Here is a 56,756-nt window from a genome sequence, read left to right as displayed (position 1 = left end):
CCGCCGACGACGAGCTTCCCGGTCAGCTCGGTGAGGTCGTCGACCGCGTACGGCGCCTCGACGCCCGGGTCGGGCGCGAACTGCACCATCGTGAACTCGTAGCCCTCCGGCGGGGGCAGCAGCTTGTAGCCGTCCTTCAGCAGGTACTCCAGCTGGAAGCCCTCGGGGACCTCCTCGAACGAGGCCAGGCACTCGACGCGGAGCGCGAAGTGCGCGCCGCGGAGCAGCCCCTCGTCGCCCTCGAAGCGCGTCTCGCCCTCCGACGGGCAGATCGAGACGGGCACGTCGTCACTCGAAACGGTGTATCCCGCGGGCGTGTTGAGCGTGCCCGTGGGCACCTCGCCGCACGCGGCCGCGGTGAGCGCGGCGGCCGCGGCCACGGCGGCGTACGCGGCCCTGCGGGCGCGGCTGTTCCGGGGGTTCCTGACGGCGGGGGCGATGCCTTTGGGGGACATGGAACAAGCCTAGGCCACGACCGCAACGGCCCGTGAACCGATGTTGCCCCAGCGCAGGAGGGCCGAAAATGCCCCGAAACGTCCATGCCGCATTCGGCGCATACCGTCAGTGACCGCCCCAAGGCGACCCGGACGTAAGGTGCGCCACTCTACCGCCCGCGCGACCGTGACCCTGCCCGCCGCCCCGGGCGTTCACCGCCCGCCCCTGGGTACGCTTTCCTGGTGTCATCAGCTCATTCGACCCGATCCGAGGACTCCGCCCGCGAAGCCAAGAGCGTCGCGCTCCTGACGCTCGGCTGCGCCCGCAACGAGACCGACTCCGAGGAGCTGGCCGCCCGCCTCGCCGCCGGCGGCTGGCGGATCAGCGACGACGGCGAGCAGGCCGACGTCGTCATGGTCAACACCTGCGGTTTCATCGAGCAGGCGAAGACCGAGTCCATCGACGTGCTCCTCGAAGCCTCGGGCTCCGGCGCCAAGGTCGTCGCGACCGGGTGCATGGCCGAGCGCTACGGCCGCGAACTGGCCGAGAGCCTCCCGGAGGCCGACGCCGTCCTCGGCTTCGACCACTACCCGGACATGGCCGCCCGCCTCGACGACATCCTCGCCGGGCGCTCGGTCGAGTCCCACCAGCCGTCCGACCGCCGCAAGCTCCTGCCGCTGGCCCCGGCCGCGCGCCAGAGCGCCGCCGCGGTCGTCCCCGGCCACACGCGCACCGCGCAGGCCGACGGCACCGCGATCGAGGCCGGCGCCCCGCAGCACCTCGCGGTGGTGCGCAAGCGCCTCACCGACGGGCCCGTGGCGAACCTCAAGCTCGCCTCCGGCTGCGACCGCCGCTGCACGTTCTGCGCGATCCCGTCGTTCCGCGGCTCGTTCGTCTCGCGCACCCCCGAGGAGATCCTCGCCGAGGCCGCGTGGCTCGCCTCCGAAGGCGTCAAGGAGCTCAACCTCGTCTCGGAGAACACCACCTCCTACGGCAAGGACCTCCCCGACAACCAGGCCCTGGAGCACCTGCTCCGGGACATGGCCGCGATCGACGGCATCGAGTGGATCCGCCTCTCGTACCTCCAGCCGGCCGAGCTGCGCCCGAGCCTCATCGAGGCGATGCAGCGCACCGAGAAGGTCGTCCCGTACTTCGACCTCTCCTTCCAGCACTCATCGGCGAAGGTCCTGCGCCGCATGCGCCGGTTCGGCTCGACCGAGAACTTCCTCGCGCTGCTCAAGCAGATCCGCGACGTCTCCCCGCTCGCCGGGGCCCGCACCAACGTCATCGTCGGCTTCCCCGGCGAGACCGAGGCGGACGTCGAGGAGCTCATGGGCTTCCTCGAGGAGGCCCGGCTCGACTCCACGGGCGTGTTCGCGTACTCCGACGAGGACGGCACCGAGGCGGTGGCCCTCGACGGCCACGTCGACGAGGACGTCGTCCAGGAGCGCCACACCCGCGTCGCGATGCTCGTCGACGAGCTGGTCAGCCAGCGCGCGGCCGAGCGCGTGGGCGAGACCATGACGGTCCTGGTCGAGTCCGTCGAGGACGACGGCGTGGACGGGCGCGGCGCCCACCAGGCCCCCGAGGTCGACGGCACCGTCGCCCTCGTCGGCGAGGTCGACGGCCTGGAGCCGGGCGACTTCGTCACCGCGAAGGTCGTGGACTCCCACGGCGTCGACCTGGTCGCGGAGATCGTCGAGGAGGCCTGGTGACCACCGACCAGCCGGTCTCGCCGTGGAACATCGCGAACGTGGTGACCGTGGCCCGGATCTTCCTGGTGCCGGTGTTCGCCGTGTTCGTGGTCCTCTCGGGGATGGAGCACACGGGCTGGCGGGTCGCCGCGTGCGCGCTGTTCGTCTTCATCTCGGCGACCGACTTCGTCGACGGCTGGCTGGCGCGCTCGCGCGGCCTGGTCACCGACTTCGGGAAGCTGGCCGACCCGATCGCCGACAAGGCGCTCATCGGCACGGCGCTGGTCCTGCTGAGCTACTACGGCGACCTCGCCTGGTGGGTCACGGTCGTGATCCTGGTGCGTGAGCTGGGGATCACAGTGTGGCGCATGACGATCGCGCGCCGGGTGGTCGTGGCCGCGGACCGCGGCGGGAAGCTGAAGACGGTCCTCCAGATCACCGCGGTGTCGTGGATGCTGTTCCCGTGGCCGGCCCCGTTCGACCTCGTGGGGGTGTGGCTGATGTACGCCGCGCTGATCCTCACGGTGCTGACGGGAATGGATTACCTCTGGAAAGCATTCAAATCAAGGGAGAGCGAGCCGAACCGGGCGAGCTAGGCTTGCATGACCCGTTTAGGCTCACATGAGCGATCGGCGGCGTGAGGAGAACCCTATGGTGTTGTTGAGGGAACTGCTGGGAGAGACCCTGCGGCGACGCCGCCGCGCGCAGAAGCGGACGCTGCGGGACGTGTCGAAGCAGGCCAACGTCAGCCTCGGCTACCTCTCGGAGATCGAGCGCGGGCACAAGGAGCCGTCGAGCGAGCTGCTCGCCTCCGTGTGCGGGGCGCTCCAGGTGCGCCTGTCCGAGGTGCTCGCCGAGGTCTCCCGCGAGGTCGCGCAGCACGAGCGCGGCGAGGCCGCGCCTCCCGGGCGCGAGGCGCAGGACCCGCAGGGCCGCCAGGTCGCGGTGCTGGCGCTGCCGCGCGAGCAGGCCGCGGCCGAGGAGTCGCGCCGCCGCCGCCACGCCACGCCGTCGCCGACGATCGCGCAGGTCCGATCTCGCCACCGCCGTGGCGAGGTGACCGATTCGGTGGTCCGGGCGGCCGCCTGACTGCGTACCTGCACGACCTACCCGATGATGTAGTTTTGCGATTGAGGCGTCACCCCTGTCCCGCAAGAGTGGCGCCGATGTCCGACACTTAGAGGCAAGTCGGCGTTGCATCGCAAACCTATGGCTCGCAACCGTCGCCACGTGAGCACCGGAAGGACCCCGATAATGGCCAATCCGTTCGTCAAGGGCTGGAAATACATGATGGCGCTCTTCGGTGCGAAGATCGACGAGCACGCCGACCCCAAGATCCAGATCCAGCAGGCGATCGAGGAGGCGCAGAAGCAGCACCAGGCGCTGGTGGGGCAGGCGGCCTCGGTGATCGGGAACCAGCGCCAGTTGGAGATGAAGCTCAACCGCTCGATGGCCGAAGTGGAGCGTCTCCAGGCGCAGGCGCGCCAGGCGCTGGTGCTGGCCGACAAGGCCCGCGCCGACGGCGACGAGGCGAAGGCGCAGCAGTTCGAGTCGACCGCCGAGATCCTCGCCGGCCAGCTGGTCTCCACTGAGCAGTCCCTTGAGGACATGAAGGTGATGCACGACCAGGCGCTCACCGCTGCGGACCAGGCCAAGAAGGCCGTCGAGAACAACCAGATGATCCTCCAGCAGAAGCTGCAGGAGCGCACGAAGCTCCTCGGCCAGCTGGAGCAGGCGAAGATGCAGGAGACGATCGCCTCGTCCCTGGAGTCGATGTCGCAGACCGCCGCCCCGGGCAACGTGCCGAACTTCGACGAGATCCGCGACAAGATCGAGGGCCGGTACGCCTCCGCGATGGGCCGCGCCGAGCTCGCCTCGAACTCGGTCGAGGGCCGCCTCCTCGAAGTGAACCGCGCCACCCGCGACATGGCGGGGGTCTCCCGCCTGGAGCAGATCCGCGCCTCGCTCGAAGGCGACCAGCTCTCCGCGGGCAACCGCGAGAAGGCGCAGATCGAGTCGAAGGAGTCGGTCACCAACGCCCGCCTCGCCGACATCCGCGCGTCCCTCGGCGACGAGGGCACCGCGGAGGCGGACAAGACCAAGAGCTAGGGACGACCGGTGGACGCCAAGGACCGCAAGCGCGCCTTCAAGCGCCTGCGGTCCCGGCTGGCCTCCGCCAAGTCCTGGTCGACCACTGCCGGCGGCGCCGTCGCCGGCAGCGCGTTCTTCATCCCCTACGCGGGCCTGGGGGGTCCGGACGGCGTGTGGGTGACCGTCGCCGGGTTCTCGACCGCGATGGCCGTGGTCCGCTGGCTCGACTACCGGCGCCTCGCCCGGGCGCTGCCCGCCGAGGAGCGGGCCTCGCTGGAGCTGCACGGCACCGCGAAGCTGTCCAAGGAGGCCCAGGGCCTGTTCGGCGAGGCCGCGCAGGCGATCCAGCGCGGCCGGGCGCGCAACCAGTTCAAGCACAGCCGGGCCCTCGCCCCGTACGAGCGCCTGGAGCAGGCGACGATCGCGGCCGAGCGGATGGCCGACCGCCTCCAGGGCAACCAGGAGGCCGTGGCGATCCTCGCCGGGGCCGGGCAGGCCGGGCGGGAGCTGTACCGGCTCGCGCTCAGCGTCAGGGACGTCGAGCAGGCCATGGGGATCGCGCCGTCGATGAAGCGCTCCGGCCTCCAGGACGGGCTCGACCGGATGGTCGAGCGCCTCGACGCGGGCGTCGCGGCCTACGAGGACATGGTGAGCGCGGCGGGGGAGTGCCTGGCCGGCTCGATCGGGCTCCAGCACGAGCTGTCGGCGCACCGCGCCGACGAGACGCTCGACATGCTCACCGACGCGGCGGACCGGCTGCGGGCGGCCGGCGACGCGGCGAGCGAGATCCGGGGCCGCATCGGCCCCCAGCGCGGGGGCGTCGCCTGACGCCAAGAAGCTGAAAATGCCTCATTTGGTGTAATCTAAGTGTGAAAGCCCTTATTCTTCGCACTTCCGCGATCACCGCCGCCACCCTCCTCGCCTGGGCCGCCCCCGCCACCGCGGCCGTCCTGCCCGAGGAGCCCGCCGAACTCTTCCTCAAGGAGCACCGGAACCTCCCGCTCGACGTCGAGAACGGCGCGGCCGTCCTCGACGGCGACGCCGACCTGTGGACGCTCCGCGCCGTCGAGGCGCTCCAGGACCTCGGCGAGTACCAGATCGTCCACGACGCGACCGGGCGGTGCCTGACCGCCGACACCTCCGGCGGCGAGGAGACCGTCCCCGCCGTCCTCGCCGACTGCGCCGACGCGATCGCCTGGACCGTCGTCTACAACGACACGCCCTCGGCGCAGGACCTCCGCTTCGTCACCGCCGACGGCTACTTCCTCGGCCTCGCCGACGACGTCGACCCGGCCGAGGACGTGCCGGTCCTCGCCGTCGACCCCGAGTCCGACCAGAGCCGCCACTCCCAGGAGTGGCGCTTCGCCGTGCCGGTCTCCGGGGCCCCGAGCCCCTCCCCGAGCGTCTCCGCCCCGCCCTCGGAGACGACGAGCGGGCCGCCGCCGAACGGGTCGGATTCGCCGAGCGGGTCGGAGGCCCCGTCGAGCCCGCCCCCGCCGAAGCTCCCCACCACCGGCGCGGGGGTCGGCGCGGCCGTCGGCGCCGGAGCCGTCGCCGTCGCGGGCGGGGCCGCGCTCGTCATGTGGCTCCAGCGCCGCCGGGCCCTCCGCGGCCACTGGTAAAGCGCGACACAGTGAATCCCACCATCCGGGAAATGCTGGCTCGGCCCCACCGCCGGTGGCATACTTCGACTCGTGACTTTCCAGCTCATGATTAGCTGCGGGCGTTCCGCGAGGCTGTAGATGCCATCGCCGAACGCCAGACCTCCTGCGCCCGCAGGGGGTCTTTTTCGTTCAGGGCAAACGAACGTTCAGGTCCGACGCGCAGTACTGGACCCATCGGCAAAGAAGACTTGGAGCACCAAGTGACGCAAGCAGACTCCACGACAGCAACCGGTGCAGGGGACTTCCACGTCTTCGACACCACGCTCCGCGACGGCGCGCAGATGGAGGGCCTCCGCTACTCCGTCGCCGACAAGCTCGCGGTGGCCGAACTCCTCGACGAGCTCGGCGTCGACTACATCGAGGGCGGCTGGCCCGGCGCGATCCCCTCGGACACCGAATTCTTCGCCCGCGCGGCGGAGGAACTGAACTTCAAGCACGCCAAGCTCGTCGCCTTCGGCATGACCCGGCGCGCCGACTCCACCGCCGCCGAGGACCCCGGCTTCGCGGCCCTCCTCGACTCCCGCGCCCCCGTCCTCTGCCTCGTCGCCAAGTCCGACATGCGCCACGTCGAGCAGGCCCTGCGCACCACCCCCGAAGAGAACCTCGCCATGATCGCCGACTCCGTCCGCACCGGACGCGAGCACGAGCGCCAGGTCTTCATCGACTGCGAGCACTTCTTCGACGGCTACCGCCACGACCCGGTCTACGCGACCCTCGTCGTCAAGACCGCCCTCGACGCCGGCGCCGAAGCGGTCGTCCTGTGCGACACCAACGGCGGCTCCATCCCCTCCGACATCACCGCCGCCGTCACCGACCTGCGCGCCCGCCTCCTCGGCGCCGGCCTGCCGCCCGAGCGCGTCCGCCTCGGCATGCACGCCCAGAACGACACCGGCTGCGCCGTCGCCAACACCATCGCCGCCGTCGAGGCCGGCGCCATGCACGTCCAGGGCACCGCCAACGGCTACGGCGAGCGCCCCGGCAACGCGAACCTCTTCACCGTCATCGCGAACCTCGAGACCAAGCTCGGCCGCAAGGTCCTCCCCGACGGCGGCCTGGAGAAGCTCACCCGCGTCTCCCACGCCATCGCCGAGATCGCCAACATGATCCCCGACGAGCACGCCCCCTACACCGGGCACGCCGCGTTCGCGCACAAGGCCGGCATCCACGCCTCCGCCATCAAGGCCGACCCGGCCCTGTACAACCACGTCGACCCCGTCGTCGTCGGCAACGACATGCGCATCCTCGTCACCGAGATGGCCGGCCGCGCCTCCGTCGAGCTCAAGGGCCGCGAACTCGGCATCGACCTCTCCGGCGACAAGGACGCGCTCGACCGGATCACCAAGCGCGTCAAGGAGCTCGAATCCAAGGGCTGGTCCTTCGAGGCCGCCGACGCGTCCTTCGAGCTGCTCGTCCGCGACGAGGTCGAAGGCGGCCTGCCCCGGCCGTTCGCGCTCGACACCTACCGCGTCATCGTCGACCACGACCCCAACGGCACCACGGTCGCCGAGGCCACCGTCCGCGTCGACGTTGACGGCGAGCGCGTCATCTCCACCGCGCAGGGCAACGGCCCGGTCAACGCCCTCGACGCCGCGCTCCGGTCCGCGCTCGCCGCCCGCCACCCGCGCCTCGCCGAGCTGACGCTCTCGGACTTCAAGGTCCGCATCCTCGCCGGCTCCAAGGGCACCGACGCGGTCACCCGCGTCCTCATCTCCATGAGCGACGGCGAGGCCGAGTGGACCACCGTCGGCGTGGCCCCCAACCTCATCGAGGCCTCCTGGAACGCGCTGGCCGACGGCCTCGCCTACGGCCTGAACCGCCGCTGACCTTCGATTCCACCACCGCCACGAGCGAACCCAGACCGGGGCCGGTCCACGAGACCCGGCCCCCACCCGGCCCGCGCCGACCGTGCGGGAGGGAACGGAGAAGGGGTCCGATCATCCGATCGGACCCCTTCCTCGCGTCCCGCGTCAGTCGAAGACCGCGAGGCGCTTCTGCTCCATCGTGCCGCCCCCGAAGGTCGTGAACGAGCCGCCGACGCTCAGGTTCGCGCCCGACGGGTGCGCGGTCGCGTCCCACGCGCCCACGACGCCGTTCGCGCCCGGGTTCCACGGCAGCAGCTTCCCGTTCATGTCGACCGCGAGGAGCTTCCCGCGCTCGGCCTTGACGCCGTCGACGCACTCGCCGAGCGGCCCGGCGTGGTTCGTCACGCACGCCTGGTCGAAGTGGCCGCCGCCGATGACGGCGTCACCCCAGACCTCCACGGTCTGCATGCCGCCGTCGACGGCCTGGTACCAGAGGGTCTCGCCGCTGGTCGTGAACGCCCGGATCTCGCCGCCGCGCCCGTCGAGCGCCGCGTACACGCGGTCCCCGGCGACGACGACCTCGCGGGTGAGGACGTACACCTTGGACACGAACGAGGTGTCGACCGCGCCCGAGACCGGGTTCACGGCGCCGAGCTTCCCGTACTTCTTGTCGCCGCCGATGGTGGAGAACACGCCGGCGACGTACAGGCGCCCGTGCCCGACCTGGAGGTCGCGGACGCCGCCTTCGGAGACCTGCGGCGCGAAGGCCGTGATCGGCGCCCCGGTGGCGACGTCCACCGCGGCGAGGCGCGGCTGGGCGTGCCCGCCGACGCTGCTGAACGTCCCTCCGAGGTAGACGGTCGTACCGGACGGCTCGACCGAGTAGACCGTGGCGCTGGGCTTGGGCCGCCAGGCGGTGTCGAGCTTTCCGGTGCCCAGGTTGAAGCGGGCGACGCGCGACATGGCGACGCCGTCGACCTCGGTGAACTTCCCGGCGACGTACAGGTACCCGCCGCCGGTCTTGACCTCGTGGACCGTGCCGTTCAGGACCGGCGCGAACGGCAGCAGCGCGCCGGTGCGGGAGTTGACCGCCGCCAGGTAGGTGCGGTTCGCGAACGTCCCGTCGGTCTGCCGGGCCCGGGTGAACAGGCCGCCGGAGTAGACGGTGTCGCCGTTGTAGGCGACCTTGACGACCTGGTCGTTGAAGGACGCGGTCGCCTGCGGGAGGCTCGAGTCGATGGCCCCGGCCGGGACCTGGACGAACAGGAGGGCCGCGAACAATGCGGAGAGTGTGATCAAACGGCGCATTCCGCCAGTGTCGCACGCATTGCGCGCCGCACCGGGGAGGCGAAACGGCGCGTCCGGGATGAGCGGGCGCACAGGTCCCGCCTGCGGGTGACCTCCACACCGGACCGCGCCGCCCCCGATCGCGCCCGCGACTGGCGAATCCGGTCACCCCGGCCGTTGCCCCGCCGTACTACAGTTGAGGTGTGACTTCCTACAAGACCGATCGCGCCCGCGCGGCTGCTCAAGCCGCGGACTCGGCCGTGTACGGACGCCGCCGGTTCGGTGCCGGGTTCTTCCTCGGCCTCGTGATCCTCGTGGTCCTCGCCTTCGTCCTGGGCTTCGTGCTCGTCGGCGGCCTCGGCGAGACCCTGCGCGTGCGCCTCGGCGCGACCGCGCTGTCGCTGCTGGTGGCGACCCCGCTCACGTTCGTCCTCGGGTTCTTCGTCGGCATGTTCGGCCGCGTCCGCCGCATGGGCATGGGCATCGTCGTCGGCGCGCTCGTCGGCACCGTCGTCCTCGCGGGCCTGTTCCTGCTCCTGCGCTAGTGACGCCCGGGTCCGGCGCGCGATAGCGCCGTGCCCCGCCCCGCCCCGCGAACTAAGCTGAGGCCGCAAGCTTCCGATCCAGTCTTAGAGAGGGGCCGACTGTGCGGATCGCGCGGATCGCTCACCCCACCGGCATGTCGTTCGCAGTCCTCGAAGGGGAGGGGCCCGGGGCCACCGCCGCGGAGATCGAAGGGCACCCGTTCGCGCAGATCAAGCTCACCGGCCAGCGCTGGGCGCTCGACGACGTGCGGCTGCTCGCCCCGATCCTGCCGTCGAAGGTCGTGTGCGTGGGCCGCAACTACGCCGACCACGCCGCCGAGCTCGGCAACGAGGTCCCCAAGGAGCCGCTGATCTTCCTCAAGCCCTCGACCTCGGTCATCGGCCCCGGCGAGGCGATCCGCCTCCCGGCCGTGTCCGACCAGGTCGAGCACGAGGCCGAGCTCGCGGTCGTCATCGGCCTGCACGGCGCCCGCGGCCTCGACCGCGAGGCCGCCAAGAGCGCGATCTACGGCTACACGTGCGCGAATGACGTGACCGCCCGCGACCTGCAGAAGCAGGACGTGCAGTTCACGCGCGCCAAGGGCTTCGACTCGTTCTGCCCGCTCGGCCCCTGGATCGAGACCGACGCCGAGGTCGCCGACGCCGAGGTCCGGTGCGAGGTGAACGGCGAGGTCCGCCAGCTCGGCACCACCAAGGACATGGTGTTCGACCCGGCCACGCTCGTCGCCTACGTCTCCCAGATCATGACGCTCATCCCCGGCGACGTGGTGCTCACCGGCACGCCCGCCGGCGTGGGGCCGCTCCAGGCCGGCGAGACCGTCTCCATCTCCGTCGCCGGCCTCGGCACGCTGACCAACAAGGTGATCGCCAGTGAGTGACGTCCGCACCCGCTTCTGCCCCAGCCCGACCGGGACCCCGCACGTCGGCCTGGTCCGCACCTGCCTGTTCTCGTGGGGCTACGCCCGCGCCAAGGGCGGCGAGTTCGTGTTCCGCATCGAGGACACCGACGCGGCCCGCGACTCCGAGGAGTCCTACGAGCAGCTCCTCGACGCCCTCTCGTGGCTCGGCATGACCTGGGACGAGGGCCCCGACATCGGCGGCCCGTACGCGCCCTACCGGCAGTCGCAGCGCCTCGACGTGTACGCCGACGTCATCGCGAAGCTCCTCGCCGGCGGCTACGCCTACGAGGCGTTCTCCACCAACGAGGAGGTCGAGGCCCGGCACAAGGCCGCCGGCCGCGACCCGAAGCTCGGCTACGACAACTTCGACCGCGACCTCACCGAGGACCAGAAGGCCGCCTACCGCGCCGAGGGCCGCACGCCCGTGCTGCGGATGCGGATGCCGAACGAGGACATCGTCTTCCAGGACGCGGTGCGCGGCGAGGTCCGCACGCCCGCGGGCACCGTCCCCGACTACGTGATCGCGCGCGGCGACGGCTCGCCGCTGTACACGCTGACCAACCCGGTCGACGACGCGCTCATGAAGGTCAACATGGTCACCCGCGGCGAGGACCTCCTGCCCTCGACGCCGCGCCAGATCGTGCTGTGGCGCGCGCTGGTCGAACTCGGCCTGGCCGAGGGCGAGCCCGAGTACGCGCACCTGCCGCTCATCGTGGACGAGCGCGGCAAGAAGATGTCCAAGCGCGACCCGCGCTCGAACCTCCTGCAGTACAAGGAGGCCGGGTACCTGCCCGAGGGCGTCCTCAACTACGTGGCGACGCTCGGCTGGTCGATCTCGGGCGACCGCGACACGTTCACCGTGGCGGAGTTCCTGGAGGCGTTCGACCTCCATGACGTCAAGTCGAACCCGGCGAGGTTCGACGAGAAGAAGTTCGACTCGATCTGCGGCGACCACTTCCGCCTGACCGACACCGCCGAGCTGACCGCCATGCTGCTGCCGCGGCTGCGGGAGGCCGGCCTGGTCGGCGAGGTCCCGACCGCGGCCGACATGCACGTCCTGGACGTGGCCGTGCCGCTGGTCCAGGAGCGGTGCACGACCCTCTCGCAGGCCGTGGAGATGCTCCGGTTCCTGTTCTGCGGCACCGAGGTCGCGATCGACGAGGACAGCGCGAAGAAGACCTTCAAGGACGACGCCGCGCAGGTCCTCGACGCCTCGATCGCCGCCCTGGAGGGCATCGAGTGGACCACCCCGGCGATCGAGGAGGCCCTCAAGGCCGCCCTCGTCGACGGCATGGGCCTGAAGCCCCGCAAGGCGTTCGGCCCGGTCCGGGTGGCGATCAGCGGCAAGACCGTGTCGCCGCCGCTGTACGAGTCCATGGAGCTCCTGGGCGCCGAGGTGAGCCTGGCGCGCCTGCGCGCCGCCCGCGCGACCCTGTAAGCGGCGCACAGGGAAGAGTCATAGAGAGCGGCCCCGCTCGTCGGCGCGGGGCCGCTTCTGCTGTCGGTCGCCGGTTCGGTCTTCGGGCCGATGCTACCGGAGCGCCCGCCGGATCACCTGCGCCGCAACCGATCCCGAGCGCCACTCGACAGCGGCCGCCCGTGCGCGGACACTACTGTGCAATGCATGGTACTGTCTTATGCATGGACCGATCGCAACTGCTGAAGGGCCTGCTCGACATCATCGTGCTGCGCGTCCTCGACAACGAGGACGGCTACGGCTACGAGATCCTGCACCGCCTCCGGAAGGCCGGGTTCGACGACCTCGGCGACGCCTCGGTCTACGGCACGCTCCGGCGCCTGTACCGGGCGGGCTACCTCTCCACCTACGTGCAGCCGAGCGAGTCGGGGCCGCACCGCAAGTACTACTCGCTGACCGAGCCGGGCCGGAAGTACCTCCGCGAGATGCGCGACGCCTGGGAAGACGTCAGCGCCAAGATGCAGCACCTGTTCGACGTTCCCACGAAGGGCTGAGACCATGACCGAATCCCCCCGGAGCACGGAGATCGCGGCCTACCTGGCCGCCGTCGAGCGCCGCCTGAGCGACCTGCCCGCGGTCATCCGCGACGACCTGATGACGGACCTGGACTCGCACCTCGCCGAGGTCGCGGCCGACCTGCCGCCCGGGACCACCCTCGTCGACCTGCTCGGCGCGCCCGAGGCCTACGCCCGCGAGCTGCGCGAGACCGCCGAGGTCCCCAAGGCCCCGGCCGGGGAGCGGCTCCGCAGCCGCTTCAAGGAGCTGACCGCGCCGGTCGCCGCCCGGACCCGCGCCGCCGCCGACCGCTACGCCGCGAGCACCGGCCACGCCGACGCCGCCGACCTCGCCGGGCGGCTGCGCCCGGGCTGGTGGGCGGTGCGCGGCGTCCTCGTGGCGGCCCTGTTCGTCTACTGGCTCTCCGCGGCCCAGTACGGCGTCACCGGCTTCCAAGTCCTCGGCTCGCTGCCCGGGCTCATCCTGCTCGTCGCCGCCGTCCTCGTCGGGATGTGGGCCTCGCTGCGGATCGGCGCCCGGTCCCTGGAGTGGGGCCGCGACCGCCGGCGCTGGACCGCGGCCGCGGGGCTCGCGATCGTCGCACTCTCGGCCTACCAGTTCGCCTGGTTCCTCGGCGTCCCCACGGTCGAGTACGTCGAGACCGACTACACCGGCGACGCGCAGGTCGACGACGTCTACGTCTACGACGAGCACGGCGAGCTCCTGACCGGCGTGTACCTGCTCGACGAGCACGGGTACCCGATCCAGCTCGGCGACCCGTGGGCCTGCACGAACCAGCTCGGCGAGCCGTACGCCACCGCCGACGACCGCTACGGCTACCAGTACCCGCTGTGCATGGTCGACGGCGAACTCCCGATGGACCCGACCCCGAGCGAGTCCCCGAGCGGCACGCCGACCGACTTCCCGAGCGAGTCGCCGACCGAGCTCGCGACCGACCCCTCGACCACCCCCGAGGAGCCCGCGACGGACTCGGCCGCCCCGACGGAGCTCCCTTTGGAGACCACCACGAAGTGACCCGCCCGAACCACCGGCCCCGTCTGCACCAGGACGGGGCCGGTCCGCCGCGTCATGTGACATTGCTCTCGGTGGACCTAAGTGGAAGAAAGTAGGAGCGCCCCGGCGACCGTCAATGGGCCGTTCGGAGGAGCCGTCCGGTCCGGGTTCCCGACCTATCGGGCACCGCTCGCGATACTCCCGCTATCGGGCGAGACGGGTACACGAGCCGTTCCGGTACAGGCGGCGATATGCCGTATTGTCACCGTTACTCAGCGGTACGGTCGCGGGGTTTCGCGCTTCTAGGGTTACCCCCGATGTTTACCCGCATGAAGACGACCCGAGCCAAGCACCGCTCCGACGAGCCCCGCCCCGGCGGGCTCCGGCACGTGGTGCGCACCCGGGTGTTCGTGTCCGCCGCCGCCGTACTGCTCGCAGTCGGCTCGGCGAGCAGCGCGAGCGCCGCGATCATCGCGACCGACGACCCCACGGCCCAGGAACTGCGGGCCGAGGAGATCGTCGCGGACGCCGGCACCGCCGACCGGCAGTGGGACGACGTGGACACGATGACGAGCATCCTGCCCGAGAAGGCGGAGGCCGCACCGGAGACCGCGCAGTCCGACCCGGCCGAGGTCCCCGTCGAGGAGGAAGAGGAGGCACCCGCCGAGGACACGGCGTCCGAGGAGTCCTCCGGCTCCAGCGTCGACATCTCCGCCGAGTGCTCCGACTACTCCGGCAACCAGGCCATCGGCTGCACGATGACCCTCGACGCCGGATGGGACATGGGCGAGTTCCAGTGCCTCGTGGACCTGTGGAACCGCGAGTCGGGCTGGGACGAGACCGCCTACAACTCCGGTTCGGGCGCGTACGGCATCCCGCAGTCGCTCCCGGGCGACAAGATGGCCGCCAACGGCGACGACTGGGAGACCAACCCGGCCACCCAGATCGCCTGGGGCCTCGACTACATCGACGGCCGCTACGGCAGCCCGTGCAGCGCGTGGTCGCACAGCGAGTCCAACGGCTGGTACTAGCAGCCGCATAACCTGAGATCCCGCGAACCCGGAGTTCGCTGACCCTGGGAGGCCCTGGCGCAGACGCGCCGGGGCCTCCTGTCGTTCCCCCAGCGCCCCTTCGAGCCGGACCCCGCGCTGCTCCCTCAGCCGCCGGACTCCATCGAGGCCGCGCGCACCGAGCGCAGGAGGAGCCGCGGGTCGCCGAGCATCCGCTTGAGGCGGCGTTCGAGCCCCGCGATCGGGGTGAGGTTCTGGGGCGCCCTGGCGTCCTTGTGCGCGGCCGAGCCGAGCGGCGGGAGCGCCGCCGCGGTGGCGTCCGCGAGGGCGATCGCGGCCTCCTCGGAGAGGTCGTCGGAGGCCTCCAGGCGCGCCACCCCCGACCAGCCGCGCGAGCTCGTGCCGGGGAGCCGCAGGTACCACGTGTAGCGGGGCCAGCCCGACACCAGGTGGAACACGGGGGTGCGCTGGCCGGGGGCGAGGCGCTCGACCACGGCGTTCTGCTCGCCCTTGAGGTAGGACCGCGAGTGGCTCTTGATGTAGCCCACGGCGTTCGAGAGCTGGTCGCGACCGCGCAGCGGCCCGTCGAGGACCGCCAGCTCCGCGTCCATCGCCACCGTCGAGGCCACCTTCGCCTCCAGCTCGATCATCGCCCGCTGCGCGGCCGCGATGAGCTCGGCCGGATCGGCGGACTCGACCTCCCGGTACGGGTACCGCCCGAAGTCCGCGCCGGGGTCCACGGCCGCGAACAGGCCGCGCCCCACGTCGGCCTCGGCCACGGCCGAGACCTTCCCGTCGAGGTCGCACGCGACCGCGCCCGCGGCCCACGAGACGCACACGCCGGGCCAGCGGTCCCCGCCGTCGAGCAGTTCGACACGGGCGTCCACGCGGCGCACCCCGTCGACCACGACGAGCCGCCGCGGCCCGCTCGCGGGCGCGTCGATCGGCCGCCAGTCGGCCGGCTCCAGCTCGATCCCGGGCTCCACGATCGCCGCGTTGCCGCGCGTGGGCGACTCCGGGTTGTCCGCGAAGGACGGGTCCCAGGCGTCGACGGTGATCTGCAAGGCGCACCCGCTTTCAGGTCGATTGCGGCCCAGCCTACTTCCCGCCGTCGAGACCCGAGCGCCCCGTCGAGGTCCGGTCGCCCACCCCGGTGGGAGCCTCCGGCGGCCGCCGGAGCAGTGCAGCACCCCGCGGCGCCCCGTCCGGCGGTGCGTCAGGACCAGGTCTTCTCCACGTGCGAGCCCTTGGCGTCCTTCGTGATCCGGAACCGCACCGGCACCCGCTCGGCCAGCTCCGCCACGTGCGTCACCAGGCCCACCGTGCGCCCGGCCGACAGCGTCAGCGCCTCCAGGGTCGTCGCCACGGCGTCGAGCGTCTCCGGGTCGAGCGTGCCGAAGCCCTCGTCCAGGATGATCGACTCCAGGCTGGCCCCGTGCCGCGCCAGGCTCGCCAGCTGGTCGCTCAGCGCGAGCGCCAGCGACAGCGAGGCCGCGAACGTCTCGCCGCCCGAGAGGCTCCGCGCCGGGCGCGCCATGTCGGCGTCGTGGTGGTCGACCACCCAGAAGTCCTGGTCCCGGTAGATCAGGTCGTACTGCCCGGACGTGATCTGGTTGAGCATCACCGTCGCGCCGGCCACCAGCTCGTCGAGCGCCTCCGACAGGAGCCACTCCATGAACCGCCGCGCCTCCAAGTGCGAGGCCAGAGCCTTCGCGACCTCGGCCTCGTGCGCGAAGCGCCGCGTCTCCGCCTCCAGGTCCACGCGCTGGCGGCGGGCCTCGGCGAGCCGCGCGGACGCGGCCCTGGCGGTCTCGACCGCGGCGGCGTGCCGGGCGACGTAGTCGCCGCCGGTACCGGTGCGCGTGACGTCGACGTCCAACTCGCCCAGGGCGAGCCGCAGCTCGCCGCGGAGCGTGCCGGCGCGGCCGTCGAGGCCGGCCAGCTCGGTCCGGGCCGACTCCCGCTCGCTGCCGGCCCGCTCCAGCGAGGCCTTGGCCCAGTCGACGAGGGCCTCCCAGCTCGCGGCCAGGTCGTCCCCGGCCGCGGGCGGCGCGAGCACGGCCACCTGGTCGCGGGCGTGCTGGAACTCCTTCCACGCCCGCTGCTGGCGCTCGTCGGCGGTCTGCTTGCGCTTCTCGGCCTCGCGCAGGGCCCGCCGCGCGGCCTTCAGGGCCGCGCTGGTGCCCGCGAGCTGCTGGCGGGCCTCCTCGGAGGACGACCGGCGGGCCTGGAGCGCGGGCGGCTCGTCGACGCCTTCGAGGCGCTTCTTGAGCCGCCCCTCGGCCAGGCGCAGCTCGGTGAGCCGCTCCTCGTAGTTCTCGAGCTTCGTCTGGAGCGCGACGACGGCGGCCTGCGCGTCCCGGTGCTCGATCGTGGCCGTGCGCGAGGCCTCCTCGGCCTGCTGCATGGACTCCGACAGGTCGTGCTCGGGCACCCGGTCGACCGGGCGGTCGCACACGGGGCACTCGTCGCCGATCGCGAGCCCGGCCCGGAGCGTTCCGGCGAGCTCGGCCATCCGGACCTTGTGGAGGGACGCGTGCTGGATCTCGACCTCCTCGCCGGCGGCCTCCTCCAGCTCCTTCGCCTCGGCGAACTGGTCGCGCAGCTCCTCGGTCAGCTCCAGGCCGGTCTTCAGCTTCGACGCCGTCTCGGCGAGCTCGGCCCACGCCTTCAGCTGGCGCTCGATGAGCCCCAGGTCGAGGCCGTCGAGCTCGGCGCGCAGCCGCTCGTCCTCGGTCTCGGTCGCCTCGACCTCGGCGGCCTTCGTCGCGACCGCGGCGGCCGCGTCGGCGAGCTGCGCGGCGATGTCGGCGACCCCGTCGGGCCGCTTGATGTACGTCAGCGACGCCAGGTTCGCCTCGGCCTCGGCGAGCCGACGCCGGGCGCCTTCGACGGCCGCGGCGAGCCCGTCGAGGGCGTTCGCCTTGTCCCGCACCGGCTCGGTGAGCTTCTCCAGCTGCTCGACCCGCTCGGCCGCGGCCGCCAGTTCGGCGTCGGCGACGGCCGGGACCCGCGCGAGCTGCGCTTCGAGGGTCTTCATCGCGGTGGTCGCCGCGTCCCGCTTCGCGCCCGCGAGCTGCTGCACGCGCCGGTACACGCTGTGCCCCAGCAGGTTCTCCAGGATCTTGCGCCGGTCGGCGGGGGAGGCGTGGAGGAACTCCGCGAACTCGCCCTGGGGGAGGAGCACGCACTTGGTGAACTGCTCGAACGGCAGCCCGATCACGCGCTCCGCGGCGTTCGAGACCTCGCTGGGGCTGCCCGCGAGCGCCCTTCCGAGGCCCTCGACCAGGGCCTCGTCGTCGGCCGGGTCCACCCCTTCGGGCAGCTGCTCCAGTGCGGCCGTGGTCGTCTTGACCTTCCCGTTCCGGTCCCGGCGCAGGATGCGGGTCGCCACGTAGTGGGTGCCGGCGGCGGCGAACACGAGCCGCACCCGGCCCTCCACCGCGGACGGCGCGAGGGCGTTCTGCGTGGTGTTCACCCGCCACCGCGGCGTGCGCCCGTACAGCGCGAAGCAGATCGCGTCGAGCACGGTGGACTTCCCGGCCCCGGTGGGCCCGGTGAGCGCGAAGAAGTCCACGTCGGTGAAGTCGAAGGTCTCCGCGCCCGTGTACGACGCGAACCCGTTGAGGTCCAACCGGATCGGACGCATCAGGCCTCCTCGGCGACGGTCTGGGTGTCCTCGTACAGCTGCGAGAACAGCTTCGCCACGGCCGGGTCGTCGTGGCCGTTCTCGGCGAGGTACACGCCGAACAGCTCGCCGGGGCTGCGCCCGGAGCGGCGCTCGCGCGGCGCGGACTGCTCCAGGCGCATGACCGGGTCGATGTGGATCTGGACGGCGTTGGGGAACAGGTCGGCGACCTCGCCGCGCAGGCCCGCCCGCGCGGGCTCGGTCACGAAGACCCGCAGCCAGGCCCGCTCGTCGGCCTCGGCCTTCGCCAGCTGCTCGAGGTTGCCGCGCACGGTCTGGAGCGGCACGGCCTCGGTCAGCGGCACGGTCCGGACCTTCGCGGGGACCCCGGCGCTGACCTCGACGATCGCGACGCTCGGCGTGTGGTCCTCCTCGCCGAAGTCCACGGCGACCGGCGCGCCGGAGTAGCGGATCGGGCAGGGCCCCACGACCGCCTGGGCCCGGTGCAGGTGCCCCAGGGCCACATAGGAGGTGGTCGGCGGGAAGATCGCGGCGGGCACGGCGTAGTCGGCGACGGTGTGCACCTCGCGCTCGCCGCCTCCGACCTTGCCGCCGACGACGGTGAGGTGGCCGGTGAACAGGTTGACGGTGTCGGCGCCGAAGTCCTGCGTGAGCGCGGCGACGAGGCGGCGCAGGTGGTCGGCGTAGTTCGCCTCGGCCCCGGCCGCGCCGAGCTCGAACAGCTCGGCGGCGCGCACGGCGTGGCGCTGCGCGATGAACGGCAGGGCGGCGCACTTCCACCGCTCGCCGTCCCTCGTCTCGCCGGTGACGATGTGGTCGGCGGCCTTGCCGAGGCTGCCACGCAGGTGGATGCCGGCGGCGTGGGCCCAGGCCCGCAGCGCCTCCAGGGCCTTGCCGTTGTCGTGGTTGCCCGCGACGACGACGACCTCGGCCCCGGTGCCCTGCAGCGCGGAGAGGGCCGTGAACAGGAGCTTCTGCGCGTCGCTGGAGGGCGAGGCGGTGTCGAACAGGTCGCCGGCGACGATCACCAGGTCGATTTCCTCCGCCCTGGCGATCTCGACCATCTGCCTGAAGACCGCGCGCTGCTCGTCGAGGCGCGGGCGGCCCTTCAATGTGACGCCGACGTGCCAGTCGGACGTGTGGAGAATCCGCAAGTGGTGCCCCCCTCTGGGCGATGCTCGCGAGCCGTGGGCCGGCTCAGAACGGAATGTCGTCCTCGTCGTCTCCGGCGAGGTCGAAGGGGTCGACCTTGGCGGTGGCGGAGAGTGCGCGGCCCGACCGCGAGGCGGCGGTCGGCGCGGACCCCGCCTCGGCGGGGCGGGTGGCCCAGGCGGGGAACGGGAAGTTCACCACCAGCGGGACCGGGAGCTCGGGCTGGGCCACGAACATGGTGCCGGGCTTGGCCATGAGCACGCGCATGCGCTGCGCCTGGGTGAGGAACCCGTACTCGGGCCGGGTGGCCTCGGCCGCGTCGAGGCGGCCGACGACGCGGATCGCCGAGTTCGAGGCGATGCGGCGCTCCACTTCGGACGCGGTCTGCTGGGCGCCGATGAGGATGACCCCTAGGGACCGGCCGCGCTCGGCGATGTCGAGCAGGATGTCCTTGATGGGGCTGGTGCCCTCGCGCGGGGCGTACTTGTTCAGCTCGTCGAGGACCACGAACTGGAGCGGCCTGGCGGTGCCGGCCTTCTCCTTGCGCTCGAACTCGCTGCGCAGCACCACGCCGACGACGAACCGCTGCGCCCGGTCGGGCAGGTTGTGCAGGTCGACCACGGTGACCTGCGCGTCGGACGACAGCGCCGCGCCGCGCGGCGGCAGGTCGCCGCGGATGAGGCGGCCGATGTCGCGGCCGGAGGCGATGAGCCGCCGGATGAACGCGTTGACGGTGCCCAGGCCGATCGCCGACCCGGCCCACTCGGTGCGGGTCTCGTCGTCGGCGAGCCGCTCGCACACGAGGTCGACGAGGTCCCGGTAGCTGGTGAGCAGCCGCCCGTCGACGCTGATCGCGCCGTTGTCCTTGGGCCGGGCCTCTTTGCGGAGCCGGGCCGCCACCTGGTGGACGACCATCGTGTACTGCTGGCGGTCGTCGTCGCCGTCGGCGAACACGAACGGCAGCAGGTTGAGCTGGCAGAACTCGGCGAGCGTCCAGTAGAACGCGTCGACGCCGGTGGACCGGCACGCCACGTCGGGGACGCCGTTCGAGTCGCCCTCGCGCGGGGGCGCGAGCACCTCCACGGACTTGAACGCGCCGGGCTCCATGCCCAGGCGCCGGTACGAGTCGCGCACCGTCTCGTCGATCTTCGTGTTGTCGTGGTCGAGGAGCAGCAGGTCCTCGCCCTTGACGTTGAAGATGAGCGCCTTCGTGTTCGCGGCCTCGGCGCCCAGGGCGCCCGAGTGCAGCAGCGAGTACAGCATCCACGTCGCGAACGAGGTCTTCGTGGCGACGCCGGAGATGCCCGAGATCGAGACGTGCGCGCCGCGGGTGCCGTCGAGGAAGTCCGGGTTCAGGAACACCGGCTGGCCGTCGCGCGAGAACCCGAGGGGCACCTGGCGGGCCATGCCGTCGAAGTACAGGGCCCGGTCGCGGTCCTCGCCGGTGGCCCGCTGGACCTCGGCGCCGGGACGCGGCGGCACGAACACCTCGGGCTCCACGCGCGTCACCGTGACCTCGGCGGCCTCCTGCACCTGCGCCGGGAGCAGGCCCCCGGCGATGTCGAACACGTCGGAGTCGAACTGGGCGCCCTCGTGGCGGCTGCGCACCGAGGTGACGACGCCGGAGATGCGGACCGTGCCGACCCCGGGGACCTGGCGCTCGGTGGTGAGCACGTCGTCGAGCTGCGCGTACGCCTCCGGGCCGACCCCGACCCAGAACGACAGGGGCGTCGCGTCCTCCGTGCCCAGCACGCGGCCCACCGAATCACTCATCCACAGATCCTCGCAGATAGCGCAGGATGAGATTGCCCCCGGCTTCGAGGACGTGTCGCAGGCGAAGCGGCGTCGCGTCGGCCGCGGCCGCGCCCTCGGCGATCCGCATCGGACCGGCCCCCACGAGCAGCGGCGACAACGTCAGGTCCAGCTCGTCGGCGAGCCCTGCGGCGATCAGGCCGCCGAAGACGTGCGGCCCGCCCTCGCACAGGATCTGCCGCAGGCCCTGCGCCCGCAGCGCCGCGACGGCCGCGCGGAAGTCGATCCCGCCCACCCCCACCGCGATCACGTCGGCCACCTCGCGGAACGGGTCGAGCCGCTCCTCCTGGAGGTCCGCCGGGCACAGCAGGATCGGGCGCCGCGGCGCCTCCGTGAAGATCCCCGCCTTCGGGTCGAGGCTCGCCGTGCGGGTCGCGATCGCCATCACCGGCACCTCCGGCAGGCCCTGCTCGCGCCGCCACGCCTTGCGCTCCTCCGAGAGCACCAGCGGCCCGTACCCCTCGGCCCGGACCGTCCCCGACCCCGCCAGCAGCACGTCGCACCTGGCGCGCAGGACCTTGAAGACCCGCTTGTCGTCCTCACCCGAAAGGGGGCCCGACAGGCCCTCCAGGGTCGCCGCGCCGTCGGCGCTGGACACGAAGTTCACCCGCAGCCAGTCCGGCTCGGGGGGCGCGTACGCCGCGTAGACCTCGTCGTCGGTCAGTTCATCGAGTTTTCGGTACAGCACGTCTGCCACCGCTGCAACCTAGCCCACCCCTCCGACAGCGGATTCGGCGAACTCGGCCCGACGCGCCCCTGAATCCGTAAACTCACTCGCGTTGCGTCGCGCACCGGTCGCTGAACGTGACCGATCGCCGTCCGGCGCAACCACACCCGAACGAAGGAGACGAAGATGTCCGCCGCACGCAGGATCACCACCGGACTCGCCGCGACCGGCGCCGCCGTCGCCGCGGCCACCGCGCTCACCGCCGGGCCCGCCGCGGCCGCGCCCGAGGCCGGCACGTGCGAGGCCGGCTACGTCTGCATGTGGGAGGACGCCGGCTACGGCGGCGACAAGTGGGTCAACTGGCAGCCCTCCGGCACCGGCCAGATCTTCGAGATCGGCGGCTGGAACGGCGACAACGAGATCAGCTCCGCCCTCAACCGCACCGGCTGGGCGATCGTCGTCTACGCCGACGACGGCGCCCAGGGCGACTCCTACTGCATCCACGCCTACCAGCCCATCCAGAACTTCAAGGAAGTGGGCTTCAACGACGACGCCGAGAGCCTCATGACCCAGGGCTCCTGCTGACGCGCGCCGCCTGGCGGCGGCCCGCCGCCGTCAGGCCCCCAGCACCCGCTCCAGGTACGGGTTCGCGAAGCGCCGCTCCGGGTCCGCCCCGTCCCGCACCCGCCGGAAGTCCTCGAAGTGCTTGTACCGCCGCGAGAGCTGCTCGGCCCCCAGCGTGTGCATCTTCCCCCAGTGCGGGCGCCCCTCCGCCGCGTCGAACACCGCCTCGCAGTCCCGGAAGTACGGCACGTGGTCGTGCCCGTGGAACTGGTGCACCGCCACGTACGCCGTCCGCCGCCCCTGCGCCGTCGACAGCCAGATGTCGTCGGCCGCCGCGAACCGCACCTCCACCGGGAACGACACCGTGTGCGCCTCGCGCCCCACGAGCGCGTGCAGCTCCCGCAGCACCGACGGCAGCGCCTCCCGCGGCAGCGCGTACTCCATCTCCCGGAACACCACCGACCGCGGCGACGTGAAGATCTTGTGCGACACGTCGGTGTACTCCCGGGCGCTCCACACCCGGCCCGCCACCCGGTTCAGCCGCGGCACCATCCCCGGGAACCGCACCCCCACCCGGTTGCTCGCCGAGAACAGCGTGTTCTCCGTGAACCCCTCGTTCCACCAGTACGACAGGCGGCTCGGCGCCCGGCTCGGCTCCGACATCGCGTGCCGGTTGTTCCGCTTCGTCAGCGTCCGGTCCGTGTGCGGGAACCAGTAGAACTCGAAGTGGTCGTTCTCCGCCACCAGCTCGTCCAGGCCCTCCAGCACCGCGTCCAGGCGCTCGGGCCGCTCCACCGCGTGCAGCCGGAACGCCGGCACGCACTGGAGCGTCACCTCCGCGATCACCCCCACCGCGCCCAGCCCCAGCCGCGCCGCCGCGAACAGCTCCGGCCGCTCGAACTCCGTACACTGCACGGTCTCGCCGCTCGCCAGCACCAGCTTCAAGCCCTTGACCTGCCACGCGAAGCCCCGGTACCGATCGCCCGTGCCGTGCGTCCCCGTCGAGATCGCCCCCGAGATCGTCTGCCGGTCGATGTCGCCCATGTTCTCCAGCGCCAGCCCGTGCGCGTCCAGGACCTGGTTCAACCGCCACAGCGGCATCCCCGCCTCCACGGTCACCAGCCCCGACTTCGGGTCCACCGACACCACCTCGTCGAGCCCGCCCATGTCCACGCGCACCCCGTCGGGGGCCGCGATCCCGCTGAACGAGTGCCCCGCGCCCACGGCCTTGACTCGCAGCCCGTCCTCGCCGGCCGCGACCACCGCGGCCGACAGCTCCTCCAGGCCCTCCGGGCGCACGGTCCGCACCGGCTCCGCGGCCTCCGTGCCCGACCAGTTCTGCCAGCGCGAGTTCTCGACGACGGGGGTCCCCATGGCGGCAGTCCTTCCAACGGCTCTGTTGAATACGAGGTGTACTTCACGGTAGCTTTCATCTAACCCCAACTGAGCTGCAGAAGGGAAGTCGCATGGGTGACAAGGGAGTAGCGGGCTCGCCGGGGGCCGCCGCGCACGCCGCCGCCGACCAGCGGTTCGGCGTCCTCGACCGTGCCACGGCCGGCCTCCAGCCGCCGTTCGCCGCCGTCGATCTGGACGCCTTCGACACGAACGCGGCCATCCTGCGCCGCAACGCGATCGGCAAACCGCTCCGCCTCGCCAGCAAGTCCCTGCGCTGCCGCGCCCTCATGCGCCGCGCCCTCGCCCAGCCCGGGTTCAAGGGCATTCTCGGGTTCACGCTCCCCGAGGCGCTGTGGCTGGCGGAGGAGTTCGACGACGTCGTCGTCGCCTATCCGACCGCCGACACCGACGCGCTCCGCGCGCTGGCGTCCGACGACGAGCTCGCCCGCCGCGTCACGCTCATGGTCGACTCGGTCGAGCACCTCGACTTCCTCGCCCGGCACGTCGAGCCGAACCCGTCGCGGCCGCTGCGGCTGTGCCTCGAACTCGACGTCTCCCTGGAGCTCCTCGGCGGCCGGCTCCACCTGGGCTCCTTCCGGTCCCCCGTCCGCACGCCCGACCAGGCGCTCGACATGGCCCACGAGATCGACAAGCGCCCGGGCGTCTCCCTCGTCGGGATCATGGGCTACGAGGGCCAGATCGCCGGCGTCCAGGACGCCTTCAGCGCCGTGTCGCTGAAGGCCCCGATCGTGCGGCTCATGCAGACCGTCTCCAAGGCCGAGCTCGCCGAGCGCCGCGCCGAGGCCGTCGCCGCGGTCCGCCGCGTCACCGACCTCGAGTTCGTCAACGGCGGCGGCACCGGTTCGGTCATCTCGACCGCGGCCGACCCCTCGGTCACCGAGATCGCGGCCGGGTCCGGCCTGTACTCGCCGGCGCTGTTCGACGGCTACCGCTCGATCCGGCCGCTCCCGGCCGCGTTCTTCGCGCTGCCGGTGGTCCGGCGGCCCAAGCGCGGCATGGTGACCGCGCTCGGCGGCGGCTGGGTCGCCTCGGGCGTGCCCGGTCCCGACCGGCTGCCCAAGCCGTCGTTCCCGGGCGGGCTCCGCTACGTCAAGACCGAGGGCGCGGGCGAGGTCCAGACCCCGCTGCGCGGCCGCGCCGCCGACGCGCTCGCGATCGGCGACCGGGTCTGGATGCGTCACGCGAAGGCCGGCGAGCTGGCCGAGCGGGTGAACACGATCCACCTCGTGCAGCGCGGCGAGGTCGTCGACGAGGTCCCGACCTACCGCGGCGAGGGTTACGCCTTCGTCTGAGCCGGAACGTGAACGGGCCCGGCGGGAGTGATCCCGCCGGGCCCGTCTCGGTTCCCGCTAGTCGTCGCGGCCGCCCGGACCGCCGCCGCCGTCTTCAGGCGTGCACCAGCCGAGCGCCTCCATGATCGGCGTGCACTCCTCGCCCTGGCCGCCGCCGCCCGGCGGCTGCCCGGCCCCGCAGCGGCCGTCGGCCTGGCCGGCCGCGGTGGCGCAGTACGGGCTGTCGTGGTCGATGGTGCCGTCGGCGTTGACGATGTCGTCGACGATGGCGCTGCCCTGCGGTTCGGCCTGCGTCCAGTCGACCTTGTCGTAGTCCTTGGCGTCGATGGCGCCTTCCATGAACTGCTTCCACACGGGATAGCTCAGGGTGCCGCCGAAGAGGTTGTCGGTGCCGCCGTTCTTGTTCAAGAGCGGCGCCGACTCGGCGGTGGCGTTGCCGACCCACGTGGCGATGCTGAGCTGCTTGATCGCGCCGACGTACCAGGTGTGGGCGTTGGCGTCGTCGTAGCCGTCCCAGTTGGCCTCCCACGTACCGGTCTTGCCGGTGTAGGGGTGGTCGATCGCGCCGGCGTCGCCGTCGATGGTGGAGCCGACCCACTGGAGGTTGCGGGCGATGCTCGCGTCCATGGCCTGGGTCTGCTCCAGGTCGCGGATGGTCGGGACCTCGTTCCCGTTGCGGTCGAGGACCTTCTCGACGAAGTGCGTCTCGTTGTAGGTGCCGTCGTTCGCGATGGTGGCGTACACGGTCGCCATGTCCGTCACGGAGGTCGGGAACTGGCCGAACCCGATCTCGAAGTCGAACGGGCTGCGGGTGTCGTCGAGGTTCAGCGGCGTCCGGATCGGGTTCTGGTCGTCGTCGTAGCCGTTGACCGAGGCGAGCGGGTCGATGTTGCCGTTGACGTCGGTGATGTAGCCCTCGTCCGTCTCCACGGTGTTGTGCACCGTGTAGGTGATCGTGCCGTCGTCCTCGATGTAGAACCGGTAGATGTCGCCGGAGGAGGTGGCCTGCATGGTCCGCAGGCCCATCCTGATCGCGGTCTCGAGGACGGTCGTGGCGCCGTAGTCCTCGGCGATCGCGTACATCGGGGTGTTGCGCGAGTTGCGGACCGCGTCGGTGAGGGTCATGTCGGTGTTCTCGGTGCGGCCGGCGTTGCTGACCGGTCCGGCGTCGCCGCGGGCCTCGAACTCGCGCGGCGAGTCGGAGTTCCACCACGAGTCGATCGAGGCGCCTTCGAGGATCGCCGTGGCGGCGGTGACCATCTTGAACGTCGACGACGGCGGGTGCGGGTTCTCGATGCCGGCCTTGTCGATGCCGAGGCCGTTGTCCCCGCCGTAGTAGCCGAGGACCCGGCCGGAGCCCGGTTCGACGGCGACGACCGCGTCGGCCATCGAGCCGTACTGCTCGAACAGCGCGGCCTCCTCGTTCGTGTCCTCGAACTCGAAGAAGCCGTCCTCGTTCACGTACTCGGCCGCAGCCGCGCGCTCGGTGACGACCTCGTCTGCGTCGTTGACGAGCTGGCCCTCGTCGTTCTCCTTGCGCTTGAGGTCGCCGCGGCTGGCGGTCTCGACGGCGAGCGACTGGATCTCCTGGTCGAGGGTGAGCACCACGGTGTAGCCGCCGGTGCCCTCCTTCTCGCCGTAGAAGTCCTCCTGCGTGAGGCCGTAGCGGCTCTCGAGCTCGTCCCAGATGTAGCCGTCGGTCGGGTTCGTAATGAAGCCGGTCGAGGTGTTGTGGCCCCAGGTGCCCGGGTTCTGGAGCACGTCGCGGGTCTCGGGCATCCCGGCGTCGAGCTCGGCCTGCACCGCGGCGATCTGCTCGTCGCTGAGGTCGTCGGTGAGGGTGAGCAGCTGCTCCATGCCGTGCGTCCACCGGTCGAGCGGAGCGGTGTCGCCCTCCTCGACCAGGCGCGGGTCGAAGGAGCCGTCGCCTGCCTTGACCTGCATGGCGAGCATGACGCCCTGGCCGAAGGTGAGCTCTTCGAGCGGCACGCCGAACCAGATCTGGGCGGCGGCGGCGATGCCGTAGCTGCCGCGGCCGTAGAAGTTGAGGTTGAGGTAGTGGAGGAGGATCGTCTCCTTGGAGTACTGCTGCTCCAGCTTCATCGCCATGACGGCCTCGCGGGCCTTGCGGCCGTACGACATGTCGTCGCGGATGTCCTGGACCATGCCCGCGTACTGCTGGCTGATCGTGGACGCGCCCTGGGTGTCGCCGCCGGTGATGTTGTTGACGAGGGCGCGCATGGTGCCCTTGTAGTCGACGCCGTCGTGCTCGAAGAAGTCCTTGTCCTCCAACGCGAGCAGCGACCAGATGACCTCGTCGGGCAGCTCCTCGTAGGTGTCGACGAGCTTCCGGGTGTACTCGCCGTACCCGGCGATGATCGCGCCGTCGGAGTAGGCGATCGAGGTGGACTCGCCGAACTTGAGGTCCTGCGGGGCGGGCACGTTCTGGAAGAACCAGGAGCCGGCCACGGTGACCGCGCCGAGCATCATCAGGCAGACCATGATGAGGGCCGCGTAGACGCGGCGGCGGCGCACGGAGATCTGCTTCTTGCGCTTCTTCCCGCCGGGCGGCGGCGTGCCGGGGGCCGTCTTGGGCCTGGCCGCGCCGACGACGGAGGCGCGCCCGACACCGGCCCGGCCGGCGGCCGGGGGACCTGCGGGCGGCGGCCCGGCGGGCGCGCCGGACGGCGGTCCCATCGGAGGAGGGGGCGGACCCATGGGAGGCAGCGGCGGTCCCATGGGCGGCGGCGGGACGGCGCGGCCGGGCGGCGGCCCGGGAGGGAGTCCCTGGGGCCGTGCCGGAGGCGTCGCCTGGAAGCCGGGGCGCGGTCCTGCCGGAGGTCCTGCGGGAGATCCGGGAGGTCCGGCCGAGTGGCCCGAGGGGCGGTAAACGTCGCTCATGCTCAACCATCCACGAGTTGTGAGGTGCCGGTCCCCGGCGCATGGCCCGGGGCGGCTTCGGCGAGCGCTGCCGAAGGGTGGTGGGTCCGGCCGGCACCCGCAGAACCTTGGATGCTAGCTGACCACGCCCGGTAGGCGAGGAGTGCTCGGCTTCGCGGGTGAGGAAGGCCGCTTATCGCCCACCTTAGACCGCCCATGCGACCCCCTCCTCGACCCGTCGTGCCTGGTACCGCCCTATGCCTCGACATACCGGACAAGCCGCCCGATCACGGCCGATCAGGCCCGTGACTCATTTCACCACTCCTCGGGCGGCCTGCCGACCCGAATAGATGCAGCCGCCCAGGAACGTGCCCTCCAGCGACCGGTACCCGTGCATGCCGCCACCGCCGAACCCGGCCGCCTCGCCCGCGGCGTACAGCCCCGGCAGCGGCTCCCCGTCGTCCTTCAGCACCCGCCCGTCCAGATCGGTGTGCAGCCCGCCCAGCGTCTTGCGCGTCAGGATGTTCAGCCGCACCCCGATGAGCGGTCCGGCCTTCGGATCGAGCAGGCGGTGCGGCGACGCCACCCGGATCAGCTTGTCGCCCCGGTAGTTCCGCGCGCCTCTCAAGGCCGTGACCTGCAGGTCCTTCGTGAACTTGTTCCCCATCTCGGCGTCCCTGGCCTCGACCGCGGCCCGCACCGTCTCGTACTCCAGCAGGTTGTCCCCGCTGATCGAGTTCATCCGCGCCACCAGCTCCGGCAGCGTCTCCGCCACCGCGAAGTCCGCCCCGTGCTTCTTGAACGCCTCCACCGGCCCGGGCGCGCCCGGCAGCACCCGCTTCAGCAGCAGCTTGAGGTCCTTCCCGGTCAGGTCCGGGTTCTGCTCCGACCCCGAGAGCGCGAACTCCTTCTCCAGGATCTTCTGCGTCAGCACGAACCAGGTGTACTCGTAGCCCGTGGTCGCGATGTGCTCCAGCGTCCCGAGGGTGTCGAACCCGGGGAAGTAAGGAGCGGGCAGCCGCTTCCCCGTCGCGTCCAGCCACAGGGAGGAGGGCCCGGGAAGGATGCGGATCCCGTGGTGGGGCCAGATGGGATCCCAGTTCTCGATGCCCTCCGTGTAATGCCACATCCGGTCCCGGTTGATCAGCTCCGCGCCGGCGTCCTCCGCGATCCCGAGCATCCGCCCGTCCACGTGCGCCGGCACCCCCGAGATCAACCGCTTCGGCGCGGTCCCCAGCCGCTCCGGCCAGTTCTTGCGCACCAGATCGAAGTTCCCCCCGATTCCGCCCGACGCCACGAGCACCGCCCCGGCCTCGATCTCGAACTCCCCGAGCGACTCCCGAGACGTCGAGGCGCCCCGCTGCGACTCGTCCGGAGCGAGCAGCGTCCCCGCCACACCGGTGACGGCGCCGTCGGTCACGACGAGCCGATCCACCCGGTGCCGGAACTTCAGCTGCAGCTTCCCGTCGACGACCGCCTGCTCGACCAGCCGCACGAACGGCGCGATGACCCCGGGCCCGGTGCCCCACGTGATGTGGAACCGCGGCACGGAGTTTCCGTGCCCCTGCGCGGTGTACCCGCCCCGCTCGGCCCACCCGACGACCGGGAAGAACCGCACCCCCAGCGAGTGCAGCCAGGCCCGCTTCTCGCCCGAAGCGAAGTCCACGTACGCCTCGGCCCACTTTCGCGGCCACGCGTCCTCCGCCCGATCGAACCCGGCGGTCCCGACCCAGTCCTGCCAGGCCAGCTCATGCGAGTCCTTGATCCCCATGAACCGCTGCTCCGGCGAGTCGACCAGGAACAACCCTCCGAACGACCAGAACGCCTGCCCCCCAAGCGACTGCTGGCCCTCCTGATCGACGATCGTCACCGTCTTCCCGAGCCGCACCAACTCAGAGGCAGCCACCAACCCGGCCAACCCACCCCCGACAACGACGACATCAGTGTCCATCGCCCGAACCCTCTCAAGTGGCCTCACGGCATAGAATCTCGCTTTACGAGCCTGTTCCAGGAGGTTACGGCAGCAGATGACACAGGGCAAGGACATCGCGCCAGGAGACGAGGCGACCCGCACCGAGATCCAGGCGGTCTGGGGTGGCGCCCTCCAAGGTGGCATTCTTCCTGCTAAGCGATCCGATTCGGTCCTGATCTTCTCCGACCCCAGTCGCGGCGAGCAGTACGGCTACTACGACGGCTGGCTCCCCGACGACGGCGACGGCCCGGTGTACGAGTACACCGGGCAGGGCCAGATCGGCGACCAGGAGATGCTGCGCGGCAACAAGGCCATCAGGGAGTATCAAGCCGATGGCACGACGCTGCGCGTGTTCGTAGCCTCGCGAAGAAGACGTCAGGGGCCGCAGGTATTCAAGTACCTCGGCGAATTCGAGCTCGACGAGGCCGAACCTGTCTACGAGCGCCTAGTGCACGATGCCACCGATCGTGAGCGGGTCGTATTCATGTTCCGCCTGCGGCCGAAGGCCGGAACGGTCGTGGACGAGGCCTACGCTCTCCCGCCCGCGAGCCGGACCGAGATCACTCAATGGGCCCCGCTGGGAGAGATCGGACGATTTCGAGGCAAGCATGCGAGGCCCCAGGGGAGCCGGCGGATCGCTCCCGAGCGAAACCTCAACACGCGGACCACCCGATCTGCGAGCGAGGCGGTCACGGTGCGACGCCTTGAGGCGGAGTTGTGTGCACGCTTCGAAAAGTTTCTAGCGGACAAGAACCATGACGTCTGCCGGTTCGAGATCAGAGTCAAGGGCGAGCCGGGGATCATGCGCACCGACACCTGCGACGAGACCGATCGGGTGCTTTACGAAGCCAAGGGCGATGCGTCCAGAGGCCGTGTCCGCGAGGCTATCGGACAACTTGCGGACTACAGGCGGCATTTGCTTCCGAAGCGGGAACGATGCGCGGTCCTGTTGCCGAACAGGCCGACCCCAGACGTCGAGAACCTGATCGATACCTCGGGACTCGCACTCGTCTATGAGGAGAACGGCGAGTTCATTGGGTGGCCTGTCAGCGGTTCCTGAGGATCGACAGGACCTTCTTCGTTGTGCCGGTTTCGGCGATGAGGGGGAGGATTCGGGTGGTGGTGTGGTGGTGGGATTCGGGGGATAGGTCGGTTGTGGCGTCGGTGGGGATGGTGACGTTGTAGCCGTGCTCGTGGGCTGAGCGGGCGGTGGACTCTACTCCGAGGCTGGTGGCTATGCCGGTGATGACGAGCTGGGTGATGCGTCGGCGGCGGAGGTGGAGGTCGAGGTCGGTGCCGTGGAAGGAGCCCCAGTTTCGCTTGGTGATGATGATGTCTTCAAGGTGGCCGGCGAGCGGGTCGATGAGGTCGTCCCAGCCTTCGGGGAGGGGTTGGGGGCTGCGGGGGCCGAGGTCGGTGCGGCCGGGGGTGGCGTCGGCGCCGTCGGGGCTGAAGGTGAAGCGGGTCAGGAAGACCGGGAGGTGGTGTGCCCGGAAGGCGTCGGCGAGGGTGATGGTGTGGTCGATGACCTGGCTGAGCGGGTGGGGTGCGGTGGGGCGGGCGGCGCTTCCTTTCTGCAGGTCGATCACGAGCAGGGCGGTGCGGTCGTCGAGAACGGTGATCGGCATGCCGGTCTCCTTGTGGGTTCTGGTCAGGGAGTGGTGAGGCGTTCGAGGAGGGTCAGGGCTTCGGACAGGGTGCGTCGTTCGGCGGGAGTCAGGCGTTCCTGGATGGCGTTGGTGAGCCACTCGTCGCCTTCTTGTTGAGCGCCTTCGAACATCGCCCTGCCGGAGTCGGTGAGGGCGATCAGTTGACGGCGGCGGTCGCCGGGGTCGGGGCGGCGCTGCACGAGGTCGCGTTCCTCGAGGGCGGTGAGCGTGGGGACCACCGCTTGCGGGCGGACCCGTTCCGCCGCGGCGAGGTCGCTGGCTGAAGCCTCTCCTTCCTTGCCCAGCCGGCTGAGGATCGAAGCTTGCGATGGTGTCAGGCCCTGGTTGTCGGAGAGCTCCTTGAAGCGCCGGTAGAGGCGGCCGAACACCGTCCGCAGCTCGCGAGCCAGGCGCGGCGCGGGTGTGTCGGTCGCGGGATGGGGTTGTGCCATCCCGCGACCTTATATCTTCAAGTTGGGTTGTTCAAGTTGGGTTGGCTAAATGGGTCCTTGGGGTGCCGGTGGTGGTGGCGAGGGGTCTGGAGGTGAGGGAGATTCGAGCGGGGGTGGGGGTGGGAGTTCCCATGCCGCGTGGCGGAGCTGGGTGACCAGGTGGTCGGCCGCGGTCTCGATGTCCTCCTTGCGGAGCTTGTCGGGGAGGCGGTTCGAGGCGATGCGGGAGAGGATCAGGACGTTGAGTGCGGTCTCGCGGAGGAGTGTGGGGAGCGGAATCCGGTTGCGGGCTCCGGCGAGGGTCGTGATCGAGTCGGCGAGGTCGTCGAGTTCTGGAGCTGACATCGGTGTCTCCTGCATCTTTGGTTGTTGTGCAGTTGTCGGTGGAGTGATGTTGCGGAAAGTGTAGAGACGACCACCGACAGTTTCGGATGGTGGGTGAGCTGGTTCATATAGAGGCCGCGCCCGGCCCCACCTGGCCGGGCGCGGCCCTCGGTGCCGGGCGCTGGAGTCCTGGGGAGACTGCGCGCGACACCGGATCGGGTCAGGTCTTGGCTGCCGACGCGGTGAGTCGGTAGGTGCCGCAAGGGAAGCGGATCGGGCAGCGGTAGTGCGCCGAGCAGGTGAGGCACCAGGGCGGAATGCCGCCGTCTGATTTGTGCTCACCTGGAACCGGGCGGAGTGCGGCGTTCGTGTCGCTCATCGGTTCTCGCTCCACCGGCGATAGAGGTCGAGGACCGTCCGGCGGAGCGCCTCGCGCATTTCCGGAGTCGGGAAGCGCCAGCTGTGCTCGGAGACGAGGTGGAGGTTCGGAGTCGATGTGCCGGGTCCGGTCACCACGCCGAGGTACACCGAGAGCTCGCCTGGCGCGATCCGGAAGCACATGACCGACCCCCAGTCGGGATCGAGCAGGCACCGGATCCGCGTCGATCCGACCACTTCCACGCCGACTTCGATCTCCTGTGGAGCCGGCGACGGGCGACGATTCCCCTGGACGCTCGGATACTGCATCACTGCCTCCTCTTCTTCTTCGGCAATCGGATGGGCGATTGCGTTGGAACGAAGTTAGATCGGCGGCTGCATGCGATTCAAGAGCGGAACCACAGGTCAGGGCTGGGCAGAATTGCTGGTCACCCGTGCTCGGCAGTTTTGGTCGGCAGTACGCCGACCAAAACTGCCGAGTGGTTCGTGGTGGTTGTGTTGCAGGGGAATCGTGTGATACTGGGCGGATGGCAGATGCGAAGGCGCTTCGCCGCGAGATCGGGCGCGAGTTCGACAAGATGCGGGATGCGGCGCGGGTTCCGGCGAATGAAATTCGAATCATCAAGATCTGCGGTTCAACGAGAACCTTTGCGCGCCTGGTGAAAGGCGAGAGAACGAACCTGACCTACCCTGTCATCGGCGCACTCTGCGATCTCTTCGGAGCCAGCCCCCAGAAGAAGTTCGAGATACAGCGCCTGTGGGACGTCCTTGACAACACGAGTTTCTCGGAATCCGCCGAGGCGTGGCTGAAGGACGGATTCAGCCCGTACCTGGGTTTCGAGCGCATTGCGGTGCGCCTCGACCTGCATGAGATGAGCTTCGTGCCAGGGCTCTTCCAGACCGAGAGCTATGTTCGCCGCCTGCACGACCACAACAACCGACTCGAACCTACCGAAGCGGAGAACCTCATCGAGCTGCGACTTCGGCGCCAGCAGGATATGGACGACCGAGGCGAGACCGTAACGATTCGGGCCTTGATCCAGGAAGGGGCGCTCCGCAGCGGATGCGACCTCGAGCAGCTGGAGCATCTGTGCGAGCTGGATGAGCGGCCGAACATCACCATCGCCTACCTGCCGTTCTCGGCAGGGCCACATCCCGAGTTGATCGCACCTTTCAACCTACTATCGTTCCTTAATGACAAGGATCCTGACCTTGTCTACTTCGAGGCGACCGGTGAGTCTCGATTCGTGGAGGCGCTTGAGACCGTGCAAGCCTGCCGGCGTGCATTCGAGTCAGGTCTTGGGCAGGCGAGGACGATCAAGGAGTTCAGACTATGAGTCGGAACGGGTGGCGAAAGTCAAGTCGAAGCGGCGGCGATGGAGGCAACTGCGTCGAGGCGCGAAACGCCATCTCCGGCTTCGAAGTCCGAGACAGCAAGCTCGGTGAGGGTTCGCCGGTGTTCGAACTGGAGACTGCGGACTTCATCGGGTTGCTGCGCGACGTGAAGCGCCCCTGACCGGGGCTGGTGCTGACACACCGACTGCAAGCCGGGGCCCACGAGCGCAGCTCGTGGGCCCCGGCTTCTGCGTTGCGCGACAGAGGCTCGCAGCGGTGCCCGAGGCGCGATCGTCGCCTCGGGCACCGGTTCAGACGGGGTCAGGTCAGGTGGTTCGGGCCCAGAGGGCCGGGGTCACGTCCGGGGTCCAGGTGGACTGGGACGTGTGGGCGATGACGCAGCGGTAGCCGACGCCGTTGTAGGTGACGAGGGCGCCGACGGCGTAGGGCGTGCCGGCGCTCCAGGTGCCGCCCCCGCCTCCGCCGCCGATGACGAGGGTGAAGGTCGCCGTGCGGGTCACGGTGCCCTGCGCGGTGACGGTGATCGTATGGGTGCCTTGGGCGGCCGAGGCCGCGACGGTGAGCGTCAGGGTCGCCGAGCCGCCGGTGGTGACCTGGGCGGGGGAGACGGTGGCCTGGACGCCGGTGGGGGCGCCGGTCACGGTGAGGTTCACCGATTGGGCGCTGCCGGAGGTCGTCTGGGTGGCGACCGTCGCGGTGGTGGACTGGCCCGGTTGGACCGTCGCGGTGCCGGGACTGACCGACATCGTGAACCCGGGCTGGGTGCCGCCCGAGGTGGTGAGGGTCGCGCCGGTGCGCTGGAGGGCCCGGTTGAGCGGTTCGTACACCGTCCAGCCGCTCGGGCAGGTGCCCGCGCCGCCGGAGGTGATGCCCTGGGCGCTGTTGCCGGAGATGTACGAGCCGCCGGAGTCGCCGGGTTCGGCGCACACGGTCGTGCGGGTCATGCCCGAGAGCGAGCCCTCGGGGTAGCTGATCTGCACGCCCTTGGCCTCGATGACGCCGCAGTACCAGCCGGTGGTCGAACCGGACCGGCACACGGAGGCGCCGACGACCGCTTCGGTGCCGTTGGCGACCGTGACGTTGGTGTTGTTGTAGCGGTTGACGTTCGGCGACACCGTCCAGCCGGTGCCGGCCTGGACCCAGGCCCAGTCCTCACCGGGGAACTGCGACAGGCGGAACTGGCCGCCCGCGCCGGTGCCGCCGGTGATCTGGCCGTTGCCGATGTCGCAGTGCCCCGCGGTGACGAAGCCCTGCCCGTAGGTCGGGTGGGTGGCGGAGAAGCCGACGGAGCAGCGGGACTGCCCGCCGATGTTGTAGGCGTCGCCGCCGCGGATCGACCCCTGGTAGGGGACCGGCTGCTCGGCTTCGACCGAGACGCTCCAGGCGTCGGCGTCGAGGCCGGCTTCGTCGGCGACCCGCTCGGCCGCTTCGGCGCTGGCGGCGACGATGGCGATCTCGTTGGCGGGGAGGTCGACGTACCAGCTGTAGACGTCGTCTGCTGCGAGGGTGTCGACCGCGGCCGTGACGTCGGCTGCGAGGGCCGACAGCTCCGTGAATGAGCGGTCGACGACGGCGGCGCGGTAGCCGTCGGCGTCGAGGGCCGTCGCGAACGCCTCGGTGGCGGCGACGACGATGCGGCCGTCGGCGTCGATCCAGGTGCCGGCGTAGTCGGCGCCGAGTTCGGCGGTGGCGGTGTGTTCGATCTCGACCGCCGCGTCCTCGGCCGCGAGGCGCTGGAGGGCTTCCGAGGTGGTGAGGCCGAGGTCGTCCTCCATCGCGGCGAGTACCGCGGGGTCGACGTCGGGGGCGGGGAGGGGTTGTGCGTTGGCGGTGAACGGTGCGCTGAGGATGAGCGCTCCGCTTCCCGTCAGCACCGCGGCCGCGACGGCGGCGATGCTCCTTCGAGGACTCATGTTCATGCCTTTCTCGCAGGTCATGCGAAAAATCGATGAGACGGTGGGTGTGGCCACGCGCCCCAGCCTAGAGTCCGATTAATAGATTGTAAAGTTTCTATATAGAAAAATCTGATGATTTTCCGTCCCCTGTGTCCAAGAGGATCCACACTGCACCCCGGGGCTCAGATACCCGGCGGTAGGCAAGGGCTGTCCGGTCCCGGGCGCCCGGGACCGGACTCGCGCTCAGGCGCGGCAGAGGATCTCGCCGTGCGGGATCATCAGCCAGGAGGCCTCGTCCCGGCCCCAGGACTTCCAGGAGTCGGAGATCGCCTGGAGCTGCTCGGGGGTGGCGTGGCCGCCGTCCAGGGCCTGCGAGGCGAAGTCGGAGTGCAGGCTGCGGTCGGCCCAGAGGTCGCCCCACCAGTTTCGGTCGGTCTCGTCGGAGAAGGTCCAGGTGGAGGAGGTCGCCTCGATCGCGGACTCGGGGAAGCCGGCCTTGAGGGCCCAGGACTTCAGGCGCCGGCCCGCGTCGGGCTCGCCGCCGCCGGCGCGGGCGACCGTCTCGTACAGGTCGAGCCAGTCGGTCAGCCCCTGCGACTCGGGGAACCAGGTGAAGGCCGCGTAGTCGCTGTCGCGCACCGCGATCAGGCCGCCGGGCTTCGCCACGCGCCGCATCTCGGACAGGGCCTGCACCGGGTCGCTCACGTGCTGGAGCACCTGGTGGGCGTGGACGATGTCGAACGTGCCGTCCGCGAAGCGCAGCGCGTGGACGTCGGCCTGCTCGAAGCTCGCGTTGGTCACCCCGCGCTCCGCGGCCGCCGCCTCGGCCTTGGGCAGGACGTCCGCGACGTAGTCCACGCCCGTCACGCGGCCGTCGTGGGCGATCTCGGCGAAGTCGGCGGTGATCGTGCCGGGGCCGCAGCCGATGTCGAGGATCGTGTGGTCGGTCTTGAGGTACGGCAGCAGGTACGCCGCCGAGTTCTCGGCGGTGCGCCACGCGTGCGACCGCAAGACCGATTCGTGGTGGCCGTGGATGTACTTCGCCGTCTCTTTTGCCATGGGCACGAGACTAGTCCCTCTATACCAATTGGTGGGAGCAGGATTTCACCATGCGGTCACCGGGATGACGGGGACGGTCACGACCAGCCGCGCCGCCGGGCGAGCCAGTCGGCCGCGGCCAGGCCGGACCAGCGCTGGTGCGCGCGGAGGTACGGCGAGACGTCGGGGATCGGGTCCTGCGCGGACTCGCCGAGATAGTAGCCGGTGATCGAGGCCAGCGCGGTGTCGAGCTCCTCGGCCGTGACGCCGGCGGCGGTGGGGTGGCGGCGGAAGAGGGCGTCGGCGTCGTGCCCGTCGCCGTGGGCGGCGACGAGGAGGCACACCGTGTCGAACCAGGGGGAGTGGACCTGGACCCAGTTCCAGTCGCAGATCCAGGCCCGGTCCGCGCCGAGGACCATGTTGTCCGGGCGCAGGTCGAAGTGCGTCACCGCGTCGGACTCCATCGCCTCGTCGATGCCGGACTCGAGGGCTGCGAGCTCGTCGACGCGGCCCTCGAGGGGCGCGGGGACGAAGAACGGCGCCGTCCGGCCCGCGGCGACGCCGGTGAACTGGCGCAGCTTGTCGTCGATCGGCACGGCCGTCACGCCGAGGCCGAGCAGGGCCTGCGGGGCCGGGGTCAGGGCCGCGGCCGCCTGGGCCCAGGCTTCGAGCATCAGATCGAGGTCGCGGGGGGACATCGGGAGGGTCGGGGCGCGGCCGTCGACGGCCTCGAAGCCGAGGACGGTCCAGTCGTCGAAGTCCGCGGCGAACTCGAGGCGGGGCGCCGGGACGCCGGCGGGGAGCGCCGTGTTGACGCGGGCCTCCTGCCGGTAGGCCGCGAGGGCCCACGACCGGTCGGCGCCCGCGGCCTTGACGAAGAGCTCGGCGCCCGACTCGGAGGTGAGGCGCGCGGCGAAGCCGCCGCTGAACCCGCTGCCGGCCATGCGGATCTCGGCGGGCGCGCCGCCCAGCTCCTTGACCACCGCGGCGCGCACCGGCTCCGGGAGGGTCTCCCAGCCGGTGCGCACCGCGGTGCTGTCGTACGGGACGGTCTCGCCGAATCGGGACATGGGGAGAGTCTGCCCCCGGTGCGGACCGGGTGCAATCCAGTTTCGGCTCAAGCCGGGCCCTGCACCGGAATGCCGAGCCGTCCCCGGTACGGGTGGCGCCCGTTGGTCTCCTCCCAGGACAGGAGCTCCGCCCACGCGCGGGGGAGGTCGGGCCGGACGAGGTAGGTCACCTCGGGGTCGCGGGTGTTCCGATGCTGCAGCAGCAGCGCCCAGTACTCCTCCAGCGCCTGCCGCACCTCCTCGAACAGGTAGGTCTGCCGCCACGGCATGCCCTCCATCGTGAACTCCACATCGGCGGGCCGCACGGCGACGTCCCAGCCGCCGAAGTTCATGTCCGCGCGGGGCAGCGCCCCGGTCGCGACGTCGTGGACCCCGCTCAACGCCGCCAGGGCCGCATAGAAGGACGCGCCGACGTCGCCCACGAGCCAGCTCCCGAGGGCGTGGTCGCGCGGGTCGGCCATGTCGTACTCGATGCCGCGGGAGTCGATCGTGAACCTCATTTGCCGAGCTTCTTCCTCATGTCCTCGTACTCGTTCGGGCTGACGGGGTGCCCGTTGCCTATCCGCCCGGTCGACGGGTCCCAGTACCCCTTGATGTAGACCCCATTGTGCTCGCCGTACCACTTGCCGTCGGGGTCCTTGCGCCCGTGCTTGAACGACTCGCTCATCGCCGTGTCGATGTCCTGCGGGCTCCACTTGTCGGGGAAGAACGTGTTCGTCGCGTCCTTGCTCGACCAGGACTTCTTCGGCACCCATTCGGGCGGCGGGTGCGGATTGCGGTACTCGGTCTTGGCGTCGTACACACCGTTCGGGTGCGTCGCCTGGACGTCGCCGATCCTGCGCCCGGGCAGGTCCTCGCCGCCGGGCCGGTAGTGGTATCCGGTCCCGACGAGGTCGCCGTTCCACGTGCGCAGCTCACCGCGCATGAGGTGGGTGAGCTCGCGGGCCGAGAGGTTGTGCGCCGCACTGCCCTTGCGGCGCGGCGGTTTCTTGAGGTAGTTGAGGGCCTTGGTGATCAGCCCGCTGCGCTTCGGTGCCATCAGCCCTCCAGCAGCGACGTCAGGGCGTGCTCGATCAGCGCGCCGACCGCCTCCTTGAGCGCCGTCTTGACGGCGGCGGCGACGGCGGCGCCGGCGCCGCCGCCCGCGACGGCCGCCGCGATGATCGCGATCACCGCCGCCACGAGCTCGACGATGATGTGGATCTTGAGCGCGATGACGATGAGCGCGCAGAGCTGGAGGGCCTGGCCAGCGACGAGTGCGCCCTCGACACCCTCTTCGAGCGACTTCTTGGGACTGTCCGGCCCTTCCCACCAGGTCTGGAACGCCTCGATGTCGTCGCCGCTGCTCTCCCCCCAGACTTCCGCGGCCGCCGCTGCCGCCTGCTCGGTGAGCGGGCGGAGTGTTCCGGCGAGCTCGGTCCACGCGGTGCCGAGCTCCGCGATCTTGTCCTCGTCGGCGGTTGGGAACTCGAAGCCGGTCCAGCTCATCGGCTCGGTGAGCCAGTCGGGAAGCGTGATCGTCATGTCAGCCCCGCGCCCGTTCACCGATGCGTCCGAAGTCCTTCGACGCGTCCTCGTCGGACTTGCGCCAGCCCGCGGCGAATCCGACGAGGTCGGTGCCGGCGGCGCCGACGCCCAGGGCCGCTTCGGCGTAGACGTCGAGTGCGGTCTCCCGCACCTCGGTGTGCCCGGTCTCCATGAGTTCACCGATCGCGCCGCTCCCGAAGCAGCCTTCGAGGGAGCCGGCGGCGTCGTTGAACACCCCGATCGCGTCGTTCATCTCGGCCGCGAGGTTCTCGAGGCGCTTCCCCTGGGACTCCAGCTCGTCAGGGTCGTTCCGCACGCTCACGGGTCACCTCCCGTCCGAGCGCTGGAGGCGCTTGACCGTGTCCAGGACGGAGGCGAACGAGTCCCGCGCCCGCTCGCTGATCGCGGCGAACTCGCCGGGGACCGCAGACGTGTCGAGCGCCGCCGCGGCGTCGATCGACTGCCGCAGTCGCACCAGGGCCTCGCTGCACGCGCGCGTGACCGCGGTGCCGAGCGCCTCGGGGCCGAGTTGGAAGCAGCGGGCGTCAAGGAACTCGATCCGCACGTATCCGGGCGGGACCGCGGTGACGCGGACGGCGCCCTCGCAGGCGAGGATCGGTACGGGTGGAACGCCGCCGCCGGCGTTCACGCGGTCGGCCACGGCTGCGGCGCGGTCCACGAGGCTGGTGAGGTCCGCGAGGGACCGGAGCGGGTCGGTCATGCGGGAACGCTAAAAGGGACCGTCCCGACTCGGTCACGGAAACGTCCCGGGCGCCGCCGGGCAGGGAGCGGCCCTCGCCGCCGTGGTGGGGGCGGCAGCGAGGGCCGGGTTCATTCTAGGCGCTCGCGAGCAAGGAGGGAATGACCACGGGCAGCACATAGCAGCCGATGTCGCCGACCTCGCTGTAGGTGAGGGCCCAGGCGGCGGTCCTGGCGTCGCGGCAGAGGACCACGAAGGCCACCATGCAGCTGAGCGCCCGCTGGGCGTCGGTCATGAACTGGAGCCACGACTCCGCTTGCGCCGGATCGGGTGCGAGGACGGCGTCGAAGAGGAGGGCGATGACGCGCTCGCCGCTCTTGGCGTAGGCCGCCGCCACGCAGACGCGGAGGCGGCCGGGTTGCTCGGGGAGGATGATGGTCCTGCGGCTGACGGTGATGCTGTCGTGGTCGGGGAGGTCGGGTCCGTCGGTGAAGTTGTACAGCTCTGTGGCGAATTCAGGGCGCGTCTCCATCAGCATGGCGAGGAGTTCGTTGTACTCGATCGACATTCGAGTTCCTAACTTCCGCGTGGGGTCACAAAAGGTGGGTTGTAGGAACAACGAAGACAAGAGTTTCCGGTTACGGGTAATCGCCGCGAGTTGGGGAGGAAACTTGCAGCTGCATCACGGCTGCGGCGGCGGTCCCGTGAGAGACGAAGGGGCGCGGCGGGATTGCTCCCGCCGCGCCCCTGGTGTCGTCAGGCCGCTAGAGGCCCAGCTGGTGTTCGAAGTTGCCCTCTTCGATGCGCTTGGTGACCGCTTCGAGGTAGCGGGCGGCGTCGGCGCCGTCGATGAGGCGGTGGTCGTAGCTCAGCGTCAGGTGCATGACCGAGCGCACCGCGATGACCTCGCCCAGCTCCGGGTCGTTGATCACGCGGGGGCGCTTGACGATCGCGGCGGTGCCGAGGATCGCGGACTGCCCCACCGGGACGATCGGCGTGTCGAACAGCGCGCCCACCGAGCCGGTGTTGGTGATCGTGAAGGTGGCCCCGAACAGGTCGTCGGGGGTGAGGCCGCCGTCGCGGGCCTTCTTGGCGATCTCGGCGATCCGCTTGGCCAGGCCCGGGATGTTCAGGTCGCCGGCGTTCTTGACGACCGGGACGATGAGGCCCTTGGGCGTGTCCACCGCGAAGCCGACGTGCTCGGCCTCGGGGTAGGTGATCGTCTTCTCCTCCATGCTCATGGTGGCGTTGACGATCGGGTACTGCTGGAGCGCCTCGATCGCGGCGATCGAGAAGAACGGCAGGAAGGAGAGCTTGACGCCGTGGCGGGCGAGGAACTCGTCCTTCTTGGCCGCGCGGAGCTTCGCCACCTTGGTGACGTCCACTTCGCGCACCGTCGTCAGCTGCGCCGTGGTCTGCATCGACTGGAGCAGGGCCTTGGCGGCGGACTGGCGCAGGCGCGACATCTTCTCGGTGCGGCCGCGCAGCGGGCTGACCTCGGCCGGGGCCGGAGCGGCCTTGGCCGGGGCGGCGGCGGGCGCGGGGGCCTCGGCCTTCTTGGCGTCGATGGCGGCCTGGACGTCCTCCTTGCGGATGCGTCCGCCCACACCGGAGCCGGAGACGGACGAGAGGTCCACCCCGTTGTCGGCGGCGAGCTTGCGCACCAGCGGCGTCACGTACGAGCCGGACGGCTTCGACGCGGCGGGCGCGGCCGCCGGGGCGGCCGTGTCCGGAGCGGCGGCGACCGGGGCCTCGGCGACCTCGGGCGCGGCCGGGGCCGGCGAGGTCGGCGTGGACTCGGCCTGCGCCGGGGCCGGAGCGGGCTCCGGCTCGGACTTCACCGCGGGAGTCGGCTCGGACTTCGGCTCGGGCTTCGGTTCCGGCGCGGCGGCGGCCGGAGCGGCGTCGCCGGATCCGATGATCGCCAGCACGGAGCCCACCTCGGTGGTCTCGTCCTCGGCGACGCGGATCTCCAGCAGGGTGCCGGCGGCCGGCGACGGGATCTCCGTGTCGACCTTGTCGGTCGAGATCTCCAGGAGCGGCTCGTCGACCTCGACGGTGTCGCCGACGGCCTTGAGCCAGGTGGTCACGGTGCCCTCGGTGACGGACTCGCCCAGCTCGGGCAGGCGCACCTCGGTGCCGGACGCGGCACTGGAAGACGCGGCCTTCGCAGCCTCGCCGGCCTGAGCGGCCTCGTCCTTCGGCTCCTCCGCCTTGGGCGCTTCGGCCTTCGGGGCCTCGGGCTCGGGCAGCGGCTCCTGCGCGGGAGCCGGCGCGGCCGGGGCGTCACCGGTGGCCTCGGACGGGTCGCCGATGATCGCCAGCTCGCCGCCGACCTCGACGTCCGTGTCCTCGGGGACCACGATCTTCAGCAGCACACCCGCGACCGGCGAAGGAACCTCGGTGTCGACCTTGTCGGTCGAGACCTCCAGGAGCGGCTCGTCGACCTCGACGGTGTCGCCTTCCTTCTTGAGCCACTGGGTGACAGTCCCCTCGGTGACCGACTCACCGAGAGCGGGCATCGTTACCGATGTCGGCATCGTTCGTTCAACTCCTGCGGTTGTGGATTAGTCGTGGGCGTGCAGCGGCTTGCCGGCCAGCAGCATCGCCGCTTCGCCGATCGCCTCGTTCTGGGTGGGGTGCATGTGGATCAGCTGGGCGACGTCGTTCGCGTACGCCTCCCAGTTGTAGATCAGCTCCGCCTCGCCGATCTGCTCGGAGATGCGCGCGCCCACCATGTGGACGCCGACGATCGGGCCGTCCTCGACCGCCACGAGCTTGACGAAGCCCTGGGTCTTCAGGATGTTCGACTTGCCGTTGCCCGCGAGGTTGTAGTTGACCGACTTGATCTTGTCGGCGCCGTACTTCTCCTTCGCCTTGTCCTCGTTGAGGCCCATGGAGGCCACCTCGGGCTCGGTGAAGGTGACGCGCGGGATGCCGGTCTCGTCGATCGGGGCCGGGTTCAGGCCCGCGATGTGCTCGGCGACGAAGATGCCCTGGAGGAAGCCGCGGTGCGCGAGCTGGATGCCGGGGACGATGTCGCCGACGGCGTAGACGCCGGGGATGCTCGTCTGGAGGTGCTCGTTCACGGGGACGAAGCCCCGGTCGAGGGTGATGCCCTGCTCTTCGTAGCCGATGTTCGCGGTGACCGGGCCGCGGCCGACGGCCACGAGCACGAGGTCGCCCTCGACGACGGTGCCGCCCTGGATCGTCACCTGGACGCCCGACGCCGTCTTCTCGACCTTCTCGAAGAACTTGCCGGTGTGGAACTTGATGCCGCGCTTGCGGAAGGCCCGCTCCAGTTGCTTGGAGGAGTCCGCGTCCTCGGCGGCGATGAGGCGGGGGAGGCCTTCGATGATCTCGACCTCGACGCCCAGGGACTTCCAGGCGGAGGCGAACTCGACGCCGATGACGCCGCCGCCGATCACGATGGCCTTGTTCGGCAGTTCGGTCAGTTCGAGGGCGTGCTCGGAGGCGATGATCTTCTCGCCGTCGATCTCGAGGCCCGGGAGGGTCTTGGAGTACGAGCCGGTCGCGAGGACGACGTGCTTGCCGGTGACGGTCTGGCCGTCGTCGACCTGCACCGAGTTCGGGCCGACGAGGGTGCCGGTGCCCTGGATGAAGTCGACCTTGTGGGCCTTGACCAGGCCCTGGAGGCCCTTGTACAGCTTGGAGACGACGTCGTCCTTGTACTTCTTCACCGCGGGCATGTCGACGCCCTTGAACTCGGCGAGGATGCCGAACTGCTCGGACTCGCGGGCGGTGTCGGCGACCTCGCCGGCGTGGAGCAGGGCCTTGGTGGGGATGCAGCCGCGGTGCAGGCAGGTGCCGCCGACCTTGTCCTTCTCGATGAGGGCCACCTTCAGGCCCAGCTCAGCGGAGCGGAACGCCGCCGCGTAGCCGCCGCTGCCGCCGCCCAGGATGACGACGTCGTATCCTGCGTTCGGGTCGCTCATTGCTCTCCCCACTTGCCACTTAACGGATGCTTAGGTTCGCTGCCCATCCTTCCACCGGGCGGTACTCGTGGTCGCCCAGACCCGGTGCTTGGAGTGTGCAACACCATTCAACCGCTTGCTGGGACCTTCCGAAAGTCAAGTTCGTGTGCGGCTGGACACAGGCGTCATCGCGCGTGTGTACGCTTGAAAGTCGACATCGTGCGGGTGCGTGAGGAGCGGTAGTGGGCTGGTTCGGCAAGAAGCGATCGAAGCAGGCGGACGGGACCCTGGACCGCGCCTCCGACAACGTCGACCAGCGTCACCTGGTCGAGTTCATCAACACGCGCACCGGGGTCGAGGCGTACGTCGAGCCCAAGACCACCGTCACCGAGACCACGGTCATGCTCATCGCCCACGACGGCGAGTGGACGCGGCGCCGCGTCGCCGGCCCGGCCGGAGCGTTCGCCCTGGGCCGCAAGCACAACGTCCCCGTGTACGAGGTCGCGAAGGTCGGCTACCCCCAGCGCAAGCGGGACTACGACGCGCGGAAGAAGCTCGAGCAGCAGCGCCGCCAGTAGACGCGGAAGCGGCCGGCCCCGCCGGACCGGCCGCGTAAATTCTCGTGCACTGTCCCGCCACATGGCGGTGAGCCCGTCCTAGGCGGCGTGCTCCTCCAGGAGCGCCACCAGCGTGCGCACCGGCACCGCGGTCGCGCCCTTGGCGGTGTACCCGTGGGCCGAGTCGGAGTCCGCGGGGCCCGCGATGTCGAGGTGCGCCCACGGGATCTCCTCGGGCACGAACTTCGACAGGAAGATCCCGCCCTGGATCATGTGGCCGTCGCGCTTGAGGCCGGCCGCGCACTGCGAGACGTCCGCGATCGAGGACTCCATGAGCTTGACCAGGTCGTCGGGGAACGGCATCGGCCAGCCGTGCTCGCCGGTGGCGTCGCCGATGCGGCGGATCCGCTCGGTCTCCGAGTCGGTGCCCATCAGGCCCATGGTGCGGCGCCCGAGCGCGATGAGCTGGCCGCCGGTGAGCGTCGCGACGTCGTAGACCGCGTCGGGCTCGTCCTCGACGGCCCGCGAGAGCGCGTCGGCGAGCACCAGGCGGCCCTCGGCGTCGGTGTTGAGGATCTCGACGGTCATGCCGTTGCGGATGGTCAGCACGTCGGACGGCCGGTAGGCGGTGCCCGAGACGAGGTTCTCCGCGAGCGCGACCGTGCAGGTCACATTCACGCCGAGGCCCAGCTTCGCGGCGGCGATGGTCGCGCCGACGACGGCCGCGGCCCCCGCCATGTCGTACTTCATCTCCCACATGCCCGCGGTCGGCTTAATCGAGTAGCCGCCGGAGTCGAAGGTGATGCCCTTGCCGACGAGCGCGATGTGCTTGCTCGCGCCCTCGGGCCGGTAGGACAGCCGCACCAGGCGGGGCGGGGCCGACGAGCCGCCGCCGACGGCGAGGACGCCGCCGTAGCCGCCCGCCGAGAGCGCGTCGGCGTCGAGGATCTCGACCTCCAGGCCCGCCGCGACGGCGGCCTGCTCGATCTCGATCGCGAACGTCGGGGGGCGCAGCAGGTTCGCGGGCGCCGACACCCAGTCCTTGACGAGCGCGATGCTCTCGCCGATGACGCGGGCGCGCGCGATCGCGTCCTCGGACGCGCCGTAGACGCTGATCGACTCGGGGGCGGCGTCGCCGTTCCCCTCGGTCTTGAAGCCCTCGTACTTGTACGCGCCGAGGATCGCGCCGGTCGCGGTCGACTCGGGGTCGCCCTCGAACGCGACGGCGACCGTGGCCTGGCCGAACGCGGCGCGCACGGCCGTGCCGGCGGCGCGGCGCAGGGTCTCGTCGTCGAGGTCGCCGGCCTCGCCCAGACCGACGGCGAAGACGAGCGTCGCGCCGAGCCCCTCGGGCGCGGGCAGGCGGGTGAGGGAGGCGGCCCCGCCGGTGTTGCCGAGGGCGGCCAGCTGCGCGGCGAGCCGCCCGCCGAACCCGGCGTCGACGCCGGCGAGGCTCTCGGGCAGCACGGGCGCGTCCTCGCCGGAGAAGACGCCGACGACGAGGACGTCGACGTCCGCGTTCGCGGCGTCGCCGGAGGCGCTCAGCAGATCAGTCACGATCGTTCCTTAAGTTTTTCGGGGACCAAATGCTCCGATCCTAGCCACTGGGACGCGCACGATAGGCTCTGTCCCATGTCCGAACCGTCGCTGCTCACCTCACCGCTGCACTCCCGCCACATCGCCCACGGCGCCAAGTTCGCCGAGTTCGCCGGCTGGGACATGCCGCTCCAGTATCCGAGCGGCGTGCTCGCCGAGCACCAGGCGGTGCGCACCGGCGTCGGCGTCTTCGACGTCTCGCACCTGGGCAAGATCTGGGTGACCGGCGTGGGCGCGGCCGCGTTCGTCAACCGCTGCCTCGCGAACGACCTGGACCGGGTCGGCCCCGGCGGCGCCCAGTACACGCTGTGCCTCGACGAGTCCGGCGGCGTCGTCGACGACCTCATCGCCTACCGCTTCGGCGACGACCAGGTCTTCCTCATCCCGAACGCCGCCAACACCGCCGAGGTCGCCCGCCGCCTCGCCGCGGCCGCGCCCGCGGGCGTCGAGGTCCGCGACGTGCACCGGTCCTTCGCCGTCATCGCCGTCCAGGGCCCCGAGGCGCCGCGCATCCTCGAATACCTGGGCCTGCCGCACGAGCACGAGTACATGAGCTTCCGCGAGCACCTCGTCGACCACGCCGACGCCATCGTCTGCCGCTCCGGCTACACCGGCGAGACCGGCTACGAGGTGGTCGTCCCCAACGAGGCCGCGGGGGACCTGTGGGACGCGATGCTCGTCGCAGGGGCCGCCCCATGCGGGCTCGGCGCCCGCGACACCCTCCGCCTGGAGATGGGCTACCCGCTCCACGGCCAGGACCTCAGCCTCGACATCACGCCCGTGCAGGCCCGCCTGAACTGGGCGATCGGCTGGGACAAGCCCGAGTACTGGGGCAAGGCCGCCCTCGACGCCGAGAAGGCCGCCGGCCCGCGGCGCCGCCTCTGGGGCCTGGAGGCCGTCGGCAAGGGCGTGCCGCGCGCGCACATGACCGTCCTCGACGGCGACCGGGAGGTCGGCGAGACCACCTCCGGCACCCACGCGCCGACCCTGAAGAAGGGCGTCGCCCTCGCGCTCCTCGACGCCGCGTACAAGCCCGGCGCCGAGCTCGAACTCGACGTCCGCGGCCGCCGCCTGCCGGTGCGGGTCGTCAAGCCCCCCTTCACGGAGGCCACGCCGAAGTAGCCCCGACTCCCAGGTCGACGAGTGTAAATTCCCCCTGGTCTTGCCTGCCGCGAGGTTCTCAGATAGCGTTTACCAGAACCTCGCAGACGAAGGAGTCACATGTCAGGCACGCCGCATCGCTATGCCATCGTCGGGACCGGCTCGCGCGCCACGATGTACGTCAACGCGATCATCGAGCGGGGTGACACGGCCGCGCTCGTCGCGCTCGCCGACCCCAACCCGAAGCGGATCGCCCACCACGCCGCCGCCGTCGAGGCCGCCGGGCTCCCCGCCCCGGCCCTGTACGCCGCCGCCGACTTCGGGAGCCTCCTCGCCGAGACCGACCCCGACACGGTCATCGTCACCTCGGTCGACGCCACCCACCACGAGTACATCCTCGCCGCGCTCGCCGCCGACAAGGACGTCATCTCGGAGAAGCCGCTGACGACCACGGCCGAGCACGCCGCCGAGATCCTCGCCGCCGAGCAGCGGTCCGCCGGGACGGTCACCGTCACCTTCAACTACCGGTACAACCCCCTCCACGAGAAGGTCGCCGAACTGCTGCGCGAGGGCGCGATCGGCGAGATCACCTCCGTGGGCTTCGACTGGCTCCTCGACACCCGCCACGGCGCGGACTACTTCCGCCGCTGGCACCGCGAGGAGGCGAACTCGGGCGGCCTGCTCGTCCACAAGTCCGGCCACCACTTCGACCTCGTCAACTGGTGGCTCGACGCCGCCCCGGTGCGCGCCTTCGCGAAGGGCCGCCTCGCGTTCTACGGCGAGAACGGCAAGGCCAACGGCCACGACCGCGGCTACGAGCGCGTCCACGGCTCCGAGGCCGCCGCCGACGACCCGTTCGCGCTCCACATGGCCGAGAACCCCGGCCTCAAGGCCCTCTACCTCGACGCCGAGGACGAGGACGGCTACATCCGCGACCAGTCGGTGTTCGCGCCCGGCGTCACCATCTACGACGACATGATGTCCCTCGTGGACTACGACTCCGGCGTCACGCTCTCCTACCGGCTCACCGCCTACTCGCCCTGGGAGGGCTACCGGGTCCACTTCAACGGCACCCAGGGCCGTCTCGAACTCCTCGTCGTCGAGAACGACCACGTCAACCCGGCGCTCAAGGGCCCCAACGGGGCGAGCATCCACGGCACCCACGCCGCCGCCGAGGAGGGCTGGTACGAGCTCACCGTCCACCCGTTCTGGGCCAAGCCCGAGAAGATCGACCTGGGGGAGTACAACCGCGCCGGGCACGGCGGCGGCGACACCCGGATGCTCGGCGTCCTCTTCGACGGCGACACCGACCCCCACAACCGGTCGGCGAGCGCGCAGGACGGCCTGAACGCGCTGGCCGCGGGCCTGGCGTCGAACGCCTCGATCCGCACTGGGCAATCGATTGCCGTCTCCGACCTCTTCAAGCTGGAGCAATAACGCATGGCGCTGCATCCCGACCGCCTCTTCCCCGCCGACGAGCGCACCCGCGCCATCGCCCGCGAGCTGCACCAGCGCACAGCCGAGCTGCCGCTGGTGAGCCCCCACGGGCACGTCGACCCGCGCCTGATCGCGGAGAACCGGCCGTTCCCCGACCCGGCGCGCCTGTTCGTCGTCCCCGACCACTACCTGACCCGGATGCTGTACTCGCAGGGCGTGCGCCCCGACGAGCTCGGCGTCCCCTCCGCGGGCGGCGATCCCTCCGAAGTGGACGGACGCACGATCTGGCGGCGCTTCGCCGAGCACTACCGCCTCTTCCGCGGCACCCCCTCGAAGCTGTGGCTCGACCACACCTTCGCCGAGGTCTTCGGGATCTACAAGGAACTCGGCCCCGACACCGCCGACGAGTTCTACGACCACCTCTCCTCCCGCCTCGCCGAACCGGCCTACCGGCCCCGGGCCCTGTTCGACCGCTTCAACATCGAGGTCCTCGCCACCACCGAGTCCCCGGTGGACTCCCTCGAACCGCACGCGGCCCTCGAGGCGATGCCCGCCGGCGGCGGCCGCCGCTGGGGCGGCAGGGGCGGCAAGGTCGTCACCACCTTCCGGCCCGACAACCTGGTCGAGCCCGGCTGGCCCGGCTGGCGCGAGCGCGTCGACGCCCTCGCCGAGATCACCGGCCAGGACACCGACACGTTCGACGGCTTCCTCGCCGCGCTCCGCCGGCGCCGCCAGGACTTCATCGCCGCCGGCGCCACCTGCACCGACCACGGCAACCTCACCGCCGCGACCGAGGACGACCCGAAGGCCGCCGCGGCGATCTACGCCAGGGCCCTGAACGGCGAGGCGAGCGAGACCGAGATCCTCCGCTTCCCCGCGCTCATGCTCGTCGAGTTCGCCCGCATGAGCGTCGAGGACGGCCTCGTCATGCAGCTCCACCCCGGCTCCAACCGCAACCACAACCAGTGGCTGTACGAAGGCTGGGGCCGCGACGTCGGCGGCGACATCCCCGACGCCACCGAATACACCCGCGCGCTCAAGCCCCTGCTCGACGCGTTCGGCAACCACCCGCGCTTCCGCATCGTCCTCTACACCCTGGACGAGACCGTCTTCAGCCGCGAGATCGCGCCCCTCGCCGGCGGCTACTCCGCCGTGTTCGCGGGCGCCCCCTGGTGGTTCCTCGACTCCCCGGAGGGCATGCGCCGCTTCAGGGAGGCCGTCCACGAGACCGCCGGCTTCTACAACACCGCAGGGTTCGTCGACGACACCCGCGCGTTCTGCTCGATCCCGGCCCGCCACGACCTGGCGCGCCGCGTCGACGCCGCCTTCCTCGCGCGCCTGGTCGCCGAGCACCGCATGACCGACGCCGAGGCCGCCGACGTCGCGGTCGACCTCGCCTACCACCTCCCCCGCAAGATCTACGGATTGGAAAAGTAAGTGTCGACCAAGATCGAACGCCTCGAGGTCCACGACGTGCGGTTCCCCACCGCAACCGCCGGCGACGGCTCGGACTCGATCAACCGCGCCGACTACTCGGCCTGCTACGTCGAGCTCCACACCGACGGCGGCCCCACCGGCACCGGCTTCACCTTCACCGGCGGCCGCGGCACCGAGATCGTCGCCCAGGCCGTCAAGGCCTTCGCGCACCTCGTCGTCGGCCTCACCGTCGAGGAGATCTTCGCGAACCCCGTCGAGTTCTCCCGCTCGATCGTCCAGGAGCCCCAGATCCGCTGGCTCGGCCCCGAGAAGGGCGCCACCCACATGGCCGTCGGCGCCATCGTCAACGCCGTGTGGGACCTCCGCGCCAAACTCGAGGGCAAGCCCATGTGGCGCCTCCTCGCCGAGATGGACTCCGCCGAGCTCGCCGCCCAGGTCGACTACCGCCACATCGAGGACGAGCTCACCTACGACGAGGCCGTCGCCATCCTCGACGAGGGCCGCATCGGCTACGAGGACCGCCTCAAGATCCTCGAGAACGACGGCTTCCCCGCCTACACCACCTCCGTCGGGTGGCTCGGCTACAGCGACGACAAGGTCCGCGCCCTCACCGAGCAGGCCGTCGCCGACGGCTGGACCGCCGCCAAGATGAAGGTCGGCTCGCCCGACGTCGCCGACGACGTGCGCCGCGCCCGCATCATCCGCGACGTCCTCGGCCCCGACCGCCTCCTCATGATGGACGCCAACCAGATCTGGTCCGTCCCCGAGGCCATCGCGAACATGCGCGAACTCGCCGCCTTCGACCCCTACTGGATCGAGGAGCCCACCCACCCCGACGACATCCTCGGCCACGCCAAGATCGCGAAGGCCGTCAACCCCATCCGCGTCGCCACCGGCGAGGTCGCCGCCAACCGCGTCATCTTCAAGCAGCTCCTCCAGGCCGAGGCCATCCAGGTCTGCCAGATCGACGCCTGCCGCGTCGGCGGCATCCCCGAAGTCCTCGCCACCCTCCTCATGGCCGCCAAGCGCGGCGTGGAAGTATGCCCCCATTCGGGCGGTGTGGGACTCTGCGAATACGTGCAGCACCTCGGCATGTTCGAATACCTTCGGATCGGCAAGACCCTGGAGGGGCGCATGATCGAGTACGTCGACCACCTGCACGAGCACTACACCGACCCCGTCACCGTCGTGGACGGCCGCTACCGGCTCCCCACGCAGCCCGGCTACTCGGTCACCCTCAAGCCCGAGTCCATCGCCGAGTTCTCCTTCCCGAACGGCCCGGCGTGGAACGCCTAGGCGACGAGGTCCTCAAGCGGCTCCCCGGGGACGTCACCGTCCCCGGGGACCGCCCCGACCGCTCCGGGATCCTCCACATCGGCGCCGGCGCGTTCCACCGCGCCCACCAGGCCGTCTACACCGACGACACCGACTGGGGCATCACCGTCGCCGCGCCGAGCTCGCGCGGCGTCATCGACGCCCTCGCCGAGCAGGACGGCCTCTACACCGTCGCCACCCTCGGCCCCGACGGCGCGTCGATGCGCGTCATCGGCGCGATCGCCGACACCCTCCACATCGCCGGCGAACGCGAACGCGCCCTCGACGCCGTCGCCGCACCCGGCACCCACGTCGTCACCCTCACCGTCACCGAGAAGGCCTACCGCGACCCGCAGGGCGTCCCCGGCCTCCTCGCCGACGGCCTCGCCCGCCGCGCCGCCCAAGGCGGCCCGCCGCTCACGATCCTGTGCTGCGACAACCTCCCCGACAACGGGAAGACCACCCGCGCCGCCGTCGAGCCGCTCCTCGACGACACCACCCGCGCCTGGGCCGAGGAGCACGTCACCTTCCCGTCCTCCATGGTCGACCGGATCGTCCCCGCCTCCACCAAGGCCACCTACGAGCGCGCCCTCGTCGAACTCGGCGTCACCGACCTCGCCGCCGTCGAAGCGGAGCCGTTCACCCAGTGGGTCATCGAGGACGACTTCGCCGGGCCCCGCCCCGGCTGGGACGCCACCTACACCGCCGACGTCGCCGGCTGGGAGCGCCTGAAGCTGCGCACCCTCAACGGCGTCCACTCCACGCTCGCGTACCTCGGCGCCCTCGCCGACGTCGAGACCGTCGGCGAGGCCCTCGCCCTCCCCGGCGCGGAGAACTTCGCGCGCTGGCTGATCGCCGAGCAGATCGCGCCGAGCTTCACGCCGCCCGACGGGCAGGACACGGTGGCGTACGGCGACAGCGTCTTGGAGCGGTTCGCGAACCCCGGCATCCGCCACCGCTGCATCCAGATCGCCATGGACGGCTCTCAGAAGCTCCCGCAGCGGCTCTTTGGGACCATGGCCGACCTCGCGGCCGCGGGGGTCGACCTCGACCTCATCGCGCTGCCGCTCGCGGCCTGGACCCGGTTCTGCGCCGGGAAGTCCGACGGGGGCGCGGACCTGCCGCTCGACGACCCGCTCAAGGACGTCCTGCGCCAGAGCCTCACCGCCGCCGGCCCGTCCCCGGCCGGGCGCGTCGACGCGATCCTCGGCATCCGCCAGGTCGTCCCCGAACCCCTCGCCGACAACCACCAGCTGCGCCGGGCCGCCGCCAAATGGCTGCGCGAACTCGACCGGCACGGCGTCGCCACCACCCTGGAGCACCTGTGACAACGAGCATCCCGCGCGTCGCCCTCGTGGGCGCCAACGGCTTCGGCCTGCACCACCGCGAGCACAACCTCACCCCGCGCGTCGAACGCGGCGAACTCGAGTTCGTCGGCATGTGCGACACCGCCGAGATCCAGGAGCGCCCCGGCGCGCTCATCGGCGACACGCCCGTCTTCGACGACTACCGGGCGATGCTCGACGCGACCGACCCCGACGTGGTCGTCATCGCCACGCCCCCGCCCTCGCACCTGCCGATCGCGGGCGACGCGATGCGCCACGGCGCCGACATCTACCTGGAGAAGCCCCCGGTCACCAACCTCGCGGAGTACCAGGCGCTCTACGACGTCATGACCGAGACCGGGCGCAACGTCCAGGTCGGCTTCCAGGCCCTCGGCTCGCACGCCTTCAACGCCGTCCGCGACGCCATCGAGGCCGGCAGCTTCGGCGAGATCGAGTCCATCGGCGTCGCCGGCTCCTGGCAGCGCCCCGACTCCTACTACCGCCGCTCCGCCTGGGCCGGCAAGCGCGAGCTGAACGGCGTCCTCGTCGCCGACGGCGCCCTCGCCAACCCGTGGGCGCACGCCTCCCAGCAGGCCATCGCCCTCGCCGGCGACTGGCCCCTCCAGGGCCCGGTCGAGCTGGAGCGCCTCCGCACCCGCGCCTCGATCGAGGTCGACGACACCGCCGCGTGGCGCGCGACCAACAAGAACGGCGTGCGGATCACCGTCGCCGTGACCCTCTGCGGGGACGAGAAGGTCGAGGGCGACATCTACATCAAGGGCACCGAGGGCGAGGCCTGGTACGGCTTCCGCGAGGACCGCCTGCGCCTCCCCGGCGAGACCGAGGCCAAGCAGTACGGCACCACCAACCTCCTCGACAACCTCCTCGCCCACCGCCGCCGCGGCGTCGGCCTCATCTCCGGCCTGCGCCGCTCCAAGCCCTTCACCGGCGTCCTCGAACAGGTCCTCACCTCGCCCGTCCCGCGCCTGGTCGACGGCGAGCACCTCGAACGCGTCGGCGACGACCCCGTCACGATCCTCAAGGGAGCCGACAAGGCGGTCGTCGACGCCGCCGTCCAAGGCCGGCTCTACAGCGAACTCGGCCTCCCCTGGGCCTGAGCCGCCGGGGCGCTCCCGCCGGCGGAGCGCCCCTCAGACCGCCTTGCGAAGCTGCTCGGTGACGCTGAGACCGACGTGGCGCGAGAGCGCGCCGTCCTCCTCGATCGCGATCCCGAGTTCGCGCGCGAGCAGGGGCCCGCGCAGGTCGAACGCGGCCTCGACGAGGTGCGCGTATCCGTCGCAGGCGCGCCGCCCTCGACGATGGGCCGCACCGAGCAGCACCGCCGATGCCGCGATCGCAGGCCACCACCACAGGGCCAGCGGCAGGCAGAGCAGGCCCCATCCGGCCAGTCCCATCGCGGAGTCGAGTCTCGCGCGGGCCGCCCGCACCGATGCCTGCTCGGTCTCGTTCAGCACCAGCCACAGTCGCGGCCAGGCGAACACGACGTCGAGTCCGTACCAGTGCCAGATCCTCGCGTCCACCGCGCTCAGACGATCGCCCATCCACGTCGGGTGCACCGGGGGCTCCAACGCGATCGCATTGCGCCGCGACGCGAGCCGGTTCAGCTCCAGCAGCTCGTCCGCACCGGGGGCGCCTCGGACCGCGTCACGCGCCCGCTCGTACTCGTCGTTCGCGCCGTCCCACCGCCTGCGGCGCCACCGACGGAGCGGGCCGGACAGCGGACGGGCGATGCCGGGCCACCTTCCCAGCCAAGCGCCGGTGACCGCCGCCGCCAGCGCTCCGGCCGCCGCCGTCGCCGCCGCGGTGAGGACCGGGACCGTGACCAGGAGCGCGATCCAGACGGCCGGCCCGGTCGTGTCGAGTCCGAGCGTGTCGGCGAGCCGGACGGCGTCGGTCCGCTCTGCGCCGCCGAGGTGGAACGCGGCCGCGGCGCCCGCCAGGTAGAGCAGCCCGGGAAGGCCGAGCATGGTCGCCCAGCGCTCGCCGATGCGCCCTCCCAGGTCGATGAATGCCGTGTGCACGATGGCGTCTCCCCCGATGGCGACCGTCAGGCCTGCTCGAAGCGCAGCGCGCGCCGAAAGACCGAGCACTCGGGACGCGGCTCTCCGGCCCTGGGGCGCGCGATCCGGTCGCAGACGTCCTCGGGGCAGCGGTAGTCGCCGACCGCGAGACGCCCCTCGCCGAAGCCGAGTTCCACCGGGCCTCCCTCGGGACCGTCGCCCTGGAACCCGCGGGAACCCCCTGCGCGGATGACGCTGAGGAGTCCGGCGCGCCGAAGCGGCTCCTCGAGCGGATCTCCTCGCCTCGCGGCGGCGGTGACGGCCGCGAACTGGGCGGAGTTGCCCTCCGCGTCGGCGACCGCTCTGAGGGAGGAGTGGTTCTGGCACAGTGCCGACAGCAGCTGCAGACGGTCCATCCGGCATCCTTCCGGTCAGTGCGCGAGAGCACATCATGTCATGCTGAGGGCTGTGACAACGCCCCCGCAGCATCCCGGCCCTACCGACATCGACTGGGACCGAGTGGATCAGCTCGCGAGCCGTCTCGAACGCCGGATCGAGTCGATGGTGGAGCGAGCCGACACCGCTGCCGTCCTCGACCCCGCCGCCATCGGCGAAGTCGAGGAACTCGGTCCTATGCTCCTGCACTCGATCGAGCAACCCGACAGTGCAGAGCCGATGCTGTACCTGCTCGACTCCCGAATCGTCGCACTGATCGCCGACCTCTACTATCTTCGTTGTGCTGCAACGAAAGTCGAGACTCCGCAGACGTTGTTCGAGGTGCAACGGGCCGTTGCGCTCTACGCCCTGATCGCGCAGCACCTGCCCGAACAGGTGCCCGAGGACGTCCGTCCGATCGTGGCCGCCGCTCCGCCTCCGCCCTCCCGCGACGTCTACTCCCTCGGCATTCGCTCGATCGAGCGCTTCGAGCGCTGGACGGCGACAGGCGACCGGACGGCGCTCGAGGAGTCGATCGCACTCGTCCGCGAGATCCTCGGCGTCACCCCCGCGACCCACATCGGCCGACCGACGCTGCTCGCCAACTTGAGCGGCGCCCTCCGGGACCATCGCGTGTTCACCGGCTCGGCGCAGGAACTCGACGAGGCGGTGCTGCTCGGCAGAGCCGCACTGCATCAGTCCACGCCAGACCATCCAGACCGGCTGGTCATGCTCTCCAACCTGTGCTCCGCATTGACACTGCGGCATCTCGAGCGGGGACGGCGCGCCGACCTCGACGAAGCGGCCGCGCTCGGCACCGCCTGCCTCACCGCCGGGTCCCGACCGCATCCGATGATCGCCTTCAGCGCCGCCCTCGCCCTGCTCGCCCGGTACAACGCCGACGCCGTCCCCGACGACCTGGACCTGGCGCTGTCCGCGCTCCGCGACGGCGTCGCCCGATCCGAACCCGGCACCGTCGCCATGGCGCTCTGCCGATCCCACCTCGGTGTCGCGCTGCTCTACCGCCACCGCCGCGACCGCGACCCGGCGGACCTCGCAGCGGCCGAGCGCGAGGCCGCCGCCGCCCTCGAGGACCTCCCGACCGGACATCCCGAGCACCTCCGACTCCGGTCGAATCTCAGCGCCGTCACCACCGCCGCGTCCAGTGGCGCCGAACCGGCGGACCGTCTGGACGCCGCGGTGGCCGCCGCGGAAGCGGACCTCGCGTCGACCGACACCACGGGGCCGAGACACGACCTCGCCGTATTCCAGCTCGGGACGGCGCTCCGCACCCGGTACAAGCGCCTCGGCTCTCCGGCCGACGCCGACCGTGCCGAGACGCTCGGCGCAATCGCCCTCGCCGAGACCAAGGCTGTCGCGTTCCATATCGGC

Annotated in this window: 54 protein-coding genes (2 of these 54 cut by a window edge); 26 read left to right on the top strand and 28 right to left on the bottom strand. The window is 71.1% G+C overall.

All coding sequences use genetic code 11. The annotated features are described in order from the left end of the window. A protein-coding gene (locus tag ABD419_RS10580) for a hypothetical protein (RefSeq protein WP_344485651.1) crosses the window boundary here: on the bottom strand, positions 1–455 show its beginning. 643 nt of this gene lie to the left of the window's left edge; only the first 455 of its 1,098 coding nucleotides appear in the window; it begins with the start codon at positions 453–455; its stop codon lies off the left edge, out of view. 219 nt (positions 456–674) lie between these two features. Here ABD419_RS10580 and rimO point away from each other — a divergent pair, with 219 nt between their 5' ends. The 7 genes from rimO to cimA all read left to right on the top strand — a co-directional run bounded on the left by rimO (position 675) and on the right by cimA (position 7,707). Next, a complete protein-coding gene (gene rimO, locus ABD419_RS10575; protein WP_425556011.1) occupies positions 675–2,150 on the top strand; it encodes a 30S ribosomal protein S12 methylthiotransferase RimO in 1,476 nt (491 codons plus the stop codon). Next, on the top strand, positions 2,147–2,725 hold the full coding sequence (pgsA, locus tag ABD419_RS10570; protein WP_344485647.1) for a CDP-diacylglycerol--glycerol-3-phosphate 3-phosphatidyltransferase: 579 nt from the start codon (positions 2,147–2,149) through the stop codon (positions 2,723–2,725). Before rimO ends, pgsA begins: the two co-directional genes overlap by 4 nt. Before the next feature lie 55 nt (positions 2,726–2,780). Continuing rightward, positions 2,781–3,218 (top strand): helix-turn-helix domain-containing protein, encoded by a 438-nt coding sequence (locus ABD419_RS10565; protein WP_344485644.1) that lies wholly within the window; start codon positions 2,781–2,783, stop codon positions 3,216–3,218. Between the two features lie 165 nt (positions 3,219–3,383). Next, positions 3,384–4,238, top strand: a complete 855-nt coding sequence (locus tag ABD419_RS10560) for a PspA/IM30 family protein (RefSeq protein WP_344485641.1) — start codon at positions 3,384–3,386, stop codon at positions 4,236–4,238. 9 nt (positions 4,239–4,247) lie between these two features. After that, positions 4,248–5,048 carry a phage shock envelope stress response protein PspM gene (gene pspM / locus ABD419_RS10555; RefSeq protein ID WP_344485638.1) on the top strand — a complete coding sequence of 267 codons (801 nt, stop codon included), beginning with the start codon at positions 4,248–4,250 and terminating at the stop codon, positions 5,046–5,048. A 41-nt stretch (positions 5,049–5,089) separates the two neighbouring features. Beyond that, a complete protein-coding gene (locus ABD419_RS10550; RefSeq protein WP_344485635.1) occupies positions 5,090–5,842 on the top strand; it encodes an RICIN domain-containing protein in 753 nt (250 codons plus the stop codon). A 242-nt stretch (positions 5,843–6,084) separates the two neighbouring features. Continuing rightward, positions 6,085–7,707 (top strand): citramalate synthase, encoded by a 1,623-nt coding sequence (cimA, locus tag ABD419_RS10545; RefSeq protein ID WP_344485632.1) that lies wholly within the window; start codon positions 6,085–6,087, stop codon positions 7,705–7,707. Between the two features lie 144 nt (positions 7,708–7,851). Here the strand turns inward: cimA and ABD419_RS10540 are convergent, their stop codons facing one another. Then, the gene (locus ABD419_RS10540) at positions 7,852–8,994 is read right to left on the bottom strand and encodes an NHL repeat-containing protein (RefSeq protein ID WP_344485629.1); all 1,143 of its coding nucleotides are present in this window, start codon (positions 8,992–8,994) and stop codon (positions 7,852–7,854) included. Positions 8,995–9,176: 182 nt separating this feature from the next. Here ABD419_RS10540 and ABD419_RS10535 point away from each other — a divergent pair, with 182 nt between their 5' ends. The 6 genes from ABD419_RS10535 (at position 9,177) to ABD419_RS10510 (ending at position 14,434) form a co-directional block, all read left to right on the top strand. Next, on the top strand, positions 9,177–9,518 hold the full coding sequence (locus ABD419_RS10535; protein ID WP_344485626.1) for a hypothetical protein: 342 nt from the start codon (positions 9,177–9,179) through the stop codon (positions 9,516–9,518). A 101-nt stretch (positions 9,519–9,619) separates the two neighbouring features. After that, positions 9,620–10,396 (top strand): fumarylacetoacetate hydrolase family protein, encoded by a 777-nt coding sequence (locus ABD419_RS10530; RefSeq protein ID WP_344485623.1) that lies wholly within the window; start codon positions 9,620–9,622, stop codon positions 10,394–10,396. After that, a complete protein-coding gene (gltX, locus tag ABD419_RS10525; RefSeq protein ID WP_344485621.1) occupies positions 10,389–11,855 on the top strand; it encodes a glutamate--tRNA ligase in 1,467 nt (488 codons plus the stop codon). Before ABD419_RS10530 ends, gltX begins: the two co-directional genes overlap by 8 nt. Positions 11,856–12,058: 203 nt before the next feature. Then, entirely contained in the window at positions 12,059–12,388 is a 330-nt protein-coding gene (locus tag ABD419_RS10520; protein ID WP_344485619.1) for a PadR family transcriptional regulator, read from the top strand. 4 nt (positions 12,389–12,392) lie between these two features. Next, a complete protein-coding gene (locus ABD419_RS10515; protein ID WP_344485616.1) occupies positions 12,393–13,424 on the top strand; it encodes an HAAS signaling domain-containing protein in 1,032 nt (343 codons plus the stop codon). A 308-nt stretch (positions 13,425–13,732) separates the two neighbouring features. Continuing rightward, entirely contained in the window at positions 13,733–14,434 is a 702-nt protein-coding gene (locus ABD419_RS10510; RefSeq protein WP_344485614.1) for an aggregation-promoting factor C-terminal-like domain-containing protein, read from the top strand. 125 nt (positions 14,435–14,559) lie between these two features. Here the strand turns inward: ABD419_RS10510 and ABD419_RS10505 are convergent, their stop codons facing one another. The 5 genes from ABD419_RS10505 to ABD419_RS10485 form a co-directional block, all read right to left on the bottom strand. Continuing rightward, on the bottom strand, positions 14,560–15,477 hold the full coding sequence (locus ABD419_RS10505; protein ID WP_344485611.1) for a hypothetical protein: 918 nt from the start codon (positions 15,475–15,477) through the stop codon (positions 14,560–14,562). Positions 15,478–15,629: 152 nt separating this feature from the next. Then, positions 15,630–18,062: an AAA family ATPase gene (locus ABD419_RS10500; RefSeq protein WP_344485608.1), complete on the bottom strand. Its 2,433-nt coding sequence runs from the start codon at positions 18,060–18,062 to the stop codon at positions 15,630–15,632. Further along, positions 18,062–19,216: an exonuclease SbcCD subunit D gene (locus ABD419_RS10495; protein WP_344485605.1), complete on the bottom strand. Its 1,155-nt coding sequence runs from the start codon at positions 19,214–19,216 to the stop codon at positions 18,062–18,064. The genes ABD419_RS10500 and ABD419_RS10495 overlap by 1 nt, the downstream gene beginning before the upstream one ends. Positions 19,217–19,259: 43 nt before the next feature. Next, entirely contained in the window at positions 19,260–20,987 is a 1,728-nt protein-coding gene (locus ABD419_RS10490) for an ATP-binding protein (protein WP_344485602.1), read from the bottom strand. Further along, positions 20,980–21,723 (bottom strand): pyrimidine reductase family protein, encoded by a 744-nt coding sequence (locus ABD419_RS10485; protein WP_344485599.1) that lies wholly within the window; start codon positions 21,721–21,723, stop codon positions 20,980–20,982. Before ABD419_RS10485 ends, ABD419_RS10490 begins: the two co-directional genes overlap by 8 nt. A 156-nt stretch (positions 21,724–21,879) precedes the next feature. Here ABD419_RS10485 and ABD419_RS10480 point away from each other — a divergent pair, with 156 nt between their 5' ends. Beyond that, on the top strand, positions 21,880–22,278 hold the full coding sequence (locus ABD419_RS10480; protein ID WP_344485596.1) for a peptidase inhibitor family I36 protein: 399 nt from the start codon (positions 21,880–21,882) through the stop codon (positions 22,276–22,278). A gap of 30 nt (positions 22,279–22,308) precedes the next feature. On the opposite strand, the gene ABD419_RS10475 is transcribed toward ABD419_RS10480, so the two are convergent. Continuing rightward, positions 22,309–23,631, bottom strand: a complete 1,323-nt coding sequence (locus ABD419_RS10475; RefSeq protein WP_344485593.1) for a D-arabinono-1,4-lactone oxidase — start codon at positions 23,629–23,631, stop codon at positions 22,309–22,311. A gap of 92 nt (positions 23,632–23,723) precedes the next feature. On the opposite strand from ABD419_RS10475, the gene ABD419_RS10470 reads away from it, so the two are divergent. Further along, complete coding sequence (locus ABD419_RS10470) at positions 23,724–24,965, top strand: amino acid deaminase/aldolase (RefSeq protein WP_344485590.1); 1,242 nt, start codon at positions 23,724–23,726, stop codon at positions 24,963–24,965. A gap of 57 nt (positions 24,966–25,022) precedes the next feature. Here ABD419_RS10470 and ABD419_RS10465 read toward each other — a convergent pair whose 3' ends face one another. Further along, positions 25,023–27,662 carry a transglycosylase domain-containing protein gene (locus ABD419_RS10465; protein WP_344485588.1) on the bottom strand — a complete coding sequence of 880 codons (2,640 nt, stop codon included), beginning with the start codon at positions 27,660–27,662 and terminating at the stop codon, positions 25,023–25,025. Between the two features lie 493 nt (positions 27,663–28,155). Next, positions 28,156–29,796 carry an FAD-binding dehydrogenase gene (locus ABD419_RS10460; protein WP_344486121.1) on the bottom strand — a complete coding sequence of 547 codons (1,641 nt, stop codon included), beginning with the start codon at positions 29,794–29,796 and terminating at the stop codon, positions 28,156–28,158. 76 nt (positions 29,797–29,872) lie between these two features. Between ABD419_RS10460 and ABD419_RS10455 the strand changes: the two genes are divergently transcribed. Next, complete coding sequence (locus tag ABD419_RS10455) at positions 29,873–30,877, top strand: SRA domain-containing endonuclease (RefSeq protein ID WP_344485585.1); 1,005 nt, start codon at positions 29,873–29,875, stop codon at positions 30,875–30,877. Here the strand turns inward: ABD419_RS10455 and ABD419_RS10450 are convergent. From ABD419_RS10450 to ABD419_RS10435, 4 genes are all read right to left on the bottom strand, one after another. Next, positions 30,864–31,445 carry an isochorismatase family protein gene (locus ABD419_RS10450; RefSeq protein WP_344485582.1) on the bottom strand — a complete coding sequence of 194 codons (582 nt, stop codon included), beginning with the start codon at positions 31,443–31,445 and terminating at the stop codon, positions 30,864–30,866. The two genes, ABD419_RS10455 and ABD419_RS10450, sit on opposite strands and share 14 nt — an antisense overlap. Positions 31,446–31,468: 23 nt before the next feature. Further along, positions 31,469–31,918, bottom strand: coding sequence for a MarR family winged helix-turn-helix transcriptional regulator (locus tag ABD419_RS10445; RefSeq protein WP_344485579.1), 450 nt, complete (start codon positions 31,916–31,918; stop codon positions 31,469–31,471). A 45-nt stretch (positions 31,919–31,963) separates the two neighbouring features. Further along, on the bottom strand, positions 31,964–32,263 hold the full coding sequence (locus ABD419_RS10440) for a hypothetical protein (RefSeq protein ID WP_344485577.1): 300 nt from the start codon (positions 32,261–32,263) through the stop codon (positions 31,964–31,966). Between the two features lie 354 nt (positions 32,264–32,617). Further along, on the bottom strand, positions 32,618–32,929 hold the full coding sequence (locus tag ABD419_RS10435; RefSeq protein WP_344485575.1) for a hypothetical protein: 312 nt from the start codon (positions 32,927–32,929) through the stop codon (positions 32,618–32,620). Positions 32,930–33,147: 218 nt separating this feature from the next. Between ABD419_RS10435 and ABD419_RS10430 the strand changes: the two genes are divergently transcribed. After that, complete coding sequence (locus ABD419_RS10430; protein ID WP_344485572.1) at positions 33,148–33,957, top strand: DUF5753 domain-containing protein; 810 nt, start codon at positions 33,148–33,150, stop codon at positions 33,955–33,957. Beyond that, entirely contained in the window at positions 33,954–34,136 is a 183-nt protein-coding gene (locus ABD419_RS10425; protein ID WP_344485569.1) for a DUF397 domain-containing protein, read from the top strand. Before ABD419_RS10430 ends, ABD419_RS10425 begins: the two co-directional genes overlap by 4 nt. Positions 34,137–34,281: 145 nt before the next feature. On the opposite strand, the gene ABD419_RS10420 is transcribed toward ABD419_RS10425, so the two are convergent. The 11 genes from ABD419_RS10420 to lpdA form a co-directional block, all read right to left on the bottom strand. After that, positions 34,282–35,913, bottom strand: a complete 1,632-nt coding sequence (locus tag ABD419_RS10420; RefSeq protein WP_344485567.1) for a carbohydrate-binding protein — start codon at positions 35,911–35,913, stop codon at positions 34,282–34,284. A gap of 201 nt (positions 35,914–36,114) precedes the next feature. Beyond that, positions 36,115–36,936 (bottom strand): class I SAM-dependent methyltransferase, encoded by an 822-nt coding sequence (locus ABD419_RS10415; protein WP_344485564.1) that lies wholly within the window; start codon positions 36,934–36,936, stop codon positions 36,115–36,117. Positions 36,937–37,007: 71 nt separating this feature from the next. Continuing rightward, the gene (locus ABD419_RS10410) at positions 37,008–37,979 is read right to left on the bottom strand and encodes an aminoglycoside phosphotransferase family protein (RefSeq protein ID WP_344485562.1); all 972 of its coding nucleotides are present in this window, start codon (positions 37,977–37,979) and stop codon (positions 37,008–37,010) included. 47 nt (positions 37,980–38,026) lie between these two features. Then, complete coding sequence (locus tag ABD419_RS10405) at positions 38,027–38,479, bottom strand: hypothetical protein (RefSeq protein WP_344485559.1); 453 nt, start codon at positions 38,477–38,479, stop codon at positions 38,027–38,029. Further along, entirely contained in the window at positions 38,476–39,018 is a 543-nt protein-coding gene (locus tag ABD419_RS10400; protein WP_344485557.1) for an EndoU domain-containing protein, read from the bottom strand. Before ABD419_RS10400 ends, ABD419_RS10405 begins: the two co-directional genes overlap by 4 nt. After that, complete coding sequence (locus ABD419_RS10395) at positions 39,018–39,503, bottom strand: WXG100-like domain-containing protein (RefSeq protein ID WP_344485554.1); 486 nt, start codon at positions 39,501–39,503, stop codon at positions 39,018–39,020. The genes ABD419_RS10400 and ABD419_RS10395 overlap by 1 nt, the downstream gene beginning before the upstream one ends. Position 39,504: 1 nt before the next feature. Then, a complete protein-coding gene (locus ABD419_RS10390) occupies positions 39,505–39,828 on the bottom strand; it encodes a hypothetical protein (protein WP_344485551.1) in 324 nt (107 codons plus the stop codon). Between the two features lie 3 nt (positions 39,829–39,831). Continuing rightward, on the bottom strand, positions 39,832–40,227 hold the full coding sequence (locus ABD419_RS10385; protein WP_344485548.1) for a hypothetical protein: 396 nt from the start codon (positions 40,225–40,227) through the stop codon (positions 39,832–39,834). A 115-nt stretch (positions 40,228–40,342) separates the two neighbouring features. After that, positions 40,343–40,774, bottom strand: a complete 432-nt coding sequence (locus ABD419_RS10380; protein ID WP_344485546.1) for a hypothetical protein — start codon at positions 40,772–40,774, stop codon at positions 40,343–40,345. Between the two features lie 196 nt (positions 40,775–40,970). After that, entirely contained in the window at positions 40,971–42,746 is a 1,776-nt protein-coding gene (sucB, locus tag ABD419_RS10375) for a 2-oxoglutarate dehydrogenase, E2 component, dihydrolipoamide succinyltransferase (protein ID WP_344485543.1), read from the bottom strand. Between the two features lie 27 nt (positions 42,747–42,773). Continuing rightward, positions 42,774–44,162, bottom strand: coding sequence for a dihydrolipoyl dehydrogenase (gene lpdA, locus ABD419_RS10370; protein WP_344485540.1), 1,389 nt, complete (start codon positions 44,160–44,162; stop codon positions 42,774–42,776). Positions 44,163–44,383: 221 nt separating this feature from the next. Between lpdA and ABD419_RS10365 the strand changes: the two genes are divergently transcribed. Continuing rightward, complete coding sequence (locus tag ABD419_RS10365; RefSeq protein ID WP_344485536.1) at positions 44,384–44,719, top strand: oxidoreductase; 336 nt, start codon at positions 44,384–44,386, stop codon at positions 44,717–44,719. 78 nt (positions 44,720–44,797) lie between these two features. Here ABD419_RS10365 and ABD419_RS10360 read toward each other — a convergent pair whose 3' ends face one another. Then, entirely contained in the window at positions 44,798–46,255 is a 1,458-nt protein-coding gene (locus ABD419_RS10360) for a leucyl aminopeptidase (protein WP_344485533.1), read from the bottom strand. 75 nt (positions 46,256–46,330) lie between these two features. On the opposite strand from ABD419_RS10360, the gene gcvT reads away from it, so the two are divergent. From gcvT to ABD419_RS10330, 6 genes are all read left to right on the top strand, one after another. Further along, positions 46,331–47,416: a glycine cleavage system aminomethyltransferase GcvT gene (gene gcvT, locus ABD419_RS10355; RefSeq protein WP_344485530.1), complete on the top strand. Its 1,086-nt coding sequence runs from the start codon at positions 46,331–46,333 to the stop codon at positions 47,414–47,416. Positions 47,417–47,515: 99 nt separating this feature from the next. Next, positions 47,516–48,832 carry a Gfo/Idh/MocA family protein gene (locus ABD419_RS10350; RefSeq protein ID WP_344485527.1) on the top strand — a complete coding sequence of 439 codons (1,317 nt, stop codon included), beginning with the start codon at positions 47,516–47,518 and terminating at the stop codon, positions 48,830–48,832. A 3-nt stretch (positions 48,833–48,835) separates the two neighbouring features. Further along, entirely contained in the window at positions 48,836–50,269 is a 1,434-nt protein-coding gene (gene uxaC, locus ABD419_RS10345; RefSeq protein WP_344485524.1) for a glucuronate isomerase, read from the top strand. Beyond that, the gene (locus tag ABD419_RS10340; protein ID WP_344485522.1) at positions 50,270–51,565 is read left to right on the top strand and encodes an enolase C-terminal domain-like protein; all 1,296 of its coding nucleotides are present in this window, start codon (positions 50,270–50,272) and stop codon (positions 51,563–51,565) included. Continuing rightward, on the top strand, positions 51,553–52,911 hold the full coding sequence (locus ABD419_RS10335; RefSeq protein WP_344485519.1) for a mannitol dehydrogenase family protein: 1,359 nt from the start codon (positions 51,553–51,555) through the stop codon (positions 52,909–52,911). Before ABD419_RS10340 ends, ABD419_RS10335 begins: the two co-directional genes overlap by 13 nt. Further along, positions 52,908–54,026 carry a Gfo/Idh/MocA family protein gene (locus ABD419_RS10330; protein ID WP_344485516.1) on the top strand — a complete coding sequence of 373 codons (1,119 nt, stop codon included), beginning with the start codon at positions 52,908–52,910 and terminating at the stop codon, positions 54,024–54,026. Before ABD419_RS10335 ends, ABD419_RS10330 begins: the two co-directional genes overlap by 4 nt. 33 nt (positions 54,027–54,059) lie before the next feature. Here ABD419_RS10330 and ABD419_RS10325 read toward each other — a convergent pair whose 3' ends face one another. Next, a complete protein-coding gene (locus tag ABD419_RS10325) occupies positions 54,060–54,950 on the bottom strand; it encodes a hypothetical protein (protein WP_344485513.1) in 891 nt (296 codons plus the stop codon). 26 nt (positions 54,951–54,976) lie between these two features. Next, positions 54,977–55,345 carry a hypothetical protein gene (locus ABD419_RS10320; RefSeq protein ID WP_344485510.1) on the bottom strand — a complete coding sequence of 123 codons (369 nt, stop codon included), beginning with the start codon at positions 55,343–55,345 and terminating at the stop codon, positions 54,977–54,979. A 103-nt stretch (positions 55,346–55,448) separates the two neighbouring features. Here ABD419_RS10320 and ABD419_RS10315 point away from each other — a divergent pair, with 103 nt between their 5' ends. After that, positions 55,449–56,756, top strand: partial view of a CHAT domain-containing protein gene (locus ABD419_RS10315; RefSeq protein ID WP_344485507.1) — the 5' portion only. It continues 3,231 nt past the right edge of the window; 1,308 of the gene's 4,539 nt are visible here — the first part of the coding sequence; its start codon is at positions 55,449–55,451; its stop codon lies off the right edge, out of view.

Origin of the sequence: Glycomyces endophyticus (assembly GCF_039531525.1) — a bacterium.
GTDB classification, from domain to species: Bacteria; Actinomycetota; Actinomycetes; order Mycobacteriales; family Micromonosporaceae; genus Glycomyces; species Glycomyces endophyticus.
The sequence above is the reverse complement of the archived record's forward strand: the minus strand, read 5'-3'. Positions and strand labels throughout refer to the sequence as shown.

Bases quoted from the DNA above. Each gene is read 5' to 3' on its own strand.
- ABD419_RS10565 (WP_344485644.1), top strand. From the start codon at position 2,781: ATGGTGTTGTTGAGGGAACTGCTGGGAGAGACCCTGCGGCGACGCCGC.
- ABD419_RS10560 (WP_344485641.1), top strand. From the start codon at position 3,384: ATGGCCAATCCGTTCGTCAAGGGCTGGAAATACATGATGGCGCTCTTC.
- ABD419_RS10540 (WP_344485629.1), bottom strand. From the start codon at position 8,994: ATGCGCCGTTTGATCACACTCTCCGCATTGTTCGCGGCCCTCCTGTTC.
- ABD419_RS10520 (WP_344485619.1), top strand. From the start codon at position 12,059: ATGGACCGATCGCAACTGCTGAAGGGCCTGCTCGACATCATCGTGCTG.
- ABD419_RS10515 (WP_344485616.1), top strand. From the start codon at position 12,393: ATGACCGAATCCCCCCGGAGCACGGAGATCGCGGCCTACCTGGCCGCC.
- ABD419_RS10510 (WP_344485614.1), top strand. From the start codon at position 13,733: ATGAAGACGACCCGAGCCAAGCACCGCTCCGACGAGCCCCGCCCCGGC.
- ABD419_RS10500 (WP_344485608.1), bottom strand. From the start codon at position 18,062: ATGCGTCCGATCCGGTTGGACCTCAACGGGTTCGCGTCGTACACGGGC.
- ABD419_RS10490 (WP_344485602.1), bottom strand. From the start codon at position 20,987: ATGAGTGATTCGGTGGGCCGCGTGCTGGGCACGGAGGACGCGACGCCC.
- ABD419_RS10480 (WP_344485596.1), top strand. From the start codon at position 21,880: ATGTCCGCCGCACGCAGGATCACCACCGGACTCGCCGCGACCGGCGCC.
- ABD419_RS10475 (WP_344485593.1), bottom strand. From the start codon at position 23,631: ATGGGGACCCCCGTCGTCGAGAACTCGCGCTGGCAGAACTGGTCGGGC.
- ABD419_RS10470 (WP_344485590.1), top strand. From the start codon at position 23,724: ATGGGTGACAAGGGAGTAGCGGGCTCGCCGGGGGCCGCCGCGCACGCC.
- ABD419_RS10465 (WP_344485588.1), bottom strand. From the start codon at position 27,662: ATGGGACCGCCGTCCGGCGCGCCCGCCGGGCCGCCGCCCGCAGGTCCC.
- ABD419_RS10460 (WP_344486121.1), bottom strand. From the start codon at position 29,796: ATGGACACTGATGTCGTCGTTGTCGGGGGTGGGTTGGCCGGGTTGGTG.
- ABD419_RS10455 (WP_344485585.1), top strand. From the start codon at position 29,873: ATGACACAGGGCAAGGACATCGCGCCAGGAGACGAGGCGACCCGCACC.
- ABD419_RS10450 (WP_344485582.1), bottom strand. From the start codon at position 31,445: ATGCCGATCACCGTTCTCGACGACCGCACCGCCCTGCTCGTGATCGAC.
- ABD419_RS10445 (WP_344485579.1), bottom strand. From the start codon at position 31,918: ATGGCACAACCCCATCCCGCGACCGACACACCCGCGCCGCGCCTGGCT.
- ABD419_RS10440 (WP_344485577.1), bottom strand. From the start codon at position 32,263: ATGTCAGCTCCAGAACTCGACGACCTCGCCGACTCGATCACGACCCTC.
- ABD419_RS10435 (WP_344485575.1), bottom strand. From the start codon at position 32,929: ATGCAGTATCCGAGCGTCCAGGGGAATCGTCGCCCGTCGCCGGCTCCA.
- ABD419_RS10430 (WP_344485572.1), top strand. From the start codon at position 33,148: ATGGCAGATGCGAAGGCGCTTCGCCGCGAGATCGGGCGCGAGTTCGAC.
- ABD419_RS10425 (WP_344485569.1), top strand. From the start codon at position 33,954: ATGAGTCGGAACGGGTGGCGAAAGTCAAGTCGAAGCGGCGGCGATGGA.
- ABD419_RS10420 (WP_344485567.1), bottom strand. From the start codon at position 35,913: ATGACCTGCGAGAAAGGCATGAACATGAGTCCTCGAAGGAGCATCGCC.
- ABD419_RS10410 (WP_344485562.1), bottom strand. From the start codon at position 37,979: ATGTCCCGATTCGGCGAGACCGTCCCGTACGACAGCACCGCGGTGCGC.
- ABD419_RS10405 (WP_344485559.1), bottom strand. From the start codon at position 38,479: ATGAGGTTCACGATCGACTCCCGCGGCATCGAGTACGACATGGCCGAC.
- ABD419_RS10400 (WP_344485557.1), bottom strand. From the start codon at position 39,018: ATGGCACCGAAGCGCAGCGGGCTGATCACCAAGGCCCTCAACTACCTC.
- ABD419_RS10395 (WP_344485554.1), bottom strand. From the start codon at position 39,503: ATGACGATCACGCTTCCCGACTGGCTCACCGAGCCGATGAGCTGGACC.
- ABD419_RS10385 (WP_344485548.1), bottom strand. From the start codon at position 40,227: ATGACCGACCCGCTCCGGTCCCTCGCGGACCTCACCAGCCTCGTGGAC.
- ABD419_RS10380 (WP_344485546.1), bottom strand. From the start codon at position 40,774: ATGTCGATCGAGTACAACGAACTCCTCGCCATGCTGATGGAGACGCGC.
- sucB (WP_344485543.1), bottom strand. From the start codon at position 42,746: ATGCCGACATCGGTAACGATGCCCGCTCTCGGTGAGTCGGTCACCGAG.
- lpdA (WP_344485540.1), bottom strand. From the start codon at position 44,162: ATGAGCGACCCGAACGCAGGATACGACGTCGTCATCCTGGGCGGCGGC.
- gcvT (WP_344485530.1), top strand. From the start codon at position 46,331: ATGTCCGAACCGTCGCTGCTCACCTCACCGCTGCACTCCCGCCACATC.
- ABD419_RS10350 (WP_344485527.1), top strand. From the start codon at position 47,516: ATGTCAGGCACGCCGCATCGCTATGCCATCGTCGGGACCGGCTCGCGC.
- uxaC (WP_344485524.1), top strand. From the start codon at position 48,836: ATGGCGCTGCATCCCGACCGCCTCTTCCCCGCCGACGAGCGCACCCGC.
- ABD419_RS10320 (WP_344485510.1), bottom strand. From the start codon at position 55,345: ATGGACCGTCTGCAGCTGCTGTCGGCACTGTGCCAGAACCACTCCTCC.